Below are 57671 nucleotides of genomic sequence, written 5' to 3' on the forward strand. Positions count from 1 at the left end.
ATTTCATGTTATGGATTTAATTGCTAAAGAAACTAAACGCAGAGATATTATTACTATCGTTGTTGTGCACGATATTAATATTGCCTTAAGACACGGTGAACACATATTAATGTTAAAAGAAGGTCGTTTGGTTGCAGAAGGTGCGGCTCGAGAGGTTATTACACCTGAAAATCTGGCTGATGTTTATGGTGTAGTTGGACGCATTGAGCACTGTTCGCAAGGGGTTCCTCAAGTATTAATCGATGGATTAGTCGCTAATTTATTCTAATTAAAAATATCAAATTAATTAGGCTGTGCTTTTCAAGTGAAATAAAAAATTAATAAAAAGACAGGGGAAATTAATTTCACTGGCATTTGAGTGTATGTCGATTATCTGACTAATAAATAATCCTGGTATTTTTTAGGGAATAGGGAATGAATTATTTTTAATAAAAATAAATTAACGTTAATTATTATTATCACGTTTATTTTTGCTGCCGGTTATGCTGCTAAAGATAGTGATACCATTATTGTCACGAGTTTCGCACCAATAAAAAACGCTCTATTTTTAAGTTTAATTCAGCATAATATATAAATAGAAAAAATCTTATAAATTAAAAGCAACTTATTGTGATTTAAACAAATTTATACGTTTTAGTAACTTGCAAATTAACCATTGCTTTTAAGCCATTTCTGGAATTTTATATGCCTGTGCGAAACTCGTGTATAAGAGGGTAATTCATTCGCCATCGATGAGCGAGAAAGATATTGATTGGTTCTACCACGGAAATTTACCCGTGTCCAAGTTTCTAATTCACTGGTTGCCTGCCAGCTTAACGATGCATTCGCCATATGCTTAGGTGTTTGACTAAAGGCTTGGCCCTTAAAATTGCCACTTAGTTGCTCAGAATCTGAGTAGGTCACGAGTTTCGCACAGGCATATAAAATTCCAGAAATGGCTTAAAAGCAATGGTTAATTTGCAAGTTACTAAAACGTATAAATTTGTTTAAATCACAATAAGTTGCTTTTAATTTATAAGATTTTTTCTATTTATATATTATGCTGAATTAAACTTAAAAATAGAGCGTTTTTTATTGGTGCGAAACTCGTGTTATACCTTTGTTGATCTGGGAATAAATTACGCGCTGAGCAAAAAATCTTTCTTTTATTCACAGGGGGTTATAATATTTTAGATAGGCGTTTAGTGGATAATGATAAAGCCTTATTAGATGGATGGCCGCCGTTACAATTTAGGATTAAATTATAACTTTTAAAATCATTTTGAGTTAAAAAATTAAAAAAATATTGCTATTTCATAGGATGAAGTGCAGAATGCTCCATCAGAAATAACTGATGCTCATTAATTGCATCAGTTATTTTTTTATTTGTAAGCTGATTTGTTTAATTTTATCACGAGTTTCGCAAGCTCCGAAAAAGAAGTATAAAGTTCAAAACAAGAAAAAATTAGGATGTTTATATTTTGTCAGTTTATCCATGCATTAAAGATATCTACAAAATATTCTTACAGGTGAGCCGTGTGAAATACTCTGGTTTGGCGTTATCAGAAGTAAGCCCATCGCCTTTGTCTCATGACACTATTAATCGATGGCTAAAAAGCAGGTGTTTTCGACCTAAAGACCTGTGGAGATTAGTTGAAACATCTATAGCTAGGCGACTTAATTTTGATTACAGCATATGTATTAAAAACAGGTCATCGATAGTGCATCCTGTTTCCATCTTTTTACGTTTAGCTTGAGACCATTTATGTTCTATAGGATTTAAATCTGGTGAATACACAGGCAAATATTCTATCTGGTGTCCTGCGTTTATAATTGCCTGTTCAATATTCTTACCTTTGTGAAAGCTAGCGTTGTCCATAAAAATAACAGAATTTTCAGGAAGTTCTGGGAGCAATATTTTTGTGATCCAAACATAAAAAACATCACGATTAATATTGCAATCAAATAATCCGATAGCAAAAAGGGTTGTTCCCAATAAAGCGCCAATAACATTTGTTCTTCCCTTAGCACCCCAGTTTTTCAGGCCAAAACAACGGTGACCTTTTGGGGAATAGCCGTGAGTTCGTGGAGTGTCATGTGAAAAACCACTTTCATCAATAAAAACAACAGATTTATCTTTTTTTTCATACTGTTGTCTTTTTTGCTGATGTGCCAGCCTGTCGCTTTCGTTGGTTTTTGGATGGAATAGAGTTTTTTTTTATAGGTTAATCCCAGCTTTTTAAGGGATTGCCAAATAGTCTTTTTACAAACACCGAATCGCTCTGCCCGTTCCTTTTGGTAAGCATCTGGATACTGTTCCACATCTTTTGCTAAAGCATTTTTATCGAGCTTCCTCTTACGTGGCGTTGAATTTTTTGGCTCTGGTCGTTTAAGCCAACGTACTAAAGACGCTTTTCCAATACGGAATTGTTTCGCAGTTTCTCGAATTGTTAAACCTTCGGCTTTCCTTACAGATATTACTTTACGTCGAAAATCAATTGTATAACTCATAACACACCTTGTAATCAAAATTAAGTCGCCTAGCTATATAGACAAAAAAAGCCCTTGTGTACTAATAGCTGACGATACACTAATTGCCAAAACACGTAGTAAAAAAATAGAGATGGTTCATTATCAGTATTCAGGTAACGAACATGATGTTATTGCTGGCATAGGTTTAGTTAATTTACTTTGGCATAATCTAACAACTGTTGAATCAATTCCTATTGATTATTGTATTTATGATAAAGATTCCGATGGAAAAACAAAAAATACGCATTTTTCCGAAATGCTCGCACTTGCTAAAAAAAGAAGGATCAAGCCTGAAGCGGTAGCGATGGATGCTTGGTATTCTAGCCTGGATAATCTGAAATCAATTCGATCTCATGGTTGGGGTTGGGTAACTACGCTGAGAAAAAATCGGATTGTTAACCGTAATATAACCTGAGTTCGGGATAAGAAATAAAGTGAAAGTCTTGCTATTCAAATAGTTGAATGCGCATATTTCGTTAAAATACTCTAACAATCTGGTTAAAGCGTAGAGCATTGTTAAACAATTATGGAAAATCTTACTGAACTTTATTGCCTGATGGATGATTTTTGTAAAGACTTCGAGCCCAAAATGCATGAAATTTTGCTGAATAACGGTAGTAAGCATCGTAGACGGTCTACGAGCTTTGGTAGTGTTCAAAAATCTGTGTCATATCTTAAACTCAAAAAAAAGAGGTATGACATATGAGAAATCAATCATTTAATTTTGATGAAGCGTTGAAGCAATTACAATCAGGTAAAAATTTACTCGGTACGGATGGAATACTCACACCACTCATAAAACAGCTGACCGAAGCTGCCCTGCAGGCAGAAATAGAACACTACCTATCGACAACGTCAATCGATACGCGTAAAAATGGCTATACTCGAAAAACGGTTAAATCGACATCAGGTCAATTTGAACTGAAAACGCCCAGAGACAGGTCAGGTGCTTTTGAGCCTCAGCTCATTAAGAAAAATCAGACAAAATTATCAGAGGATATTGATAACAAAATCCTATCGTTATTTGCATTAGGCATGAGTTATCGTGATATTCAAAAACATGTTGCAGAATTATATGGACTGGAAATATCAGATGGAGCTATTACGCATATTACCTGACAAATTACTCCCTGAATTAAAAGCCTGGCAACAACGCCCTCTGGCCTCTGGAGGCGCTCTATCCTTTTGTCTGGCTCGATGCCATTCATTACAAGTAAAACATGATGGTCACTATATCAATAAGGCAATCTACACAGTACTTGGACTAACCACCGATGGGCATAAGGAATTGTTAGGACTCTATATGTCTGAAACAGAAGGAGCACATCATTGGCTGAGCGTTCTGACTTACATAACCGTGGTACAAGATATTTTAATCGCTTGTGTTGACGGATTAAAAGGGTTTCCAGAAGCGATAGCCAGTATTTTCCCACAGACAGAAGTTCAGCTATGCGTAGTTCATCAAATTCGCAATAGCTTACTATATTGCCAGTAAAGACCAAAAAGCCTTTATGGCTGATTTTAAGCCGGTTTATCGTGCAGATACTAAAGCGGCTGCTGAGCTTGCCCTTGATGAACTGGAAACGAAATGGGATGAAAAATACCCGATAGTGCTATAGCTAGGCGACTTAATTTTGATTACAAGGTGTGTTATGAGTTATACAATTGATTTTCGACGTAAAGTAATATCTGTAAGGAAAGCCGAAGGTTTAACAATTCGAGAAACTGCGAAACAATTCCGTATTGGAAAAGCGTCTTTAGTACGTTGGCTTAAACGACCAGAGCCAAAAAATTCAACGCCACGTAAGAGGAAGCTCGATAAAAATGCTTTAGCAAAAGATGTGGAACGGTATCCAGATGCTTACCAAAAGGAACGGGCAGAGCGATTCGGTGTTTGTAAAAAGACTATTTGGCAATCCCTTAAAAAGCTGGGATTAACCTATAAAAAAAACTCTATTCCATCCAAAAACCAACGAAAGCGACAGGCTGGCACATCAGCAAAAAAGACAACAGTATGAAAAAAAAAGATAAATCTGTTGTTTTTATTGATGAAAGTGGTTTTTCACATGACACTCCACGAACTCACGGCTATTCCCCAAAAGGTCACCGTTGTTTTGGCCTGAAAAACTGGGGTGCTAAGGGAAGAACAAATGTTATTGGCGCTTTATTGGGAACAACCCTTTTTGCTATCGGATTATTTGATTGCAATATTAATCGTGATGTTTTTTATGTTTGGATCACAAAAATATTGCTCCCAGAACTTCCTGAAAATTCTGTTATTTTTATGGACAACGTTAGCTTTCACAAAGGTAAGAATATTGAACAGGCAATTATAAACGCAGGACACCAGATAGAATATTTGCCTGTGTATTCACCAGATTTAAATCCTATAGAACATAAATGGTCTCAAGCTAAACGTAAAAAGATGGAAACAGGATGCACTATCGATGACCTGTTTTTAATACATATGCTGTAATCAAAATTAAGTCGCCTAGCTATAGAATCCTGGCGAAGTAAATGGGAGTTGCTCAGTGCTTATTTTCGATACCCTAAAGCCATTAGAAAACCCATTTATACGACCAATGCAGTAGAGGCGGTTCATCGGCAGTTTAGGATATTAACTAAAACCAAAGGGGCTTTTCCTAATGAAAACAGCTTATTAAAATTACTCTAAGCGTGTTGCTTAATAGTGAAATAAGGGTATTTCGGTGATTGAAGTAAATTTTAGGCTGTTCTGAGATGGAAATTCCAAAGACCGGCACTAAGGAGTAAAAAGGTATCATCAATAAAGGGTCTACGATTCCGTAAAATTTGGGTCATACAACCGAGGCGCTTGATACCCGCGATGGCGTGTTCAACCGTAATACGGATGCCCGAGATTATTTTATTTTCTTGTTTTTGTTCAGGCGATAAAGGTCTTTTTCGAGTTCCTTTTTTTGGGATTTGTGTATTAGGATGCTGTTTATCTATACCTTGAAAACCGGTATCGGCCCAGATGGTTACCTCAGGGGGAATATGGCGAATTATATCGACTTTATCGAGTAAGCGTTTATCGTGACGGCGCCCATTTTTGATCATGGGGATAAATCCAATTTTCCTCGTTTCGTCAGTCATAATAAGCCCTTTTCGAGTGGTCTGTCTTTTCTTTCCCGAATACATTTTTTTTCGCCGACGCAGATTCTTAGGCTTTTGGACAGGTCGCTCTGTCCCATCAATAAAGACGTCTTTAACTCCAGGAAAGGCGCGAAAAAATTCCTCAGCAGAGCGAATTTGACGAGCGGGCAAAACACATTCTCGCCCCAAGGTCATCTCTAAAACCGGCAATAATATTTTTACCCAGCGACATACCCGTGTTCTATCTAAACCAAAAAGAAGTCCTTGCAAATCATAGGTCGGATAACATTTTAAATACAATAAAATAAAAAGCAGTTTATCTAATGGGGTTGGGATAAATCCTTTCTGCCCTGCACCCATCTGCCGCTCGTGATCTTTTCGATTCTTTTTCCGATAAATCAAATAACAAGCTGAAAATTCAGCGGCTAAATTTTTCAATTCTTCGACTGATAATCCAATGATTGCTTTACATAAACGATTATCTCGTAACAACCGCTCTTTGTTGATCATTTCAAACCGTTATTTTCTAAGTTAAACCTCTTTTTATTGTCTATAGCGTGACAAAAAATGCAAGTCTCTATTCAGCAACTATTTTTCTATATTGGCATCAATCAGGTATCCAACAAATGGACTATGCCGATTAGTAACTAGGCGTTAACCATTGCTCAATTGTCCATCTATTTTAAAGGGCGCCTAGATGGTATAATCAAAATATAAAATCCCCTTACACAGAATTATGAACACCCTCAATAATCCTAATAACATTAGTCTTTACTGTAATTAGCCAACAACACAAACCCCATAAATATAAATCCTACCATAGACCACGCTGTCGTTGTCACAAGTTTCTGGCTTATATAGCTAGGCGACTTAATTTTGATTACAGCATATGTATTAAAAACAGGTCATCGATAGTGCATCCTGTTTCCATCTTTTTACGTTTAGCTTGAGACCATTTATGTTCTATAGGATTTAAATCTGGTGAATACACAGGCAAATATTCTATCTGGTGTCCTGCGTTTATAATTGCCTGTTCAATATTCTTACCTTTGTGAAAGCTAGCGTTGTCCATAAAAATAACAGAATTTTCAGGAAGTTCTGGGAGCAATATTTTTGTGATCCAAACATAAAAAACATCACGATTAATATTGCAATCAAATAATCCGATAGCAAAAAGGGTTGTTCCCAATAAAGCGCCAATAACATTTGTTCTTCCCTTAGCACCCCAGTTTTTCAGGCCAAAACAACGGTGACCTTTTGGGGAATAGCCGTGAGTTCGTGGAGTGTCATGTGAAAAACCACTTTCATCAATAAAAACAACAGATTTATCTTTTTTTTCATACTGTTGTCTTTTTTGCTGATGTGCCAGCCTGTCGCTTTCGTTGGTTTTTGGATGGAATAGAGTTTTTTTTATAGGTTAATCCCAGCTTTTTAAGGGATTGCCAAATAGTCTTTTTACAAACACCGAATCGCTCTGCCCGTTCCTTTTGGTAAGCATCTGGATACTGTTCCACATCTTTTGATAAAGCATTTTTATCGAGCTTCCTCTTACGTGGCGTTGAATTTTTTGGCTCTGGTCGTTTAAGCCAACGTACTAAAGACGCTTTTCCAATACGGAATTGTTTCGCAGTTTCTCGAATTGTTAAACCTTCGGCTTTCCTTACAGATATTACTTTACGTCGAAAATCAATTGTATAACTCATAACACACCTTGTAATCAAAATTAAGTCGCCTAGCTATACCTATAGCTAGTCACTATCCCATTGCCGTGTGCTCTTCACGTAATTTTTGCCCACTGGCGGCATAGGTTAACGATTTGACAATGACCTGCTCACGACCTGATTTTAGTGTCAGCAAGCTACTCATTAACATACCAGCCACGTCATAGACCTGCCGCTGGCGATTACCGATCGCATCGGTATTCGTCAATATCGCACCAGTTGCATCAAGAGTATACTGGTTAGTATAAATCGCTGCCGATAACTGTGTATCCCAGTCAGATTCATCTTGTCCCTGCCAGTTAGCAACCAGATTATCTTGTAGTAAGCGACGTGAAGTGGGTAAATATGGCACCGGTTAAGGCGATGCTATTGATTTGTTCAAGTCCAGCCGTATCATAGTGACGAATACAGGCACCGACTAAATTTAATCTTTTCTCTGCCTGGCTATTCGTTCGCTGATCTGAGCCGCTTTACTTGGCTGTTGTTCCGTGATCGACAACAATCGCCCAAGCGAGTCATTATCTTCATACTGCCAGTGACAGCTGTATGAGGTGGCATTGACCGCAAAATGGGGCCTTTGAGCAATATCTTTCATTGTCACCGTCATTCCTGCATCAACACTCTCTACCGACAATACTTCACCACTAAGCGATGTTATGTAGCTAAAATTTGGTTTAACGGTATTATCAGTTTGCTGTTGTTGATATAAACAGGGATCTATGCTGCGAGCCAAAAAACCTAGCTCATTATTTTGATATCGCGTGATTAATGTCTCGGTATCCTCAGGTGTATCTGGATGGCGATTATATTGAATTTGTCTGATGGCCAGCCCACGATTATCTTGTACTAAGATGGTGGGGATACTTTTAAATAATACTGCATCCATAACCTGAGTTCGGGATAAGCGATAGTTGCGAGAAAATAAAAATAACCGATTTATCAAAAAATATTTTAAAATCAATAAGATAAAAAAAGCAGGAAAATTCTTAGTGATAGCAGGTTAAAAAAGAAGCTATTTTTCTCTACTAAAATCATGAAAAAAACCAAAATTAATACTGTTTTATGTAATTATTTTAAGTTAACTATTTGAATATGTGATAAAAAATTAGGATCCTTATCCCGAACTCAGGTTATCCATACTGCCTCCTTGGTTTTTGAGTGTTAGGTTAACTCAGTAGTAAGGGAAACGTATTTCTTAAACATATTCAATTGATATTTTTTAATTAACTAAAGCATAAACAGCAATAAACTTAATTTAAGCGATTAGCAAGGAAAAATTATCTTCTTTGGCACAGGAAATAAATAGAAAACTCACCATCAAGATTAAAATATGATATCTACTCAGCACTTTTGTCATGGCCGGTCTGCAGCAATAAATAAAACTACTTTTAAACAGTAGCTTTATATTATGTCTGACTTCATTTGGCTGATATTCGCTAAATATTACAGACAAGTTTATTTGTTGATCACAAGCGTTGCTATTTGAATAACATCGCTCATTGCGTTAACCAATATACTCTAACCCCTTCATGTAAGGACGTAAAACTTCAGGCACTTCAATCCGTCCATCAGCTTGCTGATAATTTTCCATTACCGCGACCAAGGTACGACCAACAGCCAAACCAGAGCCATTTAAGGTATGCACTAACTGTGTTTTTTTATCCTCTTGATGACGGAAACGCGCTTGCATGCGACGTGCCTGAAAGTCCCAAGTATTTGAACAAGAAGAGATTTCGCGGAAGGTATTTTGGGCCGGTAGCCAGACTTCCAGATCGTAGGTTTTACAAGCTGCAAAACCCATATCGCCAGTACATAAAACAATTTTACGGTAAGGCAATTTTAGCAATTGCAATACTTTTTCTGCATGGCCGGTTAATTCTTCCAGTGCCGCCATCGATTTTTCTGGCTCGACTATCTGCACTAATTCAACTTTATCAAATTGGTGCATACGGATCAGGCCGCGCGTATCGCGGCCATAAGAGCCCGCTTCAGAACGAAAACAGGGAGTATGCGCTGTCAGGCGGAGAGGTAAACCATCTGCCGCTAAAATTTCATCCCGAACTAAATTAGTCACCGGCACTTCAGCGGTTGGAATCAACGCATATTGCTGATTTGATGCCTGTTCTTCCAATGGTTTGGTATGAAAAAGATCTTCACTAAATTTGGGTAACTGGCCAGTGCCATAAAGGGTTGAATGATTAACTAAATAGGGTACATAAGTTTCCGTATAACCATGCTGTTCGGTGTGTATATCTAACATGAATTGCGCTAATGCCCGATGCAAGCGCGCAATTTGGCCTTTCATGACCACAAAACGGGAACCAGTAATTTTTACCGCAGCCGGAAAATCCAAACCATCAGTTAATTCACCTAATGCCACATGATCCTTAATGGTAAAATCATATTGACGCGGCTCACCCCAACGACTTATTTCGACATTGTCGGTTTCATCTTTGCCGTCTGGTACACTGTCATCGGGTAAGTTGGGTAAACTTAAAGCAATATTACGAATGTCATCCTGTATTTGCGTTAGTTTATTTTTAGCACTATCCAGCTCTTCACCTAACTGGTTAACTTGCTTACGTAAAGCTTCAACATCTTCACCGCGCGCTTTTGCTGCACCGATGGTCTTCGAGCGGGAATTTCGTTCTGCCTGCAAGCTTTCTGTTTCAATTTGTAAATTTTTGCGTTCTTGCTCTAGTTTACACAACATATCTACATCGAGAATAAATCCCCTACGAGCCAGTTTTTCAGCAACTACGTCTAGCTCATTACGCAGTAAATTTGGATCGAGCATGCTTAACCTGTAAAATTATTATGGTTTAAAAATAAAAACAACCTGTCAGTTTTCTCTGATGCTTAACACTTTTTTAGCCTGATCCGGCTACATTACCCCATTGAGATTTTTAACGATAGCGTTTTGTTAAGCTATTTTGATCCAATTCTGCCAGCCAGGATAATTTTTCGCCAATTTTCCCTTCTAAACCACGATTTGATGGAAAATAATAACGTGTTTCTTGCATCTCTGCTGGAAAGTAATTTTCACCAGCAGCATAAGCATTGAGCTCATCGTGGGCATAGCGATATTCTTGACCTAAGCCCATCTCTTTCATTAACTTAGTCGGTGCATTACGTAAATGAGGGGGGACATCATAATCTGGCTGCTGCTTTGCGTCTGTTATGGCGGCCTGAAAAGCCTTATAAACGGCATTACTTTTAGCAGCACAAGCTAAATAGACAATTGCTTGGGCAATGGCTCGCTTTCCTTCCGCTGGGCCAACACGGGTGAAACAATCCCACGCAGCTATCGCAACTTGCATTGCTCTCGGATCGGCATTACCTATATCTTCAGAGGCAATAGCCAGCAGACGACGAGCAACATATAAGGGATCACCTCCAGCAGTGATAATTCGGGCATACCAATAAAGCGCTGCATCAGGGGCAGAGCCACGGACAGATTTATGTAGTGCGGAAATGAGATCATAATAACGATCGCCTTTATTATCAAAACGAACGCTTCTTTCACCACTAACTTCTTTTAGTAAATTTACGGCTAATATTCGCTGATCTTTATCATTGTTATCAGCCATATCGACCATCATTTCCAGTAAATTTAATGCTCGTCTGGCATCACCATTGGCTAATTGGGCTATCATGTCACGGGTGTCATCGGGCAAAATAATTTTCTGGCCACCATAACCACGTTCTCTATCCTCCATTGCCTGCTGCAAAACCATGACAATTTCTTCATTAGAAAGCAATTTCAGTAGATAAACCCGCGCGCGTGAAAGTAAGGCTGAGTTGAGCTCAAAAGAAGGATTTTCTGTTGTGGCGCCAATAAACGTTACCGTACCATCTTCTATATGAGGTAAAAAAGCATCTTGTTGACTTTGATTGAAGCGATGAACTTCATCAACAAATAAAATCGTTCTTCGCCCTAATTGCCGATTTTGGCGAGCAATTTCAATCGCCTCGCGGATCTCTTTGATACCTGAGATTACGGCTGAGATCTTTTCAATGGGGGCATCCGCATAGTGACCGATAATTTCAGCCAGGGTCGTTTTTCCGGTACCTGGCGGCCCCCACAAAATCATGGAATGCAGTTGGCCTGCACCAATAGCACGCGCAAGTGGCTTGTCCTTAGCTAATAAATGGAGCTGGCCAATATATTGCTCTAAGTTGATTGGCCGCATTTTTGCGGCCAATGGTTGAAATTCATTAGATGAAAAATCAAGTGGCAAATTAGTCACCTCACCTCCTTGACCTTTGATCATCAACAGTTACACCTTGTGGTGGAGCAAATTTAAATTTGTTGTCATCAACATGGCTATTTTGCTGGCCTTTGAGCTGATATGAACTCATCTGGCCATCTTGCTCTACCGCTGTAAATTGTTGAATAGTGCCATCAGACTGAACAGTAATGGAAAAATGTTTCAAATTTCCCTTATTTTGGGTCGCTGTCAGCAGAAAATCATTATCATTTTGGCTAATTTGATAACGTTCCCAATCCTGCGGATCATTACGGGTTATCAACATAAACGGTGTATCCGTCGTTGCCTGACTCAATAAAGTTACCGTAACTTGCTCAACAAAAGGATTATAAAACCAAAGATTAGTACCATCAGAAACTAACCAACTTTCATCCGGTGCTACCATATGCCAGTTAAATAAATTTGGCCGTTTGATCCATAGCTGGCCTTCACCTTGCTGAATTAAATCACCATCAGCACTGGTTACCTTTTGTGTAAAATTGGCATGAAAACTATTTATTTTATTTAGGCGCATTTGCAGTTCAGAAGCGGCATCCGCCCATACCTGGCTAATATGAAAAGTTATCGCTAACAAGCCGAACATTATCAATTTTTTCATTAAGTAATGACCTTTTTATCCATCATATTTATTGGTTTTAAGATAATATGTTAAATCAATGTCCTGTTGGTGGTGGTGTTAAGACTTCGCGATTACCATTGTGATTGTGGCCTGGCTCACTAACGATCCCTTGCGCTTCCATCTGTTCAACAATCCTCGCGGCACGATTATAACCAATGCGGAATTGTCGTTGAACGCCCGATATTGAGACGCGTTGCTTTTCCGTCACAAATTCAACAGCTTGATCAAATAGTGGATCAAGCTCTTCATCACCATCATAACCATTACCACCCTCACCCTCATCGCTAGTCTTAGTAATGTTATCAATATACTCGGGCTTACCTCTAGCTTTCCAATCTTTAACCACATCATGGACTTCCTGATCGCGAACAAACGCGCCATGGACACGAATTGGAATAGAGGAGTTAGGCGGTAAGTAAAGCATATCGCCCATGCCTAATAAAGATTCAGCGCCACCTTGATCAAGGATGGTGCGAGAATCTATCTTACTTGATACAGTAAACGCAATCCGAGTGGGTATATTAGCCTTAATTAAACCGGTAATGATATCAACCGATGGCCTTTGCGTCGCCAAAACAAGGTGAATACCGGCTGCCCGCGCTTTTTGTGCCAAACGTGCAATTAACTCTTCAACTTTCTTGCCAGCGGTCATCATGAGATCGGCAAATTCATCAACCATAACAACAATATAAGGCTCTTTTTTTAGTACCGGGTGACTACTATCCATGCTATCACCTGGCTTCCAAAATGGATCAGGTATCGGGCGACCCATACGTTCAGCAGCATTAATTTTATCGTTATAGCCCACCAAATTTCTTACCCCTAAAGCAGACATAAGCTTGTAGCGACGTTCCATTTCATTAACACACCAACGCAGTGCATTAGCTGCATCTTTCATGTCGGTGACAACTTCGGTCAGCAAATGAGGAATTCCCTCATAAATAGAGAGTTCCAACATTTTAGGATCGATCATGATAAAACGAACATCCTCAGGCTTTGCTTTATACAAAATACTGAGGATCATGGCGTTAACCCCAACCGATTTACCCGAACCAGTGGTACCGGCAACCAATAAATGGGGCATTTTTTCTAAATCGGCGATAACCGGTTCACCTTCAATATCTTTACCTAACACAATGGTTAATGGTGAGGGGTTGCGCCGAAATTTATCACAATCAAGCACTTCGCGTAGATAAACCGTCTGACGCTTTCTATTGGGCAATTCTAATCCTACATAAGGTTTACCCGGTATCACCTCAACAATACGTACGGCAGTTGCTGATAAGGAACGGGCTAAATCTCTTGATAAATTAGAAATACGTGCCGCCTTCACGCCAGGAGCTAACTCCAATTCAAAGCGGGTAATAACCGGCCCTGGAGAAAAACCAACAACTTCCACTTTTACCCGATAATCGCTTAAACGCGCTTCAATTAAACGGGATGTTTGCTCAAGTGCAAACATATCAACCGGCTCATTTTGGGCGGGTGGACTGGCAAGTAGGTCTAATGATGGCATCGGTGTCGTGGGTTTTGGTAATGGTTGATCACTACGTACCAGAAAAGGATGAAAAAGACTTCCCTGCTCGGGTAATGTTTGTTCGACGTTTTGCTTTTTATCCTTAGTAGATAGCGGTATTTCGCTGACCTCTTTTGCTAGTTGCTCCTGCGATACCTCTTCATCTTCTGCCAATGGCCATTTATGCTCTATATGCGGCTGGCTTTCAACTGATGTATTTAATTCTGCCTCATCTGATGTAATCGGTTTGTCTTTGTCATCAATTCTATCTGTTGGCGGATTAAGATTGTTAGTTATATCAGTGTCATAACGTTTATTTTGCTGCTGCAAAAACTGTTCACGTAATTTATCTTCACTCCAATCATCAATACTAAACTCAGCACCATCCGGTTGCGTTACTGAATTTTGATAAGCGTTTTGGTCTGCAGGCAATTCCTGCTCTTTTTGTGTCGTTAGACGATTGCCGTAAAGTTCACGTCGTGTTGGTAAACGAACAGGATTAGGACGTGGAAATTCTGGGCCAATTCCCTTTTTAATTTGCGATTTTACTGGCGTGAAAGCAGTACTAGGGTCAACCTCGGCATCTATTTTTGTTACCGATGATATTAATGTTTCACTTAGATTTGCGGTTTTTTCTTGCTCGCTAACTTGAGTAACAGTATTAGCGTCTATCGGTTTATTTAGATTAACATCATCATCCATTGGAACAGGTATACCTGAAGGTTTGCTAAAAATATCTTCATCATATTTGTCCAGCGTTGCTGATTGAATATCAAAACCAACTTCAGTTTCATCAGGCATCAGAGTGTATGCCTTATCACCATGCAATTCATGGTTTTTATTATTGCTCAATTCCTCTTTCGCTAGCTGACTAATTGGCGAAGCTGAAAAAAGTACATCATCCGGATCGATATAATCTACATTGTTGCCATCGTATAATTTAGCCGGATGAGATGAAACATAAGCTTCTGTCGCCTGATGCTTGTTATTTCTACGAGTACGATTAGTGATTAGTGATATGGTTGCTAAAACTAGTGCACCAATCTTTTCCGCAATCGTCAACCATGACCAACCGGTAAATAAGGTGAAACTAACTGCCCATATACAAAGTAACGCTAAGGTTGTTCCTAAAATATTAAACCAAGGCAAGATGGCATTACTAAAAACACTACCAATAATTCCGCCAGAGGAAAAATTAGGTAAATCATCAATATTAAGTGATGCAAGAGCACACGATGTAATTATTAGCGCCAACCCACCGATCAGGCGTAAGGAAAGGACAAAAAAATCCAAACAATTCTGGTTATCAATATCTTTAAATACATTCCAACATCCTAACAACATAACTAATGGTATAGCATAGGCTAAAATGCCAAAAACAGAGAAAAGAATATCCGCTGACCAAGCACCAATACCGCCAGCTAAATTTTTAATCGGTTCATTCCAGGTGGTCTGCGACCAACTAGGATCGGAGAGATGAAAACTTATCAGGGCCACCATTAAAAAAATCGCCCAGATAGTAATTATAAGTAAAATAATCTCTGTCAGTATCTTGCTATTACTGATCTTTTTTAACTTAATATTTTTGTCTTCTGTATATTCCTGGCCCAAAACTAACACTCCAGGTTTTTCCTGTTGATTGAAAGGAACAACGCTGAGTAATGTTCAGCGTTGAAACTGTATGCATAAACAGGAGTGTACCTAACTTTTTCCAGTTTTGCATCTATTTGATTAACGTGTCTTAATGACCAAACGATTACTCTGTTTTACCTCTTCCATTACTACATAAGTACGGGTGTCATTGACACCTGGAAGACGAAGTAAAGTCTCTCCTAACAATTTACGATAAGCAGACATATCAGGAACCCGTGTTTTAAGTAAATAATCAAAATCCCCAGAGACTAAATGACATTCCTGAATTCCCTCCAGTTTTTGCACAACGGCATTAAACTGTTCAAAAACATCTGCAGCACCACGGTTCAAGGTAATCTCAACAAAAACCAATAAAGATGCATCGAGATAGTGTGGATTTAATAAAGCAGTATAACCTGAAATAAAACCTTGACGTTCCAACCGGCGCACGCGTTCCAAACAAGGTGTTGGTGATAACCCTACTCTCTTAGAAAGCTCTACATTAGAAATACGACCATCCTTTTGTAATTCATTCAGTATGTTCCTATCAATACGATCAAGATCTTTTCCTGGACGCTTTTTGTTATCAATCATTTCGTTATCTCTCTTTTATCTATTTTTTTATACCCACTACATTCCCTATTTTCTTTTCTTATGATTGAATTGGAAAAGATGCAATAAGGTTAAACTCCGCCTGACCATTAGTATTTAGTAGTATAATTCATCTTGTAGATAAATCATCTGGTTAGTTTTCAATTTGATAATGAAAAGTAGGATATTTATCTATTTGTTTAAATGATGTTCAATTTCAATTAATCAAATGAGGTAATTAATCCTACAAGATGTTTTCTCAAATACACAACCGATTGTCAAAGATTATGAATAAAAATCAGAACATCATATGGAAACGAATGTCTTATTAACTAATTGTCAATAAGACATAAGGAAAATTCTCAATTTAAAACGTTATTTCACGAAAAATAATCTTTTTTCATGACTTGCTGCCTTAATAAAATGTTAAAGACAAGCTAATAAAAATGACTATTCCTTATCATATTTTAATTCAATTTACTTTTTTTAATTTTTCTAATCTCCTACAATCGCCACATTGAATAAATATTCTTAAAAAATGGAGCATCTATGAACACCACCAATCATAGTAAAGTTATTATTCTAGGATCTGGCCCAGCTGGCTATACAGCAGCTATTTATGCCGCCCGAGCAAACTTAAGTCCGGTATTAATCACCGGCGTTCAACCAGGCGGACAATTAACCACAACCACCGAAGTTGAAAATTGGCCTGGGGATCATTCCGAGTTAATGGGGCCGGTATTGATGGAACGCATGCTGCAACATACTAAAAAATTTACGGCAGAAGAAAACATTATTAATGATCACATTCATAAGGTTGATCTGCGGCAACTGCCATTCCAACTGACTGGCGATAACGGAATATATAGCTGCGATGCGCTTATTATCGCTACCGGCGCCTCAGCTCGTTATCTGGGTTTACCTTCTGAAGAAGCCTTTAAAGGTCGTGGTGTTTCAGCCTGTGCCACCTGTGATGGTTTTTTCTATCGCAAACAAAAAGTTGCTGTTGTGGGGGGTGGGAATACCGCTATTGAAGAAGCTCTTTACCTATCAAATATCGCTTCAGAAGTCCATGTTATTCATCGACGTGAAACATTTCGAGCCGAAAAAATCCTTATTCAACGGATGATGGAAAAAGTAAAAACTGGCAATATTGTATTACATACCAATTTTACTCTCGATGAAGTATTAGGTGACAATAGTGGTGTCACTGGAATCAATTTACGTTCAACCCAAAATGACAACATAGAGATGCTTTCCGTGACTGGTGTATTTATCGCTATTGGCCATACGCCCAATACAAGTATCTTTGCCGATCAGTTAGTGTTAGAAAATGGCTATATTCAAGTGCAATCTGGGACTAAAGGCAATGCGACCCAAACCTCAGTTGAAGGTGTTTTCGCTGCCGGTGATGTTATGGATCACATCTATCGTCAAGCGATTACCTCAGCAGGTACTGGTTGTATGGCCGCCCTTGACGCCGAACGTTATTTAGATGCATTATACCGCAAATAAATGTTACAAATTATAATAATTTAATAAAATTCTTTAGCAGGCGCTGTCGAAATAGCGCCTTTTTAGCTGTGATATACCTCTAAAGTTGATATTAGATAAAATTAACATCAACCCGTTGTAATAATTAACTTAACGCCGGTATATAAAATCATCACTATGGATAAACAAAAACAAACTGAACTGGTCAAATGGTTGAAACAACAATCAGCACCAGCAAAACACTGGCTACGCTTATTCATGTTACTGGGAATTATTAGTGGCCTACTTATCGTTACCCAAGCTTGGCTTTTAGCCACCATTTTACAAGCATTGATTATAGACAATGTACCGAGAGAACAACTACTTGTTCAATTTTCATTACTCATTTGTGTATTTATTGTAAGAGCAATAATTAATTTTATACGAGAAAGTGTTGGATTTGTTTGTGGCAAAATTGTTCGCCAGCAGATCCGTAGCATGGTACTAAATAAACTTAACCAATTAGGACCTATTTGGGTTAAAAATAAACCCGCTGGTAGTTGGGCTACTATCATCTTAGAACAAATTGAGGACATACAGGATTATTACGCTCGCTATTTACCTCAAATGTATTTAGCCGCTATGATCCCGATTATCATTCTGATTGCAATTTTCCCGCTTAACTGGGCTGCTGGTTTAATTTTATTTATCACCGCACCTTTAATCCCCTTATTTATGATATTAGTTGGGATGGGCGCCACTGATGTTAATCGGCGAAATTTTGTTGCTTTAGCCCGATTAAGCGGTAGATTTCTCGATCGTTTACGTGGACTGGATACCTTACGACTTTTTTTCCGTGCCAACAAAGAAATAAAAGATATTGAACAAGCAACCGAAGAGTTTCGTAAAAGAACCATGGAAGTCTTACGGATGGCATTTCTCTCTTCAGCAGTGTTAGAATTCTTCGCGTCAATCTCCATCGCCATTGTCGCGGTTTATTTTGGTTTCTCTTATTTAGGTGAATTGCATTTTGGTAATTATGGCATACCGGTTACCCTTTTTGCTGGTTTTTTGGCTTTGATACTCGCCCCTGAATTTTTTCAGCCACTACGTGATTTAGGCACTTATTACCATGCTAAAGCACAAGCAGTAGGCGCAGCAGAATCTCTATTTACATTATTAGCCAGCATAGAACAACCATCGCCACTACCGCAAAACAATCAGCTAATGACGCCGGCTCAACCATTAACTATTACAGCACAGCAACTAGAAATTTTTTCTCATGACAATATACGCTTGGCTGGCCCGTTAAATTTCATCCTATTGCCAAACCAACGCATCGCGTTAGTCGGCCAAAGTGGAGCTGGCAAAAGTTCATTATTAAATGCATTACTGGGTTTTCTATCCTATCGTGGATCGCTAACGGTTAATGGAATCGAACTTAGGGATCTCGATATGACTGATTGGCGCAAACAACTTAGCTGGGTTGGCCAAAATCCCCATTTACCCGCACAAACCATCATTGACAATATACGTCTCTATTCAGCCGAAGCTTCCGCAGCCGCAGTCAATATTGCAATGGAAAATGCTTATGTAACCGAGTTTATTAAACATCTACCAGTGGGAGTTGATACCCAAATTGGCGAAAATGGCGCTCGCTTATCCGTTGGACAAGCACAACGAATTGCTGTCGCCCGCGCGTTATTAAACCCCTGTCATTTGCTTTTATTGGATGAGCCTGCAGCAAGTCTTGATATGCAAAGTGAGCAACGGGTGATGACAGCACTTAATACGGCCTCTACTAAACAAACAACCTTACTGGTTACACATTTATTAGCAGAAGCTGCCGCATATGATCAAATATGGGTGATGGAAAATGGTTTAATTATTGAACAAGGCACATACAGCAAGCTAAGCCAGACTAAAGGAGCTTTTAGCCGCCTGCTAACTTATCGCGCAGAGGAGATATAATATGCGTGTACTACTCCCTTTTCTTGCGCTATATCGTCGTCATTGGTTACTACTTAATCTTGGCATTATATTAACCATAATTGCGGTACTGGCGAGTATTAGTCTACTGACTCTATCAGGTTGGTTTTTAGCCGGAACGGCACTCGCAGGCGCTGCCGGACTGTATACCTTTAATTATATGCTACCCGCAGCAGGAGTTCGTGGCTCAGCAATTATCCGTACTGCCAGCCGTTACGCCGAAAGGTTGGTTAACCATGATGCAACTTTTCGTGTCTTAGCACATTTAAGGATATTTACATTTCAAAAACTATTCCCGCTTTCACCTGGCGGTATCGCACACTATCGCCAAGGAGATATCCTTAACCGTCTGGTAGCTGATGTCGAGAGTCTTGATCACTTGTATCTACGGGTGCTTTCCCCCATTTTGGCTGCTTTGGTTATTACTATTTTACTCACTTTGGCGTTAAGCACATTAGACTCATTTCTTGCCCTTACTCTGGGCACAATTATGCTGTGTTTGCTGATTACCTTACCCTGGTTTTTTTATCAGGCGGGAAAATCTATTGGACACGATCTCACTATATTTCGCAGCCAATATCGCGCTTGTTTAATCAATATTATTCAGGCACAAGCGGAACTAACTGTTTTTGGGGCATTACCTCGTTTTCGGCAAGTATTGACCGATCTAGAAACCAACTGGCTAAAACGCCAACAACAGCAATCTAACTTAACCGCGCTATCACAATCTATTATGATTTTTATCTCCGGCCTCACCGCAACCCTATTAATGTGGATGGCAGCAACTGGTGTTGGTGAACAGCATAAACCCGGTGCGCTTATTGCTCTGTTCGTCTTTTGTACCTTAGCTGCGTTTGAAGTTCTTGGGCCGGTGGCGGTTGCATTTCAATATTTAGGACAAGTGGTTACTTCAGCAAATCGCTTAATGGAGTTAATTAATCAGAAGCCGGCCGTGACATTTCCCGCTTCAGATATAACGACGAATAATCAGGTTGACATCAAATTGCAAAAAGTGCACTTCAGTTATCCCCAACAACCGCAACCGACATTAAAAAATATCTCTTTAACACTCAATGCAGGTGAACATGTTGCGCTACTAGGTAAAACTGGTTGCGGTAAATCTACGCTGTTACAATTATTAACCCGTGCATGGGATGTCAGCTCAGGCCAGATCTTGATAAATGGCCACCCAATTAATCACTATAATGAGAAAACATTACGTAAATTAATGGCGGTAGTTCCACAGCGGACACATATTTTTAGTGATACTTTACGTAATAATCTGCTAATAGCGAAAGATGATGCAAGTGATACCTTACTGACAAAAGTAATAAAACAAATCGGTTTAGACAGCCTGATTAAAAATCAAGGGCTCGATAGTTGGATCGGTGAAGGTGGCCGACAACTTTCAGGTGGCGAACAACGGCGATTAGGTATCGCAAGAGCCCTACTTTATGATGCGCCAATAATTTTATTAGATGAGCCGACTGAAGGATTAGATGTAAAAACTGAAAAACAGATACTAATTCAGTTGCAACAGCACTACCACGATAAAACCTTGTTAGTTATTACGCATCGCTTACAGGGTCTGGAAAAAATGGATCAAATATATGTGATGGATGATGGAAAAATTATTGAGCAAGCGACCCATGCAGAGCTATTACAATTGAAAGGGCTCTATTTTCAATATTATCAAGCTCAAATAGTACTAACATAATTACAAAATTAGTTAATAGGACGGTTATATGTTTCAGCTTGATGATGGATCTTATATCTTTCCAGCGCCCGAATATGCTCTACACGAGCCCAATGGTTTATTAGCCATCGGCGGTGATCTGGCTGTTGGTAGATTACAATCTGCCTATTATGAAGGGATTTTCCCTTGGTTTAATCCAACGGAAATCCCATTATGGTGGTCGCCAGATCCACGTGCAGTTCTGTTGCCAGCAGAAATACACATTAGCCGAACAACTAAAAAAAGAATGAGAAAAACCGCTTATGCCATTACGCTAAATCATGACTTTGAACAGGTTATTGCCGCCTGCGCACAACGGCAAGAAGGAACCTGGATCACCCACCAAATAATAGAAGCCTATACTGCTTTGCATCAACTGGGCGTTGCTCATTCCGTTGAAGTTTGGTACAACACAAAATTAATTGGTGGACTATATGGCGTTAATGTTGGTAAAATTTTTTGTGGTGAATCGATGTTTAGCCGTGTTAGTGACGGTTCTAAATATGCACTTATTGCTTTTTATTACCATTTCCTGCGTTTCGGCGGAAAACTGTTTGATTGTCAAATAATTAATGCATATATCGCCTCTTTAGGTGTGAAAGAGATCCCACGAGTACAATTTTTAAATTATCTCTATCAATATCGCGATCAACCTATCGATAAAGCATGTTGGCTAAAGCAAACCATAAGTTTACCCAGTGCAGCAGAAATTAATCATTTTGAATGATTAACTGGAAAATATTTTTCTACCTAAACAAAGGCAACAGATAGCTGATTTAGCATCAATTTGAAGATATAAATGACAGAATCATTCATCCTATTGCAAACTAAGTTAGATGGTTTGCTACGATATTATTACATTTTATTTTTTTATCGTTCGCGTTGTTCAAACCGTATACTTGTTGTATATTTTTGTACTATTTAGCTTTAATGCTGTAATTTTCGTATCTTGATAAAAAGAAAAAGTGACTTTAAACTCGACCCTCCTTTACATAAGGAGGGTTTTTCGGCATTATCTTGCCCGTAAAAAACTTGGTGATTAACTCAGAGGATTAGATGGCCAAAGAAGACAATATTGAAATGCAAGGTACAGTACTAGATACTCTGCCCAATACCATGTTCCGTGTTGAACTAGAAAATGGACACGTAGTTACTGCGCATATTTCTGGCAAAATGCGTAAAAATTATATCCGTATTCTGACGGGCGACAAAGTGACTGTCGAGTTAACACCTTATGATCTGAGTAAAGGCAGAATCATCTTTCGTAGCCGTTGATCGCCTTTTCTCTCAGGCTCTTGCCATAGACGATTGGAATATCGTCTATGGTTATAAAGCATCTGTAATTAAATTATTGCATTCTCTGGTTTAGTTTTGTGCATACCTTCAAAATGGTAAGTTAATTTTTGCGTCTTCTTATTCAGATCGATCTTAACAGCACCACCATGACTCAACTGCCCAAACAAAAGTTCATTAGCTAAAGGTTTCTTTAGATTATCCTGGATCGCTCTTGCCATCGGCCTGGCTCCCATCACCTTATCATAGCCTTTAGCACAAAGCCATTGACGTGCCGCATTACTGATTTCAATTGACACACCTTTTTCATCAAGTTGCGCTTGTAACGCAACAATAAACTTATCAACAACTTGGGCAATAATTTCTGGTGTTAAACCATTAAACCAAATTATGCCATCCAATCGATTACGAAACTCCGGCGCGAAAATTCGTTTTATCTCTGATAATACATCGGTACTATTATCCTGCTCAGTAAAACCAATCGATTTACGTTGTGTTTCTTGCACACCCGCATTAGTGGTCATCACCAAGACAACATTACGAAAATCAGCCTTACGGCCATTATTATCGGTTAAAGTACCATTATCCATCACCTGTAATAAAAGATTAAATACATCAGAATGTGCCTTTTCTATTTCATCTAATAAAACGACCGAATAAGGATGTTTTATAACCGCATCTGTCAATAAACCACCTTGATCAAAGCCTACATATCCTGGTGGGGCACCAATTAGCCGACTAACAGTATGACGTTCCATATATTCTGACATGTCAAAACGCAACAATTTAATATCTAATGCCTTTGCCAGTTGCACAGTGACTTCTGTCTTACCGACACCCGTTGGCCCAGCAAATAAAAATGCACCAATAGGTCTGTGGCTACTACCTAACCCCGCTCGATTCATTTTAATCGCTTCGCTGAGGGTTTGAATAGCTTGCTCTTGGCCAAATACTAGCAATTTCAATCTATTATCTAAATTTTTCAATCGCTCTTTATCGCTAGAAGAAATTGTTTTTTCAGGAATACGGGCAATTAGGGAAACAACTGATTCTATCTCCTGTACCCCAATTGTTTTTTTACGTCGGTTTTGTGGCATCAAACGCGTTCTTGCACCCGCTTCATCAATAACATCGATTGCTTTATCCGGTAAATGGCGATCTGTGATATATTTTACTGATAAATCAACCGCAGCTTTAATCGCTTTGGGACTATAACGAACATTATGGTGAGCTTCATACTTAGCTCGTAATCCGTTAATAATCTGTACCGTTTCGTCAGCAGAAGGTTCGACGATATCAATTTTTTGGAATCGTCTTGCCAGCGCACGATCTTTCTCAAATATATGACTAAATTCTTGGTAGGTAGTTGAACCCATCACACGGATCCGGCCACTCGATAGTAATGGCTTAATCAGATTAGCCGCATCAACTTGTCCGCCAGATGCAGCACCAGCACCAATAATCGTATGGATTTCATCAATAAAGAGAATACTTTTTTCATCTTTTTCTAACACATTTAATAATGCTTTAAAGCGCTTTTCGAAATCACCACGATACTTAGTACCCGCCAGTAGTGAACCGATATCCAGGGCATAAATAGTGCAATCTTTCATTACTTCCGGGATATCATTTTGTATGATACGCCATGCTAGCCCTTCCGCAATCGCTGTTTTACCTACCCCAGATTCACCCACTAATAGCGGATTATTCTTTCGCCGCCGACAAAGAACCTGGATCGTTCTCTCCAGTTCCAGCTGACGCCCAATTAAAGGATCAACTTTGCCGGCTTTTGATAATTGGTTAAGGTTGGTAGTAAAGCTATCCATCCGTTCTTCAACGCCAATAGCTTCTTCATTCTGATAAGCAGCATTAATAGAATCGGAATGGCTATTATCAGCCTCACTACCTTTGACCATACCATGAGAAATAAAATTAACAACATCAAGCCGACTTATATCGTGTTTACGCAATAAATAGGCAGCTTGAGACTCTTGTTCGCTAAATATAGCAACCAGCACATTAGCACCAGTAACTTCATTACGCCCAGATGACTGAACATGAAACACTGCACGCTGCAATACTCGCTGAAAACTTAACGTAGGTTGAGTATCCCGACTATCATCCTCAGGCAATAATGGCGTTGTTTGTGAAATAAAATGCTCCAATTCCTGTCGCAATACCACAAGGTCAACTTTGCAAGCTACTAAGGTTTCCCTGGCCGATGTATTACTGAGTAACGCCAGCAATAGATGCTCAACCGTCATAAATTCATGCCTGCTATCTCTTGCCTTGGCAAAAGCTACATTAAGACTAAGTTCAAGTTCTTGGTTAAGCATAATCACCTCCCTATAAATTAGTCTAATCAGACTTCTTCTATCGTGCAAAGTAATGGATATTCATGTTCTCTTGCATAAATATTAACTTGCGCGGCCTTTGTTTCTGCAACCTCAGCAGTATAAACCCCACAGATCCCTTTCCCGTGAAAATGAACATCCAACATGATTTGTGTGGCTTGCTCTTCATCAAAAGAAAAGTATTTTTTTAACACTTGTATTACAAAATCCATTGGTGTGAAATCATCATTCTTCAAAATCACCTTATACATTGAAGGTGGTTGTAAAGCATGTTCCACTTGTTCCTTGAGCCTAACATCCGTCTGATAATCTGATTGGCACTCACTCATTATGTAAAAATCCAGTTAAATATTTTAATTATACATTTTTCTTGATTATTCTTAGTTTATCACTTTGATCCCATTTGTGACCAAGCATCCTTAAAAAAGTAAATAATACACGAGTTTCGCACCAATAAAAAAACGCTCTATTTTTAAGTTTAATTCAGCATAATATATAAATAGACAAAATCTTATAAATTAAAAGCAACTTATAAAAATAGTTGCTGAATAGAGAGTTGCATTTTTTGTCACGCTATAGACAATAAAAAGAGGTTTAACTTAGAAAATAACGGTTTGAAATGATCAACAAAGAGCGGTTGTTACGAGATAATCGTTTATGTAAAGCAATCATTGGATTATCAGTCGAAGAATTGAAAAATTTAGCCGCTGAATTTTCAGCTTGTTATTTGATTTATCGGAAAAAGAATCGAAAAGATCACGAGCGGCAGATGGGTGCAGGGCAGAAAGGATTTATCCCAACCCCATTAGATAAACTGCTTTTTATTTTATTGTATTTAAAATGTTATCCGACCTATGATTTGCAAGGACTTCTTTTTGGTTTAGATAGAACACGGGTATGTCGCTGGGTAAAAATATTATTGCCGGTTTTAGAGATGACCTTGGGGCGAGAATGTGTTTTGCCCGCTCGTCAAATTCGCTCTGCTGAGGAATTTTTTCGCGCCTTTCCTGGAGTTATAGCTAGGCGACTTAATTTTGATTACAAGGTGTGTTATGAGTTATACAATTGATTTTCGACGTAAAGTAATATCAGTAAGGAAAGCCGAAGGTTTAACAATTCGAGAAACTGCGAAACAATTCCGTATTGGAAAAGCGTCTTTAGTACGTTGGCTTAAACGACCAGAGCCAAAAAATTCAACGCCACGTAAGAGGAAGCTCGATAAAAATGCTTTAGCAAAAGATGTGGAACAGTATCCAGATGCTTACCAAAAGGAACGGGCAGAGCGATTCGGTGTTTGTAAAAAGACTATTTGGCAATCCCTTAAAAAGCTGGGATTAACCTATAAAAAAAACTCTATTCCATCCAAAAACCAACGAAAGCGACAGGCTGGCACATCAGCAAAAAAGACAACAGTATGAAAAAAAAGATAAATCTGTTGTTTTTATTGATGAAAGTGGTTTTTCACATGACACTCCACGAACTCACGGCTATTCCCCAAAAGGTCACCGTTGTTTTGGCCTGAAAAACTGGGGTGCTAAGGGAAGAACAAATGTTATTGGCGCTTTATTGGGAACAACCCTTTTTGCTATCGGATTATTTGATTGCAATATTAATCGTGATGTTTTTTATGTTTGGATCACAAAAATATTGCTCCCAGAACTTCCTGAAAATTCTGTTATTTTTATGGACAACGCTAGCTTTCACAAAGGTAAGAATATTGAACAGGCAATTATAAACGCAGGACACCAGATAGAATATTTGCCTGTGTATTCACCAGATTTAAATCCTATAGAACATAAATGGTCTCAAGCTAAACGTAAAAAGATGGAAACAGGATGCACTATCGATGACCTGTTTTTAATACATATGCTGTAATCAAAATTAAGTCGCCTAGCTATAAAGACGTCTTTATTGATGGGACAGAGCGACCTGTCCAAAAGCCTAAGAATCTGCGTCGGCGAAAAAAAATGTATTCGGGAAAGAAAAGACAGACCACTCGAAAAGGGCTTATTATGACTGACGAAACGAGGAAAATTGGATTTATCCCCATGATCAAAAATGGGCGCCGTCACGATAAACGCTTACTCGATAAAGTCGATATAATTCGCCATATTCCCCCTGAGGTAACCATCTGGGCCGATACCGGTTTTCAAGGTATAGATAAACAGCATCCTAATACACAAATCCCAAAAAAAGGAACTCGAAAAAGACCTTTATCGCCTGAACAAAAACAAGAAAATCAAATAATCTCGGGCATCCGTATTACGGTTGAACACGCCATCGCGGGTATCAAGCGCCTCGGTTGTATGACCCAAATTTTACGGAATCGTAGACCCTTTATTGATGATACCTTTTTACTCCTTAGTGCCAGTCTTTGGAATTTCCATCTCAGAACAGCCTAAAATTTACTTCAATCACCGAAATACCCTTATTTCACTATTAAACAACACGCTTATAGTAATTTAAACAAATTTATACGTTTTAGTAACTTGCAAATTAACCATTGATTTTAAGCCATTTCTGGAATTTTATATGCCTGTGCGAAACTCGTGTAATAAAAAAAAACAGTGACCTATAGCGCTATCTAAATCAAATTTTAGCAACTGAACCAGTTTCTACGAATAGAGTACGCTTGACGCCATATATCTTTTTAATAGAGTATATTTTATGAACAAGCAATTTTTAGTTCGCTGCAATATGAAGTGAACTGTTCACAGGCACTTGTTTGATAAAACCCCATTGTGAAGGATGATGTATGGAGACAGGTACAGTTAAGTGGTTTAATAATGCTAAAGGTTTTGGCTTCATCTGCCCCGAAAATGGTGGCGAAGATATCTTCGCACACTATTCCAGTATCCAGATGGAAGGGTACCGTACATTGAAAGCTGGACAAAAGGTCAATTTTAGTTCAACTAAAGGGCCTAAGGGTAACCATGCCTGCCTTATTATTCCTGTAGAAAATGGATAGGTTGGTTTTCATTGCCTTTAATCATTTGCTATTTTAATTATTGCTCCCAAGCTTCTTTTGGGAGCATATAAATATTTATTACTTATTCTCTTGCCAAAGCATCTACTGGATTCAACTTTGCCGCGTTGCGGGCGGGTAAAAAACCAAAAATGAGGCCAATGATGGTTGAGCAAACTAAAGCGCCAAGCAGTGGCATTAGGCTAAAAGCAAACTGCCAATCCGGTAATAGTAAGCGGGCAATAAGCGCCACGATATAAGAGAGTAAGATCCCTAAAAAACCACCAAACAAACAAATAAAAATTGCCTCTATCAAAAATTGTTGCATAATATCGCTATTTCGAGCACCGATTGCTATGCGAATACCAATTTCTTTCGTCCGTTCGGTTACTGAAACCAGCATGATATTCATCACACCGATACCACCGACTAGCAAGGAAATAACCGCGACTAATGTTAAAAATAACTGTAGCGTATTGGTCGTTTTTTCTATAGTTTTAATCAATGTATCGAAGTTGTAGGTAAAAATATCCTTTTTTCCATGCAATACCGTTAACAATCGCGTCAATTGTTGTTCTGCTTCTAACGAGCTATACCCCTGTTTGATCCTAATATAAAGATTATCAAAATAAGAGCGATTCATCAGTCGACTACTCATCGTAGTATAAGGCATCCAGATCTGTAGCATATTGCTATTGCCATAAACTGACTTCTGCTCAGCTGCCACCCCAACAATAGTAACAGGCATATTGCCGACTAATATTATTTCACCAACAACCTGTTTCTGCTTAGGAAAAAACATATCCTTGGTATTTTTATCAATAACAATTACCTGTCCATGGTGCTTAACCATATCGCTAGTCAGAATTATGCCTTCGCTCATTGACATGGCATAAACATCAAAATATGACTCTCCAACGCCAAATGCACTTGCTGCTGAATTCCGATTGCCATAACGTAAGCGAACATCAGTACTCATTTTACCTGATATAGCAAAAACATATGGCTGCTTTTGTAGCGCATCCACATCGCTGATGGTCAGCGCCCGTCTATCTTGTGGGCTGACGTCACTAAATCCTTTACCAGGAAAGACCGTAATAGTATTTGTCGCAATTGACTGAATATCGGCTAATACCGACCTTTTGGCCGCATTGCCAATAACAAGAATACTAACGACAGAGGCAATACCAATAATGATACCAAGCATAGTGAGTAATGTGCGCATTTTATTAATTAATATTGCTCGCCATGCCATTAGTAACGCTTCTCTAAACTGATTAAGTCGTTGCGTCATTGAAATTTGCTGCTTATTAACAGAGAAAATCGGCGGTAATATTTTTGTTGGCTCGCGTTGCACGGAATGACGGATAATTTCGCCATTTTTAATTTCAATTATCCGCTCTGCCTGCACTGCTATCTGCATATTATGGGTAACCAGAATAACAGTATATCCCTGTTGGCATAGCTGTTTAAGAATAGCAATAACTTCATCACCGGAATGGCTATCCAACGCCCCCGTTGGCTCATCAGCTAAAATAATTTGCCCACCATTGATCAATGCCCGAGCAATGCTGACCCTCTGCTGTTGGCCGCCAGACAACTGCGTCGGATAATATTTAATTCGGTCACTCAAACCAAGGCGCGCTAATAATCCAATTGCTCGTTTACGGCGCTCTTGCTGGCATGTACCAGCATAAATAGCCGGAATTTCAACATTCTGTTCGGCAGTCAAATAAGGTAACAAATGATAACGTTGGAATATAAAGCCAAAATATTCGCGGCGTAAAACAGAAAGCTGCTCGTCATCCAGCTCAGCTATATTTTTCCCAGCCAGATAGTATTCACCATAACTTGGTTTATCTAAGCAACCAAGAATATTCATTAAAGTTGATTTCCCAGAACCTGAAACGCCAACAATCGCTACCATTTCCCCTGCGTTTATGGTCAAAGAAATATTTTCTAGTACCTTTACCTGTTGTTCACCTGTTCGATAATTACGACCGATATTACTCAATTCAAGTAATGCACTCATTCCTTCATCCTTTTGCTATCTCAGAGTTAGTAATTACTAAGTCACCTTCAGCAAGACCGGAAACAATTTCTGCATCAATATAATTTTGGGTAGCAACTTCGACTCTTCTTTCCACCTGTTGCCCATTTTGTAGTACTACAACAATATATTGATTATTAGCAACATTTTCTCTCAAGGCAGATAGTGGTAAAAGCAATACATTTTTATGTAATGCAAGTTGAATTTTAATTTGCGCAGTCATTTGTAGTTTTAAAATATGATGCGGATTGGGTACTTCAAAGCGTGCATAATAAAAAATTGCATCATTAACTTCTTCCGGAGTAGGTAAAATATCTTTCAAAACCCCAGCAAAAATTTTATCCGGTGCGCCAAGAATAGTAAAAGAAGCCTTTTGCCCCGGTTTAAGATTAATAATGTCGGCTTCAGAAACTTGTGCTTTTACTAACATTGTATCCAAATCGGCTAATGTCATGATAGTTGGCGCTTCTTGGGAAGCTATTACCGTTTGTCCCTGCAACGTTTTAATGTTAGTAACAATCCCACTTAATGGCGCAGTAAGATGGGTATATTTTAAATTAGTTTTAGCTGTATTTAACGAGGCTTGATCACGATTAATTTGGGCAATATAAATTTTTACCCGCGCTTTTTTAACCGCAACATCAGTTTTAACTCGATCAAACTCCTGCCGTGAAATAGCCTGATGCTTTGCCAAATCGACATAGCGCTGATAAGTCATTTCTGCTAACTTCAATTCAGCCCGCGCTAAGGCCAAATTAGCTTGATGTTCACGCAGCGTCTCCTCTGATTCTTTAACAACATTTTGCGCCTTTTGCGGATCGATTACCGCTAACAAATCCCCTTTTTTTACCATATCCCCCTCTTTTACATAAAGGGTCTGTAACTGGCCACTAATCTGAGCGCCAACATCTACCTTACTCAACGCATCCAACTTACCCGTGGCAAGTACATGTTTTTCGATATTTCCTCTGATAACGGGTACAGTTTGATAATTTATTTTTTTTGGTAAATTAATTATATAAAGCATCACAGCGGTGATGATAATAATTAATACCAACATCAGAAAAACTAATAAACTCTTTTTTTGATTGCGAAGAAATTTCATACTAAAAATACCTTTTTTTAATATGGAATAGGTTAAAAACCGTATAGGAACCCCTACTACCTTGACTAAAACCAGCAGACAAATGCCACAATATATTTATTGCTTACCTGTTTACTAAGATTTCCCTCTGGCTAGCCATGCAACACGTGAAAACATATGGCGCAGCAACGAATGTATTGAATTAACGCGTTTTTCTGCCGCTCTATTGGCGACTTCAATTGCTAAATCAGGTTTAGAAGTTCAATAAATTGCTTTAGTAATGACACGATGCGGTGATATTTTACCGTTATCAGGAATAGCGGCAATCTGATGATAAATATCGCTAAAACCTTCACGGTAAAGAAAATGCTCCATATCTGACGCAGGTAATATAGTTAGTCTATCTCGAGGAGTATCATTGATTCTTTCAACATAAGCAATTGCTGAACTAGCATACTGTTTCCCTGCATTATCGCCATCAACCAAAGTATGCCACTCGATCCCCATACTATTAGCAAACTTTAATAATGGCTTAAGACCGCATTGCGCAAACTCAATCACTTTAACACCTTCTGACTCAAAATGATAATTACGTTGGCGTGCTAATTCATTCATCAACCAGATTTCGGTCTCACCTTCAACCAATAACCAGCAGCGTGCAAATAGTGCTGATGAGCGATTAATGCGTATGTGAAATGAAAGACGACGTATAGCTAGGCGACTTAATTTTGATTACAGCATATGTATTAAAAACAGGTCATCGATAGTGCATCCTGTTTCCATCTTTTTACGTTTAGCTTGAGACCATTTATGTTCTATAGGATTTAAATCTGGTGAATACACAGGCAAATATTCTATCTGGTGTCCTGCGTTTATAATTGCCTGTTCAATATTCTTACCTTTGTGAAAGCTAGCGTTGTCCATAAAAATAACAGAATTTTCAGGAAGTTCTGGGAGCAATATTTTTGTGATCCAAACATAAAAAACATCACGATTAATATTGCAATCAAATAATCCGATAGCAAAAAGGGTTGTTCCCAATAAAGCGCCAATAACATTTGTTCTTCCCTTAGCACCCCAGTTTTTCAGGCCAAAACAACGGTGACCTTTTGGGGAATAGCCGTGAGTTCGTGGAGTGTCATGTGAAAAACCACTTTCATCAATAAAAACAACAGATTTATCTTTTTTTTCATACTGTTGTCTTTTTTGCTGATGTGCCAGCCTGTCGCTTTCGTTGGTTTTTGGATGGAATAGAGTTTTTTTTATAGGTTAATCCCAGCTTTTTAAGGGATTGCCAAATAGTCTTTTTACAAACACCGAATCGCTCTGCCCGTTCCTTTTGGTAAGCATCTGGATACTGTTCCACATCTTTTGCTAAAGCATTTTTATCGAGCTTCCTCTTACGTGGCGTTGAATTTTTTGGCTCTGGTCGTTTAAGCCAACGTACTAAAGACGCTTTTCCAATACGGAATTGTTTCGCAGTTTCTCGAATTGTTAAACCTTCGGCTTTCCTTACAGATATTACTTTACGTCGAAAATCAATTGTATAACTCATAACACACCTTGTAATCAAAACTAAGTCGCCTAGCTATATATCCTCCAGTGATAACTTCTTCGCCTTTAACCGATAAGCAACCACTCGATTTGAATTACGTACTAAGCGGCATATATTTTTCAATGGAACTTGTGAAAGCAATTCGCCTGAATTAGTTGAATTAATACGCTGCAATGAAAAAAGATTTAATAGTCGCCAAGCAACCGAAAGCATAATAGGATGTAAACGAGTTTCTGGATCTTCGATAATCAGGATAGGCAAGGCATCGCTATCTAGTTGAAAATCACCCTGTAATTGTAAAATGATGAAAAAAGCTGCCAAATAGAATGCTGTTCCGGTTTACCGACTATACGATTGATATCCTCCAGCACCCGCCAGCCTCTTCTATTAGGTGAGTGATAGGCAATATTTGACTGATGTTGTCGATTAAATAAGCGCATATTTTGTTCGGCAAAATAATAACCGAACAACTGTTGCATTGCCACAAAGCCATCTTCGATCTCTTCATAAGATAATTTTGGTTATGCTGTTATTAATGCCTGGGTCAATTGTTGTAATTGGCTGACAAATTTAACACAGTTTTTTTTATACACGAGTTTCGCACAGGCATATAAAATTCCAGAAATGGCTTAAAAGCAATGGTTAATTTGCAAGTTACTAAAACGTATAAATTTGTTTAAATTACAATAAGTTGCTTTTAATTTATAAGATTTTGTCTATTTATATATTATGCTGAATTAAACTTAAAAGTAGAGCGTTTTTTATTGGTGCGAAACTCGTGGATTATTGACTTGTTCATCTGTATCTACCAAGTGATAGAAATCATGTTGGCTAAATTGATATAACGGCTGCTTAGGTGATAATAAAATAGTCAGCGCATCTAACAAACTTGACTTACCCCAGGTGTTTTCACCAATTAACACAGTATTATGATCTAAGGTTAATGAAAGCCGATTGATCCCGCGAAAACCAGAAATCTCCACTTGTTGCAAATACATGGTTAACCTCTTTTTATGCCTATCAGCAATAGTTACTGGATTATACTGTGAGCAAATGAATTACGTCACGAGTTTCGCACAAACCTAATTTGGGTACGCTAATAAAACACGGATGTGCTCAGCAATAGCATTTTTGATTACATGCCAATTTTGTTGATAAAGGGTTATTTTTTCAGATATACGACGTTTATGTTGTTCAAACCACGCAGAAATAGCGAGAAAATATGATTTCTTTGCGCCCGACTAGTGCGAGCCTGACAGCGTTCAATACCACAATTTTGTTTAACTTCTCGATGATAAACTTCAACAGACCAACGGGCATCCATGATAGATTTGACGTATTGACGGGTGGGATTGTCTTTGTTTCACGAGTTTCGCACAGGCATATAAAATTCCAGAAATGGCTTAAAAGCAATGGTTAATTTGCAAGTTACTAAAACGTATAAATTTGTTTAAATTACAATAAGTTGCTTTTAATTTATAAGATTTTGTCTATTTATATATTATGCTGAATTAAACTTAAAAATAGAGCGTTTTTTTATTGGTGCGAAACTCGTGAAACAAAGACAATCCCACCCGTCAATACGTCAAATCTATCATGGATGCCCGTTGGTCTGTTGAAGTTTATCATCGAGAAGTTAAACAAAATTGTGGTATTGAACGCTGTCAGGCTCGCACTAGTCGGGCGCAAAGAAATCATATTTTTCTCGCTATTTCTGCGTGGTTTGAACAACATAAACGTCGTATATCTGAAAAAATAACCCTTTATCAACAAAATTGGCATGTAATCAAAAATGCTATTGCTGAGCACATCCGTGTTTTATTAGCGTACCCAAATTAGGTTTGTGCGAAACTCGTGATAGTGTCATGAGACAAAGGTGATGGGCTTACTTCTGATAACGCCAAACCAGAGTATCTCACACTGCTCACCTGTAAGAATGTTTTGTAGATATCTTTAATGTATGGATAAACTGACAAAATATAAACATCCTAATTTTTTCTTGTTTTGAACTTTATACTTCTTTTTCGGAGCTTGCGAAACTCGTGTACGCTTAAATATTATTCTATGATATTGCGCCTAGTTTGAGTCTGTTATAAAATATTTATCATTATTTTGCCTATCTTTTTCACATTATTTCCACAAAATCACGGCCATAAAAGCGTTAATTGTAATAAGGATGGACTATGTATTCAGGACTACTTATCATTCTTTTACCGTTAACACTAGGCTATCTATTTCGCTTCAAGAATAAAAAGATTTTAGCGCTTACTCATCGCCTATTAGGTGTGATGGTTTACATTATTTTATTTTTAATGGGCATCACTTTGGCATTATTGGATAATATTAGTACTCATCTTACTGCAATTTTTATCTATACCATGGTTTTCTTTTGCTGCACCTTTGCCGCTAACCTGATTGCTTTATTATTATTGGATAAACTTTTTCCGTGGAAAATTGCGAAACGGGAAACCAATAAACCACTCTCTCGATTAAAAATGATTTTAAGTTCACTACCACTGTGTGGCGTGTTAATACTAGGTTTCTTGTTAGGATTAACAAAGTGGCCATTTTTATCCTATTCCAAACATGGTACTGAAATTACCCTTATCTGTTTATTATTATTGGTGGGTTGCCATCTTCGTAATAGTGGGATGTATCTTCGGCAAATTTTAATCAATTTCAGGGGAGCGACAATTGCGGTAATTGTTGCCACCAGCGCGCTACTTGGTGGTATTTTGGCTGCATTTTTATTAGGGCTACCTACTAAAGTAGGTTTAGCGATTGCAGCCGGTTACGGTTGGTATTCTCTAACCGGTATACTGCTTACCGACGCTTACGGGCCGGTCATTGGTAGTACCGCTTTCTTTAACGATCTAATGCGTGAATTAGCGGCTATTATGCTTATTCCCATTATTATCAATCAATTTCGTTCTACTGCATTGGGGATTTGTGGCTCAACATCGATGGACTTTACGCTACCCATATTACAACGTAGCGGGGGGGTGTCTATTGTTCCTGCTGCCATTGTCCACGGTTTTGTACTAAGTCTATTGACGCCATTACTGATTGCCTTCTTCACCTAATAGATAACTAAATTTTCTGCCAACCACTCTGGTGCTAAATAGGTAACCAAATATGGGTAAAAAACGGATTTTAGTACTTGGTGCTAACGGTTATACTGGTCAAAATCTGATCCCAGCGTTAATCAAACAAGGACATATGATCACCGCAGCAACACGTCAACTTGATTGGGCTAGAGCACAAAATTGGCCAAATACTCAATATTGTTATGTTGATCTACTCGCAGCAAAAACCTTAAACAATATTATGACGAATATTGATATCGTTTACTTTCTTGTTCACAGTATGGCGGCTAATAATAATCTTATTGAACAAGAATGCCTAGCTGCTCATAATGTTAAAAATGTACTCAAGCACTCTCAAGTAAAACAAGTTATCTATTTAAGCTCACTACAAAACCATTGCTGTCATTCACAACATCTGATGGCACGTAAACTGACCGGAGAAATCTTACGTGAAAGTAAAATTCCTCTGACAGAAATTCGGGCACCAATTATTATTGGTGCGGGCTCCGCGCCTTATGAAATAATTCGGGATATGACTTACAACTTATTTCATTCTCACTCCCCCACGCTGGGTAAGGTCAAAATCTTGTCCTATTGCTTTAGAAAACATGCTGTACTATCTGACGCAATTGGATAGCCCATCCAACTAATGAGCATCGTATACTTCATGCTGGTGGGCCGGAATATATTGATTATCAAACACTCTTCAAGTGCTTTGTGCAGATAAGCGGTAAGTATCGACCGCTTATAGCTAGGCGACTTAATTTTGATTACAAGGTGTGTTATGAGTTATACAATTGATTTTCGACGTAAAGTAATATCTGTAAGGAAAGCCGAAGGTTTAACAATTCGAGAAACTGCGAAACAATTCCGTATTGGAAAAGCGTCTTTAGTACGTTGGCTTAAACGACCAGAGCCAAAAAATTCAACGCCACGTAAGAGGAAGCTCGATAAAAATGCTTTAGCAAAAGATGTGGAACAGTATCCAGATGCTTACCAAAAGGAACGGGCAGAGCGATTCGGTGTTTGTAAAAAGACTATTTGGCAATCCCTTAAAAAGCTGGGATTAACCTATAAAAAAAACTCTATTCCATCCAAAAACCAACGAAAGCGACAGGCTGGCACATCAGCAAAAAAGACAACAGTATGAAAAAAAAGATAAATCTGTTGTTTTTATTGATGAAAGTGGTTTTTCACATGACACTCCACGAACTCACGGCTATTCCCCAAAAGGTCACCGTTGTTTTGGCCTGAAAAACTGGGGTGCTAAGGGAAGAACAAATGTTATTGGCGCTTTATTGGGAACAACCCTTTTTGCTATCGGATTATTTGATTGCAATATTAATCGTGATGTTTTTTATGTTTGGATCACAAAAATATTGCTCCCAGAACTTCCTGAAAATTCTGTTATTTTTATGGACAACGCTAGCTTTCACAAAGGTAAGAATATTGAACAGGCAATTATAAACGCAGGACACCAGATAGAATATTTGCCTGTGTATTCACCAGATTTAAATCCTATAGAACATAAATGGTCTCAAGCTAAACGTAAAAAGATGGAAACAGGATGCACTATCGATGACCTGTTTTTAATACATATGCTGTAATCAAAATTAAGTCGCCTAGCTATAATTAATCAAAATCGACGGGTGCCTAACGTAAAAAATAGAGTAGATGAACAGATTGAAAGCGCTGTAGTTGAGTATGCGATTGAATACCCTGCACACAGTCAACACCGCAGTAGTAATGAACTAAGAAAAAAAGCATTTTTGTTTCGGAGAGTGGCGTTCGCTCTATTTGGCTGCGCCATAATCTCGAAAATTTTACAAAACGCCTAAAAGCGCTTGAAGATAAAATCGCAACAGAAGGAATTATCCTGTCAGAATCACAAATCAGTGCTCTAGAAAAGAAAGCGCAAGATGATGAAGCCTGTGGTGAGATTGAAACAGCGCATCCAGGTTATCTGGGTTCACAAGATACTTTTTATGTCGGTCATTTAAAAGGCGTTGGTCGTGTTTATCAACAAACTTACATTGATACTTACAGTAAAGTCGTTCATTGTAAGCTTTACACAACAAAAAGCGCGATAACGGCGGCAGATTTATTAAATGACAAGGTTCTGCCTTTTTATTCCCAGCATGGGTTACCGGTGTTACGTATACTGACGGACAGAGGCAGTGAGTATTGTGGTAAAGTTGAACATCACGATTATCAACTTTATCTCGCTATCAATGATATTGATCATACAAAAACTAAAGCTCGTTCACCTCAAACTAATGGGATTTGTGAACGCTTTCATAAAACTGTATTACAAGAGTTCTATCAGGTGGCTTTTCGTAAGAAAATCTATAGGGCTTTAGATGAATTACAAGCTGATTTAGATAAATGGTTAGCGGAATATAATAACCAACGCACTCATCAAGGAAAAATGTGTTGCGGTCGAACTCCTATGGCAACTTTACACGATGGAAAACAACTTTGGAGAGAAAAAGATTTAAATCAAATTTAACCTGACAGGTACTGTATAAATAACCGGCAACTGTCAGATCAAGTCTGAACTACTACACATCTAGGCTTAAAATTAAATTTCTTTGCCAATGAAACCAGTACTCTGATGTAACCATAAACGTGCATAAAGACCATTATTGGCGATTAGCTCCTGATGAGTTCCTTGCTCAACGATACGCCCACCTTCGATAACCAGGAGACGATCCATTGCTGCAATTGTCGATAAACGATGTGCGATTGCTACAACAGTTTTCCCCTCCATGAGCTGATACAAATTCTTTTGAATAGTTATTTCTATTTCAGAATCAAGGGCACTGGTTGCTTCATCAAGTAATAAGATCGGGGCATCTTTAAGTATAACGCGCGCAATGGCAATACGCTGACGCTGTCCACCTGAAAGCTTGACACCTCGTTCACCTACATGTGCATCGTATCCCTTACGCCCATTGGCATCAGTGAGTGTAACGATGAAATCGTGCGCGCCAGCTTTGCGTGCAGCAGCAATCATTTCAGCATCATTGGCTTTGGGACGTCCATACAAAATATTATCACGAACCGAACGATGCAGTAACGAAGTGTCTTGAGTTACCATACCGATCTGCGAACGTAGACTCTCTTGGCTAACTTTCGCAATATCCTGCCCATCGATTAAAATTTGTCCCTTATTGACATCATAAAATCGAAGAAGCAAATTGACTATCGTCGATTTTCCGGCTCCAGATCGTCCTACCAAGCCGATTTTTTCTCCCGGCTTGATATGTAAAGTAAGGTCGTCAATTACTGCATTTGTATTAGATTTTGTATTACCATAAGCAAAGTCGATATGCTCAAAACGCAGTTCGCCCTGTTTTACTCGCAGTGGCTTGGCATCAGGTAGATCATTAACATCATTGGGATGTGACAATGTGGTAATGCCATCCTGTACAGTACCGACATGTTCGAACAAAGCCGCCATCTCCCACATTATCCAATGGGAGAAACTGTTTAAACGTAGGGACATTGCAGTGGCGGCAGCAACGGCTCCAATACCAACATTCCCCTGTGCCCACAGCCATAGCGCTACACCGGTAGCTCCCATGATCAATATCATGTTAAGTAAGTGATTGACTATTTCAAAACTACTGATTGCGCGCATCTGGCCATTCACTGTCACTAGAAACTCCTTCATCGCTGCTCGGGCATAAGCAGCCTCGAGGCCAGCATGTGAGAATAACTTGACGGTTACAATATTTGTGTAAGCATCAGTCACACGTCCAGTCATCAAAGAACGGGCATCAGCTTGATTACGTGCCAAGTTAGACAGACGAGGAACAAAGTAACACATTGCAATGATGTAGAGTCCCAGCCATGCAAAAAATGGCAATAACATCCAAAGATCGAAATTTCCGATAATTGCAGTCATCGTAACGAAGTAAATAGTTAAAAATACGATTATATCGCCAATAATCATGGAAATATCACGTACTGCTAATGAGGTTTGCATTACTTTTGCTGACGCTCGACCAGCAAATTCCTCTTGATAAAATCTCATACTTTGCCTGAGCATTAGACGGTGAAATTTCCATCGCAGCATCATGGGAAAATTACCAGACAAAGTTTGGTGCTTAAGCATTGTCTGCAAAGCAATTAATAAAGTACTACCAATTAATATCAGGGCTAACATTAGTAAGCTTGTACGCTCTTGCTGCCAGAGTAAAGCAGACTGGATATTACTCAGCCAGTCAATAATGTGTCCCATAACTGCAAAAAGTAACGCTTCAAATGTGGCAATTAATGCACTCAATAGCGTCATAGCAACGATATAGCGTCGTACCCCGTGAGTACAAAACCAAATGAATGAAAAAAAATCTTTCGGGGGTGATTTATCTGTATCGTTAGGGTATGGATTAACTAATTTTTCAAACCAGGTAAACACGTTGTCTCCAAAAAAACATGTAGCTTAAGAGATGTCATGTTACCATAATCAGAGTAGCCATAGCGGAAAATTAGGATTCAACCCTACGAGTTGTCGTCACAAGAGTCCCTAAGTTGATAAAATGCCATTAAAATAATCCAACGCATAGCAACTCAAAGGGCTATGTTGCTTTTGTTGGATGGATAACAGAAATTGATATATTACAAGCTAAGGTAGTGTTCAAAAATCTGCGTCATATCTTAAACTCAAAAAAAGAGGTATGACATATGAGAAATCAATCATTTAATTTTGATGAAGCGTTGAAGCAATTACAATCAGGTAAAAATTTACTCGGTACGGATGGAATACTCACACCACTCATAAAACAGCTGACCGAAGCTGCCCTGCAGGCAGAAATAGAACACTCCCTATCGACAACGTCAATCGATACGCGTAAAAATGGCTATACTCGAAAAACGGTTAAATCGACATCAGGTCAATTTGAACTGAAAACGCGCAGAGACAGGTCAGGTGCTTTTGAGCCTCAGCTCATTAAGAAAAATCAGACAAAATTATCAGAGGATATTGATAACAAAATCCTATCGTTATTTGCATTAGGCATGAGTTATCGTGATATTCAAAAACATGTTGCAGAATTATATGGACTGGAAATATCAGATGGAGCTATTACGCATATTACTGACAAATTACTCCCTGAATTAAAAGCCTGGCAACAACGCCCTCTGGAGGCGCTCTATCCTTTTGTCTGGCTCGATGCCATTCATTAGATGCAGTAGCTCAGACTTAATCTGACAGTTGCCGGTTATTTATACAGTACCTGTCAGGTTAAATTTGATTTAAATCTTTCTCTCTCCAAAGTTGTTTTCCGTCGTGTAAAGTTGCCATAGGAGTTCGACCGCAACACATTTTTCCTTGATGAGTGCGTTGGTTATTATATTCCGCTAACCATTTATCTAAATCAGCTTGTAATTCATCTAAAACCCTATAGATTTTCTTACGAAAAGCCACCTGATAGAACTCTTGTAATACAGTTTTATGAAAGCGTTCACAAATCCCATTAGTTTGAGGTGAACGAGCTTTAGTTTTTGTATGATCAATATCATTGATAGCGAGATAAAGTTGATAATCGTGATGTTCAACTTTACCACAATACTCACTGCCTCTGTCCGTCAGTATACGTAACACCGGTAACCCATGCTGGGAATAAAAAGGCAGAACCTTGTCATTTAATAAATCTGCCGCCGTTATCGCGCTTTTTGTTGTGTAAAGCTTACAATAAGCGTGTTGCTTAATAGTGAAATAAGGGTATTTCGGTGATTGAAGTAAATTTTAGGCTGTTCTGAGATGGAAATTCCAAAGACCGGCACTAAGGAGTAAAAAGGTATCATCAATAAAGGGTCTACGATTCCGTAAAATTTGGGTCATACAACCGAGGCGCTTGATACCCGCGATGGCGTGTTCAACCGTAATACGGATGCCCGAGATTATTTTATTTTCTTGTTTTTGTTCAGGCGATAAAGGTCTTTTTCGAGTTCCTTTTTTTGGGATTTGTGTATTAGGATGCTGTTTATCTATACCTTGAAAACCGGTATCGGCCCAGATGGTTACCTCAGGGGGAATATGGCGAATTATATCGACTTTATCGAGTAAGCGTTTATCGTGACGGCGCCCATTTTTGATCATGGGGATAAATCCAATTTTCCTCGTTTCGTCAGTCATAATAAGCCCTTTTCGAGTGGTCTGTCTTTTCTTTCCCGAATACATTTTTTTTCGCCGACGCAGATTCTTAGGCTTTTGGACAGGTCGCTCTGTCCCATCAATAAAGACGTCTTTAACTCCAGGAAAGGCGCGAAAAAATTCCTCAGCAGAGCGAATTTGACGAGCGGGCAAAACACATTCTCGCCCCAAGGTCATCTCTAAAACCGGCAATAATATTTTTACCCAGCGACATACCCGTGTTCTATCTAAACCAAAAAGAAGTCCTTGCAAATCATAGGTCGGATAACATTTTAAATACAATAAAATAAAAAGCAGTTTATCTAATGGGGTTGGGATAAATCCTTTCTGCCCTGCACCCATCTGCCGCTCGTGATCTTTTCGATTCTTTTTCCGATAAATCAAATAACAAGCTGAAAATTCAGCGGCTAAATTTTTCAATTCTTCGACTGATAATCCAATGATTGCTTTTACATAAACGATTATCTCGTAACAACCGCTCTTTGTTGATCATTTCAAACCGTTATTTTCTAAGTTAAACCTCTTTTTATTGTCTATAGCGTGACAAAAAATGCAAGTCTCTATTCAGCAACTATTTTAATGAACGACTTTACTGTAAGTGTAGTGGTCAACTAAAATTGGCCACCCTACCTGACTGTTCACGGAACAGTCGCTCTGATTCGTTTGGCGTTAATCCACTGTTATACCAGTGAGGTCTTATATCGCTATAGTAGTGGGTTATGTAGCGAATAATGGCTGACTGAGCAGTACTAAAGCTTTGGTAGCCAGTCGTTGGCACCCATTCGGTCTTCAGACTACGGAAGAATCGTTCCATCGGACTATTATCCCAACAATTCCCTCTGCGACTGATACTTTGGGTCATCTGATAACGCCACAATGCCTGCCTATACTGACGACTGGTATAATGACTTCCCTGATCACTATGGAACATCACCTGTTTGGGATGCCCACGTAGTTCCCAAGCCATTTGTAGTGCTTTGGCTGTTAATTCTGAGTCTGGTGCAAATGACATTGCCCAGCCCACCGGTTTTCGGGCAAACAAATCCAATACCACAGCCAGATAGGCCCATCGTGAGCCTGTCCAAATATAGGTTACATCGCCGCACCAAACCTGGTCAGGCTTTGTAACAGCGAACTGCCTATTGAGCAGATTTGGAATATCAATACGTTCATTTCCACCGCGGTTGTATTTATGTTTTCGCTCTTGGCAACTGACGATGATTAATTCTTTCATCAACTTGCCCGCTAACCACCGCCCAAGTTTCACGTTGTGTGTATTGGTAACCATCGTGGCGATAGTCCTTGCGCCAGCAGAGCCGCCACTAACGTTCCACGCTTCGCTGACTAGGCTACGTTTTATCGTCCGCTCAATATCTGGCTCCTTAGGCCGACACCAATAGCGATAACTGCTTCGGTGAACATTAAAAATACGACACAAAGTTTTCACCGGATAAAGCACTCTTAGCTTTTCAACTACCGAAAATTTTTCAGTGAGTCGGACATTAAGAGCGCAGTAGCCTTTTTTAAGATGTCATTCTCCATTTCCAGCCGGTGGATTTTTTTCTTCATTTCTCTGAACTCAATAAGCCTGTTGCTCAATAGCAAAATTAATTATGACTTACAAAAAAACCAGCCGATGATGATAAAATCATCAATTTTTGCATTAAAAATAACCTATGTAAGATTAAAAAATAAACTATTTTTGTATTTTTTAGATGTATCTAACTTGTTTTTATTTTAAGCAACTTTATTTCACTATTGAGCAACATGCTTAATTTGTTCAGGTGTTAATGGCAGACCAGGCGATGTTTTCCCTTGACGTTCTAAACGAAGGGCTCTTACCCACCGGCTAATCACTGAAAGACTGACGTTCATGCCTTTCGCGGCTTCCTGGTAGGTGTAATTTTGGTCAAGGACTAATTTGGCGGTTTCACATTTAAATTCAGCAGTAATTATTTTACTCATTTCGGCACCTATAAAAATTATGAGGTAAGCATATCACCTCAACTTAGGTGGCCAAATTTAGTATGCCACTACAGTTGACCGTGTGCAGGGTATTCAATCGCATACTCAACTACAGCGCTTTCAATCTGTTCATCTACTCTATTTTTTACGTTAGGCACCCGCCGATTTTGATTAATTAAAGCGTCTATCCCACCATCGTTAACAAGTTCCTGATAGCGATAAAACGTATCTCGGGATACCCCCATAATCTTACAGGCTTTTGGACGTTATTAAGCTCTTCAGCGAGGTTAAGTAACCCGACTTTATGTTTGATGATAGGATTATTTGTTTGATACATAGAATTACCTTTTATTTAATTATCTAATGATGTTAATTAAAACCGGTAATGCTCTTTTTTAAATCAGAATTGTCAGATTAAGTTAAGACTAATACATATTATGCTAAATTAAACTTAAAAATAGAGCGTTTTTTTATTGGTGCGAAACTCGTGTAAACCTCTTCAATGTTTCACCCTCACTGATCGGTGTAATCCAGTGACTGGTAACAGTTCAATGTTCGGATATCCATTGCATAATGAATTCTCCACTCAGGGGAACGGCTTCAGGGTTCTTTTACCACAGATCCATCTACAGCAATAAGTGGACGATGGCTTATGGATTCAGGAATATCAAAATTCTCTGATGTTTGCTTTACGAAACCTTCGGTCATCCATTAAAATAGTTGCTGAATAGAGACTTGCATTTTTTGTCACGCTATAGACAATAAAAAGAGGTTTAACTTAGAAAATAACGGTTTGAAATGATCAACAAAGAGCGGTTGTTACGAGATAATCGTTTATGTAAAGCAATCATTGGATTATCAGTCGAAGAATTGAAAAATTTAGCCGCTGAATTTTCAGCTTGTTATTTGATTTATCGGAAAAAGAATCGAAAAGATCACGAGCGGCAGATGGGTGCAGGGCAGAAAGGATTTATCCCAACCCCATTAGATAAACTGCTTTTTATTTTATTGTATTTAAAATGTTATCCGACCTATGATTTGCAAGGACTTCTTTTTGGTTTAGATAGAACACGGGTATGTCGCTGGGTAAAAATATTATTGCCGGTTTTAGAGATGACCTTGGGGCGAGAATGTGTTTTGCCCGCTCGTCAAATTCGCTCTGCTGAGGAATTTTTTCGCGCCTTTCCTGGAGTTAAAGACGTCTTTATTGATGGGACAGAGCGACCTGTCCAAAAGCCTAAGAATCTGCGTCGGCGAAAAAAAATGTATTCGGGAAAGAAAATACAGACCACTCGAAAAGGGCTTATTATGACTGACGAAACGAGGAAAATTGGATTTATCCCCATGATCAAAAATGGGCGCCGTCACGATAAACGCTTACTCGATAAAGTCGATATAATTCGCCATATTCCCCCTGAGGTAACCATCTGGGCCGATACCGGTTTTCAAGGTATAGATAAACAGCATCCTAATACACAAATCCCAAAAAAAGGAACTCGAAAAAGACCTTTATCGCCTGAACAAAAACAAGAAAATAAAATAATCTCGGGCATCCGTATTACGGTTGAACACGCCATCGCGGGTATCAAGCGCCTCGGTTGTATGACCCAAATTTTACGGAATCGTAGACCCTTTATTGATGATACCTTTTTACTCCTTAGTGCCGGTCTTTGGAATTTCCATCTCAGAACAGCCTAAAATTTACTTCAATCACCGAAATACCCTTATTTCACTATTAAGCAACACGCTTATTGGAACCACGCACCGCATTTATCAATACGTTTTAGAAGCGCAACATCTGAGATATTGACTAAGCCTGCAGCGGCTGCTCGAGCGACAGTTTCACGCATTGAGCAATCATTACAAAAATAAATCAGTAACACCCTGAGCAAAAGAGCAGGACTAGTAAATTGACGTCCAAATTTCAATGCACCGCATTCTCGAGCTTTATCTTGCCAACCATCAGGCAGGAGCATCGTTATTTTTTCCCAGTCGTCAAACGCCAAATTTGTAGTAGATGTCATTTTTATCATCTCTTCTCAATCATGAGAAGCAATTATACATCGTGATGATTTTTTGGTTAGCGCTTATGGGGTTTGCCCCTCGAAATCAACTGCAGCCGGACGCGCTCGCAGCTTTGCACAAGTCAGCAATCTTCCCGTTTGATTGAAAGTGATCGTAACCAAAATAATGCTAAATTACGTGCCTTTGACTGGAATGAATTAAAAAATATCTATGATAGTGGACTATTGCGTAGCGAGGGCGAAAAGGAGGAAGTGACGATACCGAAGAACTAGTGTTTAGAGGCGCTATCGTTATTGGTCAAAATGCACCTATTCACGAGTTTCGCACCAATAAAAAAACGCTCTATTTTTAAGTTTAATTCAGCATAATATATAAATAGACAAAATCTTATAAATTAAAGGCAACTTATTATAATTTAAACAAATTTATACGTTTTAGTAACTTGCAAATTAACCATTGCTTTTAAGCCATTTCTGGAATTTTATATGCCTGTGCGAAACTCGTGCTATTATGACTGAGAACACTGCCATTCCAGAACGGTTGATCCATTTATCAACGGATAAGCGTCACCATTCTCAAGTGACTAAAGAAGCAGCGACAAGACTTGAGCGCTACCCAATTAATGCGGTATCCGGTTTTGTGCCTAAAGTGTTAATGCAAGGCGATAAAATATTCCAGGCAGCTAGTGAACGTTACGAAGAGATTGACAAAATTTTGTATGTGGATCCCGAAATTCATCACACTCGCATTGCCCGTAACCACGCCCAGATGATTGCTTTTTTAGAAATGTTGCCAGAGGTGATTTCTGTTTCACCGCAGCGCATTGAAGAAACGACCGCTTTTATTGTTAATTTAGCCAAAGAGCGCGTCAAAGCGGTACACGATGATCCGGATGATATTAACGAATTTTGGGCGATGTTTGATTATTTGGATACTGAAGATATTTACGGGGTAAACCATAGCGCAAAAGAGAATGAATTTGCCATCAATTTTAACCAGCTCATCCAGATTGCCAGTGAAAAACGTGAGCCTTTTGTTGATATCGTTAACATTAAACGGCGGTTAACGGCACTTTATTAGAATTAAAAGTATACGCAGTCATATTAATGCTACCTACAATGCCGCTTTACCCAAGGGGAGCACACTAAAAAAACCGGACGTGTTAGAATGCTGGACATTTGAAAAAAAATAATTCAATCCCTGTTTGCTATGTTATACTTTAACAAACATTAAGTTGTTTTTTATAGCTAAGCGACTTTAAAATGATTATAATAAATTGCTATCATATCAGTAAATTTATATTGGATAAGATCATATCTTTTGGTAATCAAAATAATGTCGCCTAGCTATCCTGATCCTTAAAAAAACGTTAGGAGAATAATCTTAAAAAATTAAGGAGTTGAACTGATTTTTATTCACAAGTAATTGATAAAAATAATTAACTGTTATTTTTTATGTTCTTATCTTTGTAAGTTTTACATGTTCTGAAGATAAAATACGAACTTACTAACTAACAAATTTATTCCCTAAAAGGATTTTTATGTCTATCACTTTTTCAACACCACATATAAACCTAACAATGAATGAATCAAAACTTCATCAACTTTTGACCGCTAATACCTTAGAAGAAGCAACCAAAATAAATAATTTGTCTGATTTTATTGATAAAATTATTGACTGGTTTAAAGGAGGAGTAAAACATCAAACAATAAAAAATTTATTCTTTTCCATTCAAGATATTAAAAATGGAGATAAAATTAATCCTGAATCTAATCGTTTAGAAAAATTCATGGAACTTAGAAGCTTAGTAAACCCAGAACATCAAAGTAAATTTACATTAGAAATAGGTGAAAAAGATGTTAACAGCGATTGGGGTTATAAGTTAAAGATAGATGGTTTAACATTGTATGAATGTGATAAAGTTTTCGAAAAAACTCATTCTTACGAAGAAAAAGCCAACCTTCCGATTTTTTGTGCGAAAAAAATCATGATGGAAGTTAAAGGAAACTATAATAAATTTAAAGAAAAGTTAGAAAATAAAGAGTCTTTTATTGCCTCTAAAATTAAAGACATGATAGTCGATGAAGAAGCTCAAAGAATATTGAAAGAAAATTTGTACGACTCTGCTTATAGCAAAGAAAATTTTATTGGTTTTGGTAAGAATAACAATAAAAAACAAACGTTCATAGCTCGCTTTAATAACGGAAAAGAAATAGAATTTTCCAACATTGCGCCTATTAATTCTGAATTACGTGGATTGACGCTAAGACGTCTTTTAGAGAACAGTAATTATAAAAGTTTGAGTGAACTAATATTAAGTAATCATATAACTGAGCAAGATAGCTTATTTAAACGAACTATTACGGACAATATTGTGTATTATCAGATTAAACAAAATAACCTCTATTTTGACGAAAAAGAAAAGGAAGTTTTCCATAAGGAATTATCTCATATAAAAGTTGGAAACACCACATTGACAAAATTATGGAATATCGGAGAGAGAAAAAGCTGGTTATACGATACATGGCTACCTAGAGAAAAAAATAAAAAGTCTAATTTTATTGAAAATAAAAACTCATCAGAAATTGATAACCATAAAATATCATCTATTAATAAAGACAATGAAGAGTTAAATCTATTTAGTGATGAATCTAATAATAAATTAGAGTCTTCTGCTAATAAGTATGATGAAAAATTAAATCCGTTTAGTGACGAATACAATGAAGAGTTAAATTCATTTAATGATGAATCTAATAATAAATTAGAGTCTTCTACTAATAAGTATAATGAAAAATTAAATCCGTTCAGTAACGAATACAATGAAGAGTTAAATCCATTTAGTGATGAATATAGTAATAAATTAAAGTCTTCTGCTAATAAGTATGATGAAAAATTAAATCCGTTTAATGATGAAAGAGTCTAATTTGTAAAATATGTTCAGTGAAGCCTGCAGTATCGGTGTAATGCTCTGTAATTTCCAAAGTGCTTTCGTGATACAGCAGGCGATCAAGCACGTCGGTTGAGTATCGCACCCGATAGATCACTTTTGTACACGAGTTTCGCAAGCTCCGAAAAAGAAGTATAAAGTTCAAAACAAGAAAAAATTAGGATGTTTATATTTTATCAGTTTATCAGTAGTAGCTCAGACTTGATCTGATAGTTACCGGTTATTTATACAGTACCTGTCAGATTAAATTTGATTTAAATCTTTCTTTCTCCAAAGTTGTTTTCCATCGTGTAAAGTTGCCATAGGAGTTCGACCGCAACACATTTTTCCTTGATGAGTGCGTTGGTTATTATATTCCGCTAACCATTTATCTAAATCAGCTTGTAATTCATCTAAAGCCCTATAGATTTTCTTACGAAAAGCCACCTGATAGAACTCTTGTAATACAGTTTTATGAAAATCCCATTGGTTTGAGGTGAACGAGCTTTAGTTTTTGTATGATCAATATCATTGTAGTGGCATACTAAATTTGGCCACCTAAGTTGAGGTGATATGCTTACCTCATAATTTTTATAGGTGCCGAAATGAGTAAAATAATTACTGCTGAATTTAAATGTGAAACCGCCAAATTAGTCCTTGACCAAAATTACACCTACCAGGAAGCCGCGAAAGGCATGAACGTCAGTCTTTCAGCGATTAGCCGGTGGGTAAGAGCCCTTCGTTTAGAACGTCAAGGGAAAACATCGCCTGGTCTGCCATTAACACCTGAACAAATTGAGTTCAGAGAAATGAAGAAAAAAATCCACCGGCTGGAAATGGAGAATGACATCTTAAAAAAGGCTACTGCGCTCTTAATGTCCGACTCACTGAAAAATTTTCGGTAGTTGAAAAGCCAAGAGTGCTTTATCCGGTGAAAACTTTGTGTCGTATTTTTAATGTTCACCGAAGCAGTTATCGCTATTGGTGTCGGCCTAAGGAGTGTAGTGGCATACTAAATTTGGCCACCTAAGTTGAGGTGATATGCTCACCTCATAATTTTTATAGGTGCCGAAATGAGTAAAATAATTACTGCTGAATTTAAATGTGAAACCGCCAAATTAGTCCTTGACCAAAATTACACCTACCAGGAAGCCGCGAAAGGCATGAACGTCAGTCTTTCAGCGATTAGCCGGTGGGTAAGAGCCCTTCGTTTAGAACGTCAAGGGAAAACATCGCCTGGTCTGCCATTAACACCTGAACAAATTGAGTTCAGAGAAATGAAGAAAAAAATCCACCGGCTGGAAATGGAGAATGACATCTTAAAAAAGGCTACTGCGCTCTTAATGTCCGACTCACTGAAAAATTTTCGGTAGTTGAAAAGCTAAGAGTGCTTTATCCGGTGAAAACTTTGTGTCGTATTTTTAATGTTCACCGAAGCAGTTATCGCTATTGGTGTCGGCCTAAGGAGCCAGATATTGAGCGGACGATAAAACGTAGCCTAGTCAGCGAAGCGTGGAACGTTAGTGGCGGCTCTGCTGGCGCAAGGACTATCGCCACGATGGTTACCAATACACACAACGTGAAACTTGGGCGGTGGTTAGCGGGTAAGTTGATGAAAGAATTAATCATCGTCAGTTGCCAAGAGCGAAAACATAAATACAACCGCGGTGGAAATGAACGTATTGATATTCCAAATCTGCTCAATAGGCAGTTCGCTGTTACAAAGCCTGACCAGGTTTGGTGCGGCGATGTAACCTATATTTGGACAGGCTCACGATGGGCCTATCTGGCTGTGGTATTGGATTTGTTTGCCCGAAAACCGGTGGGTTGGGCAATGTCATTTGCACCAGACTCAGAATTAACCGCCAAAGCACTACAAATGGCTTGGGAACTACGTGGGCATCCCAAACAGGTGATGTTCCATAGTGATCAGGGAAGTCATTATACCAGTCGTCAGTATAGGCAGGCATTGTGGCGTTATCAGATGACCCAAAGTATCAGTCGCAGAGGGAATTGTTGGGATAATAGTCCGATGGAACGATTCTTCCGTAGTCTGAAGACCGAATGGGTGCCAACGACTGGCTACCAAAGCTTTAGTACTGCTCAGTCAGCCATTATTCGCTACATAACCCACTACTATAGCGATATAAGACCTCACTGGTATAACGGTGGATTAACGCCAAACGAATCAGAGCGACTGTTCCGTGAACAGTCAGGTAGGGTGGCCAATTTTAGTTGACCACTACACTAACGTAAAAAATAATAGAGTAGATGAACAGATTGAAAACGCTGTAGTTGAGTATGCGATTGAATACCCTGCACACGGTCAACACCGCAGTAGTAATGAACTAAGAAAAAAAGGCATTTTTGTTTCGGGGAGTGGCGTTCGCTCTATTTGGCTGCGCCATAATCTCGAAAATTTTACAAAACGCCTAAAAGCGCTTGAAGATAAAATCGCAACAGAAGGAATTATCCTGTCAGAATCACAAATCAGTGCTTTAGAAAAGAAAGTGCAAGATGATGAAGCCTGTGGTGAGATTGAAACAGCGCATCCAGGTTATCTGGGTTCACAAGATACTTTTTATGTCGGTCATTTAAAAGGCGTTGGTCGTGTTTATCAACAAACTTACATTAAGCGTGTTGCTTAATAGTGAAATAAGGGTATTTCGGTGATTGAAGTAAATTTTAGGCTGTTCTGAGATGGAAATTCCAAAGACCGGCACTAAGGAGTAAAAAGGTATCATCAATAAAGGGTCTACGATTCCGTAAAATTTGGGTCATACAACCGAGGCGCTTGATACCCGCGATGGCGTGTTCAACCGTAATACGGATGCCCGAGATTATTTTATTTTCTTGTTTTTGTTCAGGCGATAAAGGTCTTTTTCGAGTTCCTTTTTTTGGGATTTGTGTATTAGGATGCTGTTTATCTATACCTTGAAAACCGGTATCGGCCCAGATGGTTACCCTCAGGGGGAATATGGCGAATTATATCGACTTTATCTGTATTAGTCTTAACTTAATCCGACAATTCTGATTTAAAAAAGAGCGTTACCGGTTTTAATTAACATCATTAGATAATTAAATAAAAGGTAATTCTATGTATCAAACAAATAATCCTATCATAAACATAAAGTCGGGTTACTTAACCTCGCTGAAGAGCTTAATAACGTCTCAAAAGCCTGTAAGATTATGGGGGTATCCCGAGATACGTTTTATCGCTACCAGGAACTTGTTAACGATGGTGGGATAGACGCTTTAATTAATCAAAATCGACGGGTGCCTAACGTAAAAAATAGAGTAGATGAACAGATTGAAAGCGCTGTAGTCGAGTATGCGATTGAATACCCTGCACACGGTCAACACCGCAGTAGTAATGAACTAAGAAAAAAAGGCATTTTTGTTTCGGGGAGTGGCGTTCGCTCTATTTGGCTGCGCCATAATCTCGAAAATTTTACAAAACGCCTAAAAGCGCTTGAAGATAAAATCGCAACAGAAGGAATTATCCTGTCAGAATCACAAATCAGTGCTCTAGAAAAGAAAGCGCAAGATGATGAAGCCTGTGGTGAGATTGAAACAGCGCATCCAGGTTATCTGGGTTCACAGATACTTTTTATGTCGGTCATTTAAAAGGCGTTGGTCGTGTTTATCAACAAACTTACATTGATACTTACAGTAAAGTCGTTCATTAAGCCTGTTGCTCAATAGCAAAATTAATTATGACTTACAAAAAAACCAGCCGATGATGATAAAATCATCAATTTTTGCATTAAAAATAACCTATGTAAGATTAAAAAATAAACTATTTTTGTATTTTTTAGATGTATCTAACTTGTTTTTATTTTAAGCAACTTTATTTCACTATTGAGCAACATGCTTATTGTAAGCTTTACACAACAAAAAGCGCGATAACGGCGGCAGATTTATTAAATGACAAGGTTCTCCCTTTTTATTCCCAGCATGGGTTACCGGTGTTACGTATACTGACGGACAGAGGCAGTGAGTATTGTGGTAAAGTTGAACATCACGATTATCAACTTTATCTCGCTATCAATGATATTGATCATACAAAAACTAAAGCTCGTTCACCTCAAACTAATGGGATTTGTGAACGCTTTCATAAAACTGTATTACAAGAGTTCTATCAGGTGGCTTTTCGTAAGAAAATCTAAATGAATTACAAGCTGATTTAGATAAATGGTTAGCGGAATATAATAACCAACGTACTCATCAAGGAAAAATGCGTTGCGGTCGAACTCCTATGGCAACTTTACACGATGGAAAACAACTTTGGAGAGAGAAAGATTTAAATCAAATTTAACCTGACAGGTACTGTATAAATAACCGGTAACTGTCAGATTAAGTCTGAGCTACTACACTTTATCGAGTAAGCGTTTATCGTGACGGCGCCCATTTTTGATCATGGGGATAAATCCAATTTTCCTCGTTTCGTCAGTCATAATAAGCCCTTTTCGAGTGGTCTGTCTTTTCTTTCCCGAATACATTTTTTTTCGCCGACGCAGATTCTTAGGCTTTTGGACAGGTCGCTCTGTCCCATCAATAAAGACGTCTTTAACTCCAGGAAAGGCGCGAAAAAATTCCTCAGCAGAGCGAATTTGACGAGCGGGCAAAACACATTCTCGCCCCAAGGTCATCTCTAAAACCGGTAATAATATTTTTACCCAGCGACATACCCGTGTTCTATCTAAACCAAAAAGAAGTCCTTGCAAATCATAGGTCGGATAACATTTTAAATACAATAAAATAAAAAGCAGTTTATCTAATGGGGTTGGGATAAATCCTTTCTGCCCTGCACCCATCTGCCGCTCGTGATCTTTTCGATTCTTTTTCCGATAAATCAAATAACAAGCTGAAAATTCAGCGGCTAAATTTTTCAATTCTTCGACTGATAATCCAATGATTGCTTTACATAAACGATTATCTCGTAACAACCGCTCTTTGTTGATCATTTCAAACCGTTATTTTCTAAGTTAAACCTCTTTTTATTGTCTATAGCGTGACAAAAAATGCAAGTCTCTATTCAGCAACTATTTTATTGATACTTACAGTAAAGTCGTTCATTGTAAGCTTTACACAACAAAAAGCGCGATAACGGCGGCAGATTTATTAAATGACAAGGTTCTCCCTTTTTATTCCCAGCATGGGTTACCGGTGTTACGTATACTGACGGACAGAGGCAGTGAGTATTGTGGTAAAGTTGAACATCACGATTATCAATTTTATCTCGCTATCAATGATATTGATCATACAAAAACTAAAGCTCGTTCACCTCAAACCAATGGGATTTTCATAAAACTGTATTACAAGAGTTCTATCAGGTGGCTTTTCGTAAGAAAATCTATAGGGCTTTAGATGAATTACAAGCTGATTTAGATAAATGGTTAGCGGAATATAATAACCAACGCACTCATCAAGGAAAAATGTGTTGCGGTCGAACGCCTATGGCAACTTTACACGATAGAAAACAACTTTGGAGAGAGAAAGATTTAACACGAGTTTCGCACAGGCATATAAAATTCCAGAAATGGCTTAAAAGCAATGGTTAATTTGCAAGTCACTAAAACGTATAAATTTGTTTAAATTACAATAAGTTGCTTTTAATTTATAAGGTTTTTTCTATTTATATATTATGCTGAATTAAACTTAAAAATAGAGCGTTTTTTATTGGTGCGAAATTCGTGTTTAAATCAAATTTAACCTGACAGATACTGTATAAATAACAGGTAACTGTCAGATCAAGTCTGAGCTACTACATATTATAATCAATTCGTTTTAGCTGGAGGAAGGCGTTCTTTTAATCGGCACAAAATAATCAAATGAGACCATATGGTTTTCTGGATTATTGTAGTTACATTCAGGATTATTAGGATCTTTCAGATGATAATGTTCTATATCGTGTCCAGCGCGACGGGTTAGATTGAGATTAGGCATATAAACACCATAAATCATATATAAAAACTGTTGTAGATCACTTTTTGTTGGTTTTCCGTCAAAAGTAAAGTGGGCATAATCACCGCCTTCGATGATAACTGAATGGTATAAATTATTTTCATTATCAGCATATTGCGGTTCGACTGCAGTTATATATGAAACCGTTTGTTCATCATCCTTTTCTGAGCTATGCACGACACGATATAATCCATAAACTTCATTAGGTATAATTTTTGTTTTATCTTGATAATGTTGCCAAAAATATTGGCGCATTTCAGCACAAGCAGTAGACCATTTTTCTAATATATATGAGCAAGTTTGTTCTATTCCCATTAAATGTTTCGGTGCTAGTGTGACAAAGGATACATTAGGTAATTTTTGTTCTTCTAGAGTGATTGGTGGTTGCATACCTGTAGCACACCACTCTTCACTGCGACGATAGAGAGCTGGTGTAATGCCAAATTGTTTTTTAAACGCACGAGTAAAGGTTTGCTGTGAATCAAAACGGTATTGCAGTGCAATATCAAGAATTGGCCGACTAGTCAGCCTAAGAGCAACAGCCGTACGGGAAAGTCGGCGAGCACGGATATAAGAGCCAATAGCTTGCTGAGTAATGTTTTTAAACATCCGCTGTAAATGCCATTTTGAATAACCGGCTTTAGCTGCGACGTTATCGAGAAATAGCGGTTGATCTAGATGTGTGTCTATCCAATACAGTAAATCGCGGATAATATTGTTTTGATCCATAGAAGTACCTGGTTTAAATAATCACCTATAAATAGTATAAAGACTTTATAATAAACATCCATTTAATACTAAATTGGTTTATATAGCTATTTTATTATTTTTTATGGATATTAATAATGTAAAAATAATTTTATTATTTAATGAGTGTTATTAAGGAAAATTGATATCATGCGAAATTTATCAAAATTACTATCTATTTTAATAATATTTTTTCTACCAAATTCAATATTGGCAGAAGAAATCGGTTCTGTTGATACGGTCTTTAAACTTTTTGGTCCTGATAATAAAATTGTTATTGAAGCATTTGACGATCCGGATATTAATAATATAACTTGTTATCTGAGTCGAGCAAAAACAGGCGGTATTAAAGGAGGTCTCGGCCTGGCAGAAGATACTGCTGATTCGGCAATTTCCTGTCAACAGGTTGGGCCAATAATTATAGATGACAAAATAAAATTAAATAATAAAAAGGGGCAAGTTGTTTTTCAAAAACGTACTTCATTGATTTTCAAAAAACTACAAGTAGTACGTTTCTACGATAAACAACGTAATGCACTTATTTATTTAACTTATTCAGACAAAATAATTGATGGATCGCCTAAAAATGCTATTAGTGCTGTGCCAATTATGCCATGGCATTAATATATTTATTAAACCCCCAACACCTAAATAAAAGGGGTTTAATATGTTATATTTATTCTTCAATATCACCACAGAAGCGATAACCTTCACCATGGATGGTGGCAATAATTTCTGGTGTATCGACTATCGATTCAAAGTGTTTACGAATACGGCGGATAGTCACATCAATAGTTCTATCGTGGGGCTTTAATTCACGTCCGGTCATTTTTTTCAATAGTTCTGCACGTGTTTGAATTTTACCTGGATTTTCACAAAAATGTAACATAGCTCTGAATTCACTACGTGGTAATTTATATTGATCACCAATCGGGCTGATTAAAGAGCGACTGTTAATATCCAGTTCCCAGCCATTAAATTTATAACTTTCTACCTGGCGGCGTTCACCACTGATTTGGCAAAGATTCATTGTGCGCGAAAGTAAATTTCGGGCACGAATTGTTAATTCGCGAGGGTTGAAAGGCTTAGTTATATAATCATCGGCCCCAATTTCTAATCCTAATATCTTATCAACTTCATTATCACGCCCGGTAAGAAACATCAGCGCAACATGAGCTTGCTCACGTAATTCGCGCGCAAGTAGCAGACCATTTTTGCCTGGCAAATTAATATCCATAATGACCAGGTTAATATCATTATCAGATAAAATATTGTTCATTTCGGCTCCATCAGTAGCTTCATGTACAATATAGCCTTCTGCTTCGAAAATGCTTTTTAAGGTATTGCGTGTGACAATCTCGTCTTCAACAATCAAAATATGTGGGGTTTGCATATGTGCTACCTAACTCTCTACAATATAAATTACCAGATTTACACACTAATGTTTCAAGAGCATGCTTTCTCTAATTTCATTTTATAATACTAATGAAAGCTTAGCGAATATCATTAAAGTTCATATAATTTTTTTGTAACAAAAAAACAATTATGCCGAACCTAAAAGAAATTTACTAAACAATTCTTTTCTCATTTTATGTTAACAGCAATATAACACCTAAAAGGCTATTTACCACCTAAAAAAATGACTTTTGTTGATACACGTCAAAATCGAAATAAAGCTATTATAAAGATTATTACTTAAATTATATGATTTTTTGTGTCATAAAATATTGTATTTAAATTAAAATAGGCACTAATGTAATTTATATGAAAAATATAAACGTTAAGCCTCTATTATTATTTATCTGTTAACATACAAGAGTTGCTGATTGTAAATAGATAAAAATTCTCATTTATTCGGTTATGTTTGTTTTTTTATCTGCTTAAAGTGAAATGTATTCTGTTGATAATAGTTACTTAACAAAGAAATGAATATGTTTAATTAGTTTTAGTAATTAAAGCACGAGTTTCGCACAAACCTAATTTGGGTATACTAATAACCCTCTGATCTGCTCAGCAATGGCATTTTTGATTACATGCCAATTTTGTTGATAAAGAGTTATTTTTTCAGATATACGGCGTTTATGTTGTTCAAACCACGCAGAAATAGCGAGAAAAATATGATTTCTTTGCGCTCGACTCGTGCGAGCCTGACAGCGTTCAATACCACAATTTTTTTAACTTCTCGATGATAAACTTCAACAAACCAAGGGGCATCCATGATAGATTTGACGTATTGACGGGTGGGATTGTCTTTGTTTGTTACTCTGTAATCAATACGGCCGTTTTTGGCTGTAAATTTGAAAACAGTCACCCAACCGTAGC

At 38.1% G+C, this 57671-nt stretch carries 51 protein-coding genes and 25 pseudogenes (2 of these 76 cut by a window edge); 37 read left to right on the forward strand and 39 right to left on the reverse strand.

The window, feature by feature from the left end:
* On the forward strand, positions 1–268 hold the 3' end of the coding sequence (locus tag AYJ55_RS14570; protein ID WP_063657066.1) for an ABC transporter ATP-binding protein. It extends 518 nt beyond the left edge of the window; the window shows 268 of its 786 coding nt (coding positions 519–786); its start codon lies off the left edge, out of view; it ends in the stop codon at positions 266–268.
* Positions 269–648: 380 nt separating this feature from the next.
* Here the strand turns inward: AYJ55_RS14570 and AYJ55_RS14575 are convergent, their stop codons facing one another.
* Positions 649–903, reverse strand: coding sequence for a TonB-dependent receptor domain-containing protein (locus tag AYJ55_RS14575; protein ID WP_063657067.1), 255 nt, complete (start codon positions 901–903; stop codon positions 649–651).
* Between the two features lie 557 nt (positions 904–1460).
* Here AYJ55_RS14575 and AYJ55_RS29225 point away from each other — a divergent pair.
* Positions 1461–1647 (forward strand): annotated as a pseudogene (locus tag AYJ55_RS29225) (IS701 family transposase); the annotation flags it as partial.
* Between the two features lie 19 nt (positions 1648–1666).
* Here AYJ55_RS29225 and AYJ55_RS26325 read toward each other — a convergent pair.
* On the reverse strand, positions 1667–2155 hold the full coding sequence (locus tag AYJ55_RS26325; RefSeq protein ID WP_063653499.1) for an IS630 family transposase: 489 nt from the start codon (positions 2153–2155) through the stop codon (positions 1667–1669).
* A gap of 17 nt (positions 2156–2172) precedes the next feature.
* Positions 2173–2490: pseudogene (locus AYJ55_RS33310) on the reverse strand (IS630 transposase-related protein); the annotation flags it as partial.
* A gap of 37 nt (positions 2491–2527) precedes the next feature.
* Here AYJ55_RS33310 and AYJ55_RS14585 point away from each other — a divergent pair.
* The 7 genes and pseudogenes from AYJ55_RS14585 to AYJ55_RS26340 form a co-directional block, all read left to right on the forward strand.
* Positions 2528–2917: pseudogene (locus AYJ55_RS14585) on the forward strand (transposase); the annotation flags it as partial.
* A gap of 120 nt (positions 2918–3037) precedes the next feature.
* A pseudogene (locus AYJ55_RS36115) lies at positions 3038–3151 on the forward strand (IS982 family transposase); the annotation flags it as partial.
* 62 nt (positions 3152–3213) lie between these two features.
* Positions 3214–3630, forward strand: coding sequence for a transposase (locus AYJ55_RS32015; RefSeq protein WP_063657070.1), 417 nt, complete (start codon positions 3214–3216; stop codon positions 3628–3630).
* Positions 3587–4006, forward strand: a complete 420-nt coding sequence (locus AYJ55_RS32020; RefSeq protein ID WP_222703502.1) for a transposase — start codon at positions 3587–3589, stop codon at positions 4004–4006. The genes AYJ55_RS32015 and AYJ55_RS32020 overlap by 44 nt, the downstream gene beginning before the upstream one ends.
* Positions 4007–4163: 157 nt before the next feature.
* A complete protein-coding gene (locus AYJ55_RS14605; protein WP_063657071.1) occupies positions 4164–4529 on the forward strand; it encodes an IS630 transposase-related protein in 366 nt (121 codons plus the stop codon).
* The gene (locus AYJ55_RS14610; protein ID WP_162505604.1) at positions 4526–4987 is read left to right on the forward strand and encodes an IS630 family transposase; all 462 of its coding nucleotides are present in this window, start codon (positions 4526–4528) and stop codon (positions 4985–4987) included. The genes AYJ55_RS14605 and AYJ55_RS14610 overlap by 4 nt, the downstream gene beginning before the upstream one ends.
* Before the next feature lie 15 nt (positions 4988–5002).
* A pseudogene (locus AYJ55_RS26340) lies at positions 5003–5182 on the forward strand (transposase); the annotation flags it as partial.
* 53 nt (positions 5183–5235) lie between these two features.
* Here AYJ55_RS26340 and AYJ55_RS14615 read toward each other — a convergent pair.
* Positions 5236–6135 carry a transposase family protein gene (locus AYJ55_RS14615; protein ID WP_063653812.1) on the reverse strand — a complete coding sequence of 300 codons (900 nt, stop codon included), beginning with the start codon at positions 6133–6135 and terminating at the stop codon, positions 5236–5238.
* An 87-nt stretch (positions 6136–6222) separates the two neighbouring features.
* On the opposite strand from AYJ55_RS14615, the pseudogene AYJ55_RS36120 reads away from it, so the two are divergent.
* Positions 6223–6342, forward strand: a pseudogene (locus tag AYJ55_RS36120) (IS256 family transposase); the annotation flags it as partial.
* Positions 6343–6505: 163 nt separating this feature from the next.
* On the opposite strand, the gene AYJ55_RS14620 reads toward AYJ55_RS36120, so the two are convergent.
* The 9 genes from AYJ55_RS14620 to lrp all read right to left on the reverse strand — a co-directional run bounded on the left by AYJ55_RS14620 (position 6506) and on the right by lrp (position 15978).
* Positions 6506–7039 (reverse strand): IS630 family transposase, encoded by a 534-nt coding sequence (locus tag AYJ55_RS14620; RefSeq protein ID WP_162505291.1) that lies wholly within the window; start codon positions 7037–7039, stop codon positions 6506–6508.
* Positions 6963–7328 (reverse strand): IS630 transposase-related protein, encoded by a 366-nt coding sequence (locus tag AYJ55_RS14625; RefSeq protein WP_063655295.1) that lies wholly within the window; start codon positions 7326–7328, stop codon positions 6963–6965. Before AYJ55_RS14625 ends, AYJ55_RS14620 begins: the two co-directional genes overlap by 77 nt.
* Before the next feature lie 52 nt (positions 7329–7380).
* Entirely contained in the window at positions 7381–7698 is a 318-nt protein-coding gene (locus AYJ55_RS14630; protein ID WP_063657072.1) for an RHS repeat protein, read from the reverse strand.
* A gap of 72 nt (positions 7699–7770) precedes the next feature.
* Positions 7771–8232 carry a hypothetical protein gene (locus AYJ55_RS14635; RefSeq protein ID WP_063657073.1) on the reverse strand — a complete coding sequence of 154 codons (462 nt, stop codon included), beginning with the start codon at positions 8230–8232 and terminating at the stop codon, positions 7771–7773.
* Positions 8233–8850: 618 nt separating this feature from the next.
* Positions 8851–10143, reverse strand: a complete 1293-nt coding sequence (gene serS, locus AYJ55_RS14640) for a serine--tRNA ligase (RefSeq protein WP_063657074.1) — start codon at positions 10141–10143, stop codon at positions 8851–8853.
* 109 nt (positions 10144–10252) lie between these two features.
* The gene (locus AYJ55_RS14645; RefSeq protein WP_063657423.1) at positions 10253–11596 is read right to left on the reverse strand and encodes a replication-associated recombination protein A; all 1344 of its coding nucleotides are present in this window, start codon (positions 11594–11596) and stop codon (positions 10253–10255) included.
* 1 nt (position 11597) lies between these two features.
* Complete coding sequence (gene lolA / locus AYJ55_RS14650; RefSeq protein WP_063657075.1) at positions 11598–12215, reverse strand: outer membrane lipoprotein periplasmic chaperone LolA; 618 nt, start codon at positions 12213–12215, stop codon at positions 11598–11600.
* Positions 12216–12270: 55 nt separating this feature from the next.
* Entirely contained in the window at positions 12271–15363 is a 3093-nt protein-coding gene (locus tag AYJ55_RS14655) for a DNA translocase FtsK (protein ID WP_063657076.1), read from the reverse strand.
* A 120-nt stretch (positions 15364–15483) separates the two neighbouring features.
* Positions 15484–15978, reverse strand: a complete 495-nt coding sequence (lrp, locus tag AYJ55_RS14660) for a leucine-responsive transcriptional regulator Lrp (protein ID WP_026822393.1) — start codon at positions 15976–15978, stop codon at positions 15484–15486.
* Positions 15979–16524: 546 nt separating this feature from the next.
* On the opposite strand from lrp, the gene trxB reads away from it, so the two are divergent.
* The 5 genes from trxB (at position 16525) to infA (ending at position 22447) form a co-directional block, all read left to right on the forward strand.
* The gene (gene trxB / locus AYJ55_RS14665) at positions 16525–17490 is read left to right on the forward strand and encodes a thioredoxin-disulfide reductase (RefSeq protein ID WP_063657077.1); all 966 of its coding nucleotides are present in this window, start codon (positions 16525–16527) and stop codon (positions 17488–17490) included.
* Positions 17491–17646: 156 nt separating this feature from the next.
* Positions 17647–19419, forward strand: a complete 1773-nt coding sequence (gene cydD / locus AYJ55_RS14670; protein ID WP_063657078.1) for a heme ABC transporter permease/ATP-binding protein CydD — start codon at positions 17647–17649, stop codon at positions 19417–19419.
* A 1-nt stretch (position 19420) separates the two neighbouring features.
* Complete coding sequence (cydC, locus tag AYJ55_RS14675; RefSeq protein WP_063657079.1) at positions 19421–21154, forward strand: heme ABC transporter ATP-binding protein/permease CydC; 1734 nt, start codon at positions 19421–19423, stop codon at positions 21152–21154.
* 28 nt (positions 21155–21182) lie between these two features.
* Positions 21183–21899: a leucyl/phenylalanyl-tRNA--protein transferase gene (aat, locus tag AYJ55_RS14680; RefSeq protein WP_063657080.1), complete on the forward strand. Its 717-nt coding sequence runs from the start codon at positions 21183–21185 to the stop codon at positions 21897–21899.
* A gap of 329 nt (positions 21900–22228) precedes the next feature.
* Positions 22229–22447, forward strand: coding sequence for a translation initiation factor IF-1 (gene infA / locus AYJ55_RS14685; protein WP_004244560.1), 219 nt, complete (start codon positions 22229–22231; stop codon positions 22445–22447).
* A 68-nt stretch (positions 22448–22515) separates the two neighbouring features.
* On the opposite strand, the gene clpA is transcribed toward infA, so the two are convergent.
* Both clpA and clpS read right to left on the reverse strand, forming a co-directional pair.
* The gene (gene clpA, locus AYJ55_RS14690; RefSeq protein WP_063657081.1) at positions 22516–24801 is read right to left on the reverse strand and encodes an ATP-dependent Clp protease ATP-binding subunit ClpA; all 2286 of its coding nucleotides are present in this window, start codon (positions 24799–24801) and stop codon (positions 22516–22518) included.
* Between the two features lie 26 nt (positions 24802–24827).
* Positions 24828–25148: an ATP-dependent Clp protease adapter ClpS gene (gene clpS / locus AYJ55_RS14695; RefSeq protein WP_063657082.1), complete on the reverse strand. Its 321-nt coding sequence runs from the start codon at positions 25146–25148 to the stop codon at positions 24828–24830.
* Positions 25149–25438: 290 nt separating this feature from the next.
* Here clpS and AYJ55_RS14700 point away from each other — a divergent pair, with 290 nt between their 5' ends.
* From AYJ55_RS14700 to cspD, 5 genes are all read left to right on the forward strand, one after another.
* A complete protein-coding gene (locus AYJ55_RS14700; RefSeq protein WP_063653760.1) occupies positions 25439–25888 on the forward strand; it encodes a helix-turn-helix domain-containing protein in 450 nt (149 codons plus the stop codon).
* Complete coding sequence (locus AYJ55_RS14705; RefSeq protein WP_063653415.1) at positions 25872–26237, forward strand: IS630 transposase-related protein; 366 nt, start codon at positions 25872–25874, stop codon at positions 26235–26237. The genes AYJ55_RS14700 and AYJ55_RS14705 overlap by 17 nt, the downstream gene beginning before the upstream one ends.
* Positions 26206–26694 (forward strand): IS630 family transposase, encoded by a 489-nt coding sequence (locus AYJ55_RS14710; RefSeq protein ID WP_063653499.1) that lies wholly within the window; start codon positions 26206–26208, stop codon positions 26692–26694. The genes AYJ55_RS14705 and AYJ55_RS14710 overlap by 32 nt, the downstream gene beginning before the upstream one ends.
* Before the next feature lie 5 nt (positions 26695–26699).
* Positions 26700–27221 (forward strand): transposase family protein, encoded by a 522-nt coding sequence (locus AYJ55_RS14715; RefSeq protein WP_074168074.1) that lies wholly within the window; start codon positions 26700–26702, stop codon positions 27219–27221.
* Positions 27222–27574: 353 nt separating this feature from the next.
* Positions 27575–27787 carry a cold shock domain-containing protein CspD gene (gene cspD, locus AYJ55_RS14720; protein ID WP_026823306.1) on the forward strand — a complete coding sequence of 71 codons (213 nt, stop codon included), beginning with the start codon at positions 27575–27577 and terminating at the stop codon, positions 27785–27787.
* An 82-nt stretch (positions 27788–27869) separates the two neighbouring features.
* Here cspD and macB read toward each other — a convergent pair whose 3' ends face one another.
* The 9 genes and pseudogenes from macB to AYJ55_RS36135 form a co-directional block, all read right to left on the reverse strand.
* A complete protein-coding gene (gene macB / locus AYJ55_RS14725; RefSeq protein ID WP_063657084.1) occupies positions 27870–29816 on the reverse strand; it encodes a macrolide ABC transporter ATP-binding protein/permease MacB in 1947 nt (648 codons plus the stop codon).
* A gap of 4 nt (positions 29817–29820) precedes the next feature.
* On the reverse strand, positions 29821–30939 hold the full coding sequence (macA, locus tag AYJ55_RS14730; protein ID WP_063657085.1) for a macrolide transporter subunit MacA: 1119 nt from the start codon (positions 30937–30939) through the stop codon (positions 29821–29823).
* Between the two features lie 114 nt (positions 30940–31053).
* A pseudogene (locus AYJ55_RS14735) lies at positions 31054–31626 on the reverse strand (ATP-dependent nuclease); the annotation flags it as partial.
* A 24-nt stretch (positions 31627–31650) separates the two neighbouring features.
* Positions 31651–32184, reverse strand: a complete 534-nt coding sequence (locus AYJ55_RS14740; protein WP_162505291.1) for an IS630 family transposase — start codon at positions 32182–32184, stop codon at positions 31651–31653.
* The gene (locus tag AYJ55_RS14745; RefSeq protein ID WP_063653415.1) at positions 32108–32473 is read right to left on the reverse strand and encodes an IS630 transposase-related protein; all 366 of its coding nucleotides are present in this window, start codon (positions 32471–32473) and stop codon (positions 32108–32110) included. Before AYJ55_RS14745 ends, AYJ55_RS14740 begins: the two co-directional genes overlap by 77 nt.
* A 33-nt stretch (positions 32474–32506) precedes the next feature.
* The gene (locus AYJ55_RS36125; RefSeq protein WP_074168075.1) at positions 32507–32794 is read right to left on the reverse strand and encodes a DUF2813 domain-containing protein; all 288 of its coding nucleotides are present in this window, start codon (positions 32792–32794) and stop codon (positions 32507–32509) included.
* Positions 32746–32952, reverse strand: coding sequence for a hypothetical protein (locus tag AYJ55_RS36130; RefSeq protein WP_063657087.1), 207 nt, complete (start codon positions 32950–32952; stop codon positions 32746–32748). The genes AYJ55_RS36125 and AYJ55_RS36130 overlap by 49 nt, the downstream gene beginning before the upstream one ends.
* A gap of 315 nt (positions 32953–33267) precedes the next feature.
* Positions 33268–33471, reverse strand: a pseudogene (locus AYJ55_RS14760) (DUF2813 domain-containing protein); the annotation flags it as partial.
* A gap of 84 nt (positions 33472–33555) precedes the next feature.
* Positions 33556–33836, reverse strand: a pseudogene (locus AYJ55_RS36135) (transposase); the annotation flags it as partial.
* 194 nt (positions 33837–34030) lie between these two features.
* On the opposite strand from AYJ55_RS36135, the pseudogene AYJ55_RS14765 reads away from it, so the two are divergent.
* Positions 34031–34312, forward strand: a pseudogene (locus tag AYJ55_RS14765) (transposase); the annotation flags it as partial.
* 13 nt (positions 34313–34325) lie between these two features.
* Here AYJ55_RS14765 and AYJ55_RS30885 read toward each other — a convergent pair.
* A pseudogene (locus AYJ55_RS30885) lies at positions 34326–34449 on the reverse strand (IS701 family transposase); the annotation flags it as partial.
* 207 nt (positions 34450–34656) lie between these two features.
* On the opposite strand from AYJ55_RS30885, the gene AYJ55_RS14770 reads away from it, so the two are divergent.
* From AYJ55_RS14770 to AYJ55_RS14790, 5 genes and pseudogenes are all read left to right on the forward strand, one after another.
* Positions 34657–35556, forward strand: coding sequence for a LysO family transporter (locus AYJ55_RS14770; protein ID WP_063657090.1), 900 nt, complete (start codon positions 34657–34659; stop codon positions 35554–35556).
* 52 nt (positions 35557–35608) lie between these two features.
* Positions 35609–36309: pseudogene (locus tag AYJ55_RS14775) on the forward strand (NAD(P)H-binding protein); the annotation flags it as partial.
* A 34-nt stretch (positions 36310–36343) separates the two neighbouring features.
* On the forward strand, positions 36344–36709 hold the full coding sequence (locus tag AYJ55_RS14780; RefSeq protein ID WP_063653415.1) for an IS630 transposase-related protein: 366 nt from the start codon (positions 36344–36346) through the stop codon (positions 36707–36709).
* Positions 36678–37166, forward strand: a complete 489-nt coding sequence (locus AYJ55_RS14785) for an IS630 family transposase (RefSeq protein WP_063653499.1) — start codon at positions 36678–36680, stop codon at positions 37164–37166. Before AYJ55_RS14780 ends, AYJ55_RS14785 begins: the two co-directional genes overlap by 32 nt.
* 18 nt (positions 37167–37184) lie before the next feature.
* Positions 37185–38068: pseudogene (locus AYJ55_RS14790) on the forward strand (IS481 family transposase); the annotation flags it as partial.
* 72 nt (positions 38069–38140) lie between these two features.
* Here AYJ55_RS14790 and AYJ55_RS14795 read toward each other — a convergent pair.
* Complete coding sequence (locus AYJ55_RS14795; RefSeq protein WP_063657092.1) at positions 38141–39982, reverse strand: ABC transporter ATP-binding protein; 1842 nt, start codon at positions 39980–39982, stop codon at positions 38141–38143.
* 266 nt (positions 39983–40248) lie between these two features.
* Here AYJ55_RS14795 and AYJ55_RS14800 point away from each other — a divergent pair.
* A pseudogene (locus AYJ55_RS14800) lies at positions 40249–40746 on the forward strand (transposase); the annotation flags it as partial.
* Positions 40747–40807: 61 nt separating this feature from the next.
* On the opposite strand, the pseudogene AYJ55_RS14805 reads toward AYJ55_RS14800, so the two are convergent.
* From AYJ55_RS14805 to AYJ55_RS26355, 5 genes and pseudogenes are all read right to left on the reverse strand, one after another.
* Positions 40808–41263, reverse strand: a pseudogene (locus AYJ55_RS14805) (integrase core domain-containing protein); the annotation flags it as partial.
* A 48-nt stretch (positions 41264–41311) separates the two neighbouring features.
* Entirely contained in the window at positions 41312–42139 is an 828-nt protein-coding gene (locus AYJ55_RS14810; RefSeq protein WP_162505606.1) for a transposase family protein, read from the reverse strand.
* 187 nt (positions 42140–42326) lie between these two features.
* Positions 42327–43303, reverse strand: a pseudogene (locus AYJ55_RS14815) (IS3 family transposase); the annotation flags it as partial.
* Positions 43304–43474: 171 nt separating this feature from the next.
* The gene (locus tag AYJ55_RS14820; RefSeq protein WP_063657094.1) at positions 43475–43684 is read right to left on the reverse strand and encodes an IS3 family transposase; all 210 of its coding nucleotides are present in this window, start codon (positions 43682–43684) and stop codon (positions 43475–43477) included.
* A 74-nt stretch (positions 43685–43758) separates the two neighbouring features.
* Positions 43759–44021 (reverse strand): annotated as a pseudogene (locus AYJ55_RS26355) (helix-turn-helix domain-containing protein); the annotation flags it as partial.
* A 461-nt stretch (positions 44022–44482) separates the two neighbouring features.
* Here AYJ55_RS26355 and AYJ55_RS14825 point away from each other — a divergent pair.
* Positions 44483–45382 carry a transposase family protein gene (locus AYJ55_RS14825; RefSeq protein ID WP_063657095.1) on the forward strand — a complete coding sequence of 300 codons (900 nt, stop codon included), beginning with the start codon at positions 44483–44485 and terminating at the stop codon, positions 45380–45382.
* A 50-nt stretch (positions 45383–45432) separates the two neighbouring features.
* Here AYJ55_RS14825 and AYJ55_RS14830 read toward each other — a convergent pair whose 3' ends face one another.
* Positions 45433–45708: a hypothetical protein gene (locus AYJ55_RS14830; RefSeq protein ID WP_063657096.1), complete on the reverse strand. Its 276-nt coding sequence runs from the start codon at positions 45706–45708 to the stop codon at positions 45433–45435.
* A 511-nt stretch (positions 45709–46219) separates the two neighbouring features.
* Here AYJ55_RS14830 and AYJ55_RS14840 point away from each other — a divergent pair.
* Both AYJ55_RS14840 and AYJ55_RS14845 read left to right on the forward strand, forming a co-directional pair.
* Positions 46220–46789 (forward strand): hypothetical protein, encoded by a 570-nt coding sequence (locus AYJ55_RS14840; protein WP_063657098.1) that lies wholly within the window; start codon positions 46220–46222, stop codon positions 46787–46789.
* Positions 46790–47249: 460 nt separating this feature from the next.
* Complete coding sequence (locus AYJ55_RS14845; RefSeq protein WP_063657099.1) at positions 47250–48632, forward strand: hypothetical protein; 1383 nt, start codon at positions 47250–47252, stop codon at positions 48630–48632.
* Here AYJ55_RS14845 and AYJ55_RS36140 read toward each other — a convergent pair.
* A pseudogene (locus AYJ55_RS36140) lies at positions 48631–48759 on the reverse strand (Tn3 family transposase); the annotation flags it as partial. The gene AYJ55_RS14845 and the pseudogene AYJ55_RS36140 overlap by 2 nt on opposite strands.
* A 140-nt stretch (positions 48760–48899) precedes the next feature.
* A pseudogene (locus AYJ55_RS14850) lies at positions 48900–49168 on the reverse strand (integrase core domain-containing protein); the annotation flags it as partial.
* A gap of 72 nt (positions 49169–49240) precedes the next feature.
* On the opposite strand from AYJ55_RS14850, the pseudogene AYJ55_RS14855 reads away from it, so the two are divergent.
* The 3 genes and pseudogenes from AYJ55_RS14855 to AYJ55_RS14870 form a co-directional block, all read left to right on the forward strand.
* Positions 49241–49644 (forward strand): annotated as a pseudogene (locus tag AYJ55_RS14855) (transposase); the annotation flags it as partial.
* 64 nt (positions 49645–49708) lie between these two features.
* A protein-coding gene (locus tag AYJ55_RS14865; protein WP_162505265.1) for an IS3 family transposase occupies positions 49709–50874 on the forward strand; the annotation gives its coding sequence in 2 pieces (ribosomal slippage) (positions 49709–49964 and positions 49964–50874; 1167 coding nt in all).
* Positions 50875–50896: 22 nt separating this feature from the next.
* A pseudogene (locus AYJ55_RS14870) lies at positions 50897–51268 on the forward strand (IS481 family transposase); the annotation flags it as partial.
* Between the two features lie 52 nt (positions 51269–51320).
* On the opposite strand, the gene AYJ55_RS34685 reads toward AYJ55_RS14870, so the two are convergent.
* On the reverse strand, positions 51321–51614 hold the full coding sequence (locus tag AYJ55_RS34685; protein ID WP_074168078.1) for a transposase family protein: 294 nt from the start codon (positions 51612–51614) through the stop codon (positions 51321–51323).
* 118 nt (positions 51615–51732) lie between these two features.
* Here AYJ55_RS34685 and AYJ55_RS14875 point away from each other — a divergent pair.
* Positions 51733–52315, forward strand: a pseudogene (locus AYJ55_RS14875) (helix-turn-helix domain-containing protein); the annotation flags it as partial.
* Between the two features lie 198 nt (positions 52316–52513).
* A pseudogene (locus AYJ55_RS14880) lies at positions 52514–52953 on the forward strand (integrase core domain-containing protein); the annotation flags it as partial.
* A 52-nt stretch (positions 52954–53005) separates the two neighbouring features.
* Here AYJ55_RS14880 and AYJ55_RS14885 read toward each other — a convergent pair.
* Positions 53006–53602, reverse strand: coding sequence for a transposase family protein (locus tag AYJ55_RS14885; protein ID WP_063657103.1), 597 nt, complete (start codon positions 53600–53602; stop codon positions 53006–53008).
* A gap of 82 nt (positions 53603–53684) precedes the next feature.
* Between AYJ55_RS14885 and AYJ55_RS14890 the strand changes: the two are divergent.
* A pseudogene (locus tag AYJ55_RS14890) lies at positions 53685–54199 on the forward strand (integrase core domain-containing protein); the annotation flags it as partial.
* Between the two features lie 226 nt (positions 54200–54425).
* Here AYJ55_RS14890 and robA read toward each other — a convergent pair.
* Positions 54426–55331, reverse strand: coding sequence for an MDR efflux pump AcrAB transcriptional activator RobA (gene robA / locus AYJ55_RS14895; RefSeq protein ID WP_063657104.1), 906 nt, complete (start codon positions 55329–55331; stop codon positions 54426–54428).
* A gap of 168 nt (positions 55332–55499) precedes the next feature.
* On the opposite strand from robA, the gene creA reads away from it, so the two are divergent.
* The gene (gene creA, locus AYJ55_RS14900) at positions 55500–55973 is read left to right on the forward strand and encodes a protein CreA (protein ID WP_063657105.1); all 474 of its coding nucleotides are present in this window, start codon (positions 55500–55502) and stop codon (positions 55971–55973) included.
* 52 nt (positions 55974–56025) lie between these two features.
* Here creA and arcA read toward each other — a convergent pair whose 3' ends face one another.
* Together arcA and AYJ55_RS14910 are read right to left on the reverse strand one after the other, a co-directional pair.
* Positions 56026–56742: a two-component system response regulator ArcA gene (arcA, locus tag AYJ55_RS14905; RefSeq protein WP_063657106.1), complete on the reverse strand. Its 717-nt coding sequence runs from the start codon at positions 56740–56742 to the stop codon at positions 56026–56028.
* 583 nt (positions 56743–57325) lie between these two features.
* A pseudogene (locus AYJ55_RS14910) lies at positions 57326–57671 on the reverse strand (transposase); its annotated part runs 247 nt beyond the window's last position; the annotation flags it as partial.

The sequence above is a fragment of the Candidatus Arsenophonus triatominarum genome (assembly GCF_001640365.1).
Lineage (GTDB): Bacteria > Pseudomonadota > Gammaproteobacteria > Enterobacterales > Enterobacteriaceae > Arsenophonus > Arsenophonus triatominarum.

What these genes read in the sequence shown, in the direction of transcription:
- AYJ55_RS32015 (WP_063657070.1), top strand. Translation starts at nt 3,214, where the DNA reads ATGAGAAATCAATCATTTAATTTTGATGAAGCGTTGAAGCAATTACAA.
- AYJ55_RS32020 (WP_222703502.1), top strand. Translation starts at nt 3,587, where the DNA reads ATGGACTGGAAATATCAGATGGAGCTATTACGCATATTACCTGACAAA.
- AYJ55_RS14605 (WP_063657071.1), top strand. Translation starts at nt 4,164, where the DNA reads ATGAGTTATACAATTGATTTTCGACGTAAAGTAATATCTGTAAGGAAA.
- AYJ55_RS14610 (WP_162505604.1), top strand. Translation starts at nt 4,526, where the DNA reads ATGAAAAAAAAAGATAAATCTGTTGTTTTTATTGATGAAAGTGGTTTT.
- AYJ55_RS14615 (WP_063653812.1), bottom strand. Translation starts at nt 6,135, where the DNA reads ATGATCAACAAAGAGCGGTTGTTACGAGATAATCGTTTATGTAAAGCA.
- AYJ55_RS14625 (WP_063655295.1), bottom strand. Translation starts at nt 7,328, where the DNA reads ATGAGTTATACAATTGATTTTCGACGTAAAGTAATATCTGTAAGGAAA.
- AYJ55_RS14635 (WP_063657073.1), bottom strand. Translation starts at nt 8,232, where the DNA reads ATGGATGCAGTATTATTTAAAAGTATCCCCACCATCTTAGTACAAGAT.
- serS (WP_063657074.1), bottom strand. Translation starts at nt 10,143, where the DNA reads ATGCTCGATCCAAATTTACTGCGTAATGAGCTAGACGTAGTTGCTGAA.
- lolA (WP_063657075.1), bottom strand. Translation starts at nt 12,215, where the DNA reads ATGAAAAAATTGATAATGTTCGGCTTGTTAGCGATAACTTTTCATATT.
- lrp (WP_026822393.1), bottom strand. Translation starts at nt 15,978, where the DNA reads ATGATTGATAACAAAAAGCGTCCAGGAAAAGATCTTGATCGTATTGAT.
- trxB (WP_063657077.1), top strand. Translation starts at nt 16,525, where the DNA reads ATGAACACCACCAATCATAGTAAAGTTATTATTCTAGGATCTGGCCCA.
- cydD (WP_063657078.1), top strand. Translation starts at nt 17,647, where the DNA reads ATGGATAAACAAAAACAAACTGAACTGGTCAAATGGTTGAAACAACAA.
- cydC (WP_063657079.1), top strand. Translation starts at nt 19,421, where the DNA reads ATGCGTGTACTACTCCCTTTTCTTGCGCTATATCGTCGTCATTGGTTA.
- aat (WP_063657080.1), top strand. Translation starts at nt 21,183, where the DNA reads ATGTTTCAGCTTGATGATGGATCTTATATCTTTCCAGCGCCCGAATAT.
- infA (WP_004244560.1), top strand. Translation starts at nt 22,229, where the DNA reads ATGGCCAAAGAAGACAATATTGAAATGCAAGGTACAGTACTAGATACT.
- clpA (WP_063657081.1), bottom strand. Translation starts at nt 24,801, where the DNA reads ATGCTTAACCAAGAACTTGAACTTAGTCTTAATGTAGCTTTTGCCAAG.
- clpS (WP_063657082.1), bottom strand. Translation starts at nt 25,148, where the DNA reads ATGAGTGAGTGCCAATCAGATTATCAGACGGATGTTAGGCTCAAGGAA.
- AYJ55_RS14700 (WP_063653760.1), top strand. Translation starts at nt 25,439, where the DNA reads ATGATCAACAAAGAGCGGTTGTTACGAGATAATCGTTTATGTAAAGCA.
- AYJ55_RS14705 (WP_063653415.1), top strand. Translation starts at nt 25,872, where the DNA reads ATGAGTTATACAATTGATTTTCGACGTAAAGTAATATCAGTAAGGAAA.
- cspD (WP_026823306.1), top strand. Translation starts at nt 27,575, where the DNA reads ATGGAGACAGGTACAGTTAAGTGGTTTAATAATGCTAAAGGTTTTGGC.
- macB (WP_063657084.1), bottom strand. Translation starts at nt 29,816, where the DNA reads ATGAGTGCATTACTTGAATTGAGTAATATCGGTCGTAATTATCGAACA.
- macA (WP_063657085.1), bottom strand. Translation starts at nt 30,939, where the DNA reads ATGAAATTTCTTCGCAATCAAAAAAAGAGTTTATTAGTTTTTCTGATG.
- AYJ55_RS14745 (WP_063653415.1), bottom strand. Translation starts at nt 32,473, where the DNA reads ATGAGTTATACAATTGATTTTCGACGTAAAGTAATATCTGTAAGGAAA.
- AYJ55_RS36130 (WP_063657087.1), bottom strand. Translation starts at nt 32,952, where the DNA reads ATGCAACAGTTGTTCGGTTATTATTTTGCCGAACAAAATATGCGCTTA.
- AYJ55_RS14770 (WP_063657090.1), top strand. Translation starts at nt 34,657, where the DNA reads ATGTATTCAGGACTACTTATCATTCTTTTACCGTTAACACTAGGCTAT.
- AYJ55_RS14780 (WP_063653415.1), top strand. Translation starts at nt 36,344, where the DNA reads ATGAGTTATACAATTGATTTTCGACGTAAAGTAATATCTGTAAGGAAA.
- AYJ55_RS14820 (WP_063657094.1), bottom strand. Translation starts at nt 43,684, where the DNA reads ATGAGTAAAATAATTACTGCTGAATTTAAATGTGAAACCGCCAAATTA.
- AYJ55_RS14825 (WP_063657095.1), top strand. Translation starts at nt 44,483, where the DNA reads ATGATCAACAAAGAGCGGTTGTTACGAGATAATCGTTTATGTAAAGCA.
- AYJ55_RS14830 (WP_063657096.1), bottom strand. Translation starts at nt 45,708, where the DNA reads ATGACATCTACTACAAATTTGGCGTTTGACGACTGGGAAAAAATAACG.
- AYJ55_RS14840 (WP_063657098.1), top strand. Translation starts at nt 46,220, where the DNA reads ATGACTGAGAACACTGCCATTCCAGAACGGTTGATCCATTTATCAACG.
- AYJ55_RS14845 (WP_063657099.1), top strand. Translation starts at nt 47,250, where the DNA reads ATGTCTATCACTTTTTCAACACCACATATAAACCTAACAATGAATGAA.
- AYJ55_RS14885 (WP_063657103.1), bottom strand. Translation starts at nt 53,602, where the DNA reads ATGATCAACAAAGAGCGGTTGTTACGAGATAATCGTTTATGTAAAGCA.
- robA (WP_063657104.1), bottom strand. Translation starts at nt 55,331, where the DNA reads ATGGATCAAAACAATATTATCCGCGATTTACTGTATTGGATAGACACA.
- creA (WP_063657105.1), top strand. Translation starts at nt 55,500, where the DNA reads ATGCGAAATTTATCAAAATTACTATCTATTTTAATAATATTTTTTCTA.
- arcA (WP_063657106.1), bottom strand. Translation starts at nt 56,742, where the DNA reads ATGCAAACCCCACATATTTTGATTGTTGAAGACGAGATTGTCACACGC.